Origin of the sequence: Neobacillus niacini (assembly GCF_023715415.1) — a bacterium.
In the GTDB taxonomy this organism is placed as follows: domain Bacteria; phylum Bacillota; class Bacilli; order Bacillales; family Cytobacillaceae; genus Neobacillus; species Neobacillus niacini_C.
In genome coordinates this window covers 173,015-230,685 of record NZ_JAMBOB010000008.1, presented here as the reverse complement: position 1 = coordinate 230,685, position 57,671 = coordinate 173,015, and the positions used below count along the sequence as shown (strand labels likewise).

The window sequence follows — 57,671 nt, the reverse complement described above, 5'->3', positions numbered from 1 at the left end:
CTTAGCGAATGCAGGATGTACTCTATTGGATAAGTCATTTAGATCTCCGCCTGACCTTGCGATTGTGAAGACGGCCAAAACTGGCAATCCAACACCCGTGACTAAAAATCCAATGATAGCTGATAAAAGGGATTCCCCCGCTTGCTGTCCAAGTAAAGGAGGGAAAATGATATTTCCAGCCCCTAAGAACAAGGCAAACATAAAAAAGCCTAAGGCTATCGTTTCTTTTAATGGTAATTTTCGTTCCATAAGTCGCCTCCAGCGATTGTATAAAAAGGAATGATAATCCAGATTTTACAAATATTATCTAAAAAACACTAATTTTCGAAACAAACGATTGTTATATAAGTAAGTAACTACAATATTAACTATATTAATATACAAAATAATGTGCAAAACTGCAAAGAATTTTTAAAATAGTTCCTCAATTTAAAATCAGGAACTTAGTTATTTTATAACCAAATATGATAGAAAATCAACTATTCTTTTAAAGGTATTTCCTACCATAATATTGAACTATAGAGGTATGAATGGAGGGAAACCTTTAATGAAAAAAAGAAGACTATTCTTTCGTATCTTTAGCGGACTGGTTTTAATCTTTATTATTGTAACCGTTTTCAACTCACTGATGGTTAAATCTAAACAACCCTCTCCAAAACCAACAGACATTGTAATTGACGAAGGAAAAGCGGTGCAGCACTTGTCTCAAGCTATTACATTTAAAACCGTCTCCTACCAGGAGCGTAGTAAATTTGACTTTACAGAATTTACTAAGTTTATTTCTTTTCTTGAGGAGAGCTATCCAGCGGTTCACGACGAACTAGAGTTAGAAAAAATTCATGAATATGCTCTTATTTATAAATGGAAAGGCTCAGATTCCAGTAAAAATCCGATTGGCTTAACTAGTCATTATGATGTTGTTCCTGTTTTAGAAGGAACAGAAGAAAATTGGGAACATTCTCCTTTCAGCGGAACAGTAGAAAACGGCAAAATATGGGGCCGCGGTACATTGGACGACAAAATTGGTGTTATCGGAATACTAGAAGCAGTGGAGTTCCTAGTCAATGACGGATTCGAGCCCGCTAGAGATGTCTATATTATGTTTGGTTTTGATGAAGAAATTGGCGGTGACGAAGGCGCCCTCGAGATTGTAAATACCTTGAAAGAAAGAGGAATCACCTTTGATTTTGTATTGGATGAGGGTGGGGCGATTGTTGAAAACATGGTTCCGGGCGTTGACCAGCCTGTGGGAGTCGTTGGAATTTCAGAAAAAGGGTCTGCCACAGCTGAACTATCCATTGAAGGCAGCGGTGGTCACTCCTCTCAGCCGAAAAATCAAACCAATATCGGCAGGATTGCCAGTGCTATTGCGAAGCTAGAGGATACACAATTTAAAGGCGACCTGCGAGGACCTGGGGAAGACTTATTTGAATACGTTGCACCAGAAATGAGCTTTGCGATGAAATACGTTTTTGCAAACAAGATTATATTCGAGCCGATTATTGAACAAATACTGTTGCAGCAGCCAGCAACAGCCGCTTTAATTCGAACAACGATTGCTCCGACGATTTTCCAAGCTGGCGAGCAGTATAATGCTTTACCAGAGAAAGCAACGGCAATCATTAATCACCGACTGATGCCTGGAGATTCTTTAGAAGAAGTCAAAACATTTATTGAGGATACCATTGAGGAGGATGCTATCACAGTGACCATCACTGGCAGCGAAGCTTCAAAGGTTTCTTCTATTAATGGATGGGAATTTAAATCGATTCAGCAGGCAGCTAGAAATGTGTATAATAATGCGGTTATCGCTCCATATCTAATGTTTGCCGGCTCTGACGCCAAACATTATGATAGTATCTCCAAAAATACCTATCGATTCTTACCCGTGCAAATTACTTCAGAGGATTTAAACAGAATGCATGGTACAAACGAACATATCAGCAAGGACAATTTTATCAATGCCATTAAATTCTATGCTGAAATTATCAAGAACTCGAATCGATAACGAACAAAATCCTGAAAGCAACTTAAAATAAGACCCAAGTGGAGATTACACAATTGGGTCTTTCCTCGTTCTTCTCATAGTGCTGTTACAGAACGGAAAGACTACTTCCATTTATTCATTTTCTTTTAAATCATAATGAAACTCCTCGGGTTTTGTTGCTATGAAACATGGAAATAAAACAAGAGGATTGGCGATTTCGCCTATCCCCTATTGGTCCTATATCTTGTTGATTGCTATGAAAGTAAAGAGATTCTCCCTCTATATTGTTCTACTAATTTGTTATTATGCTCATCCGCTCCATCTATGTTTCCACTTAGGAAAATAGGTGGTTCGAATCCTTTATCTGCCATGATTTTAATTGCTTCCGCAAAGATTGCATTTAAGATAACTGCTCCTACTACTGTTGAGGTAGGTGCAAATGGAACGGCTACTTTTTCATAGGAAAGAGAAGCATCCCCTTTAGTTGAGTGATTATCAATGACTAAGTCAACGGAATTATATAGATGTTTCCCACTTTTATGTCTTGATGGCTGGCTTTGAGAATATTCTAATGATGTAATACCTACCACGAATGCTCCCTGGCTCTTTGCCTCTTGGGCTACATCTACTGGGACTGGGTTACGTCCCGAAGTAGACAGAACAAATACTAAATCCTCAGAACGAATATCTTGTTCTTTGAGAAATTCTGCTGCCAGATCATTTTGACGCTCAAGCTGGGATGAGCGCAGTGCCCCCTCATGAAGCATTAACGGCTCGACAAGTATAGGCTTGATTGGCACAAGCCCTCCTGCCCGGTAGAATACCTCTTCAGTTAAAATATGTGAGTGACCACAACCAAACAATTGAACAATCCCACCATTTTGGATAACTTCTGCAACCTTTTCCGCCGCTTTTTGTAAACTTTCCTTTTGTGTTTCCTCCACCAACGCTAATTTTTCTTTTGCCTTATCAAAATATTGTGTAAGCACTGTTGATCAACCCCTGACTTTTGCAATAATTTTCGCTACTTCTTCTGGAATAGTTCTTCCTGTTTCTTTATCGATGGTAGAACCAAAGACATGCGGCATAAACACTGGAATACCAGTATCACGGACTGCACCAACGATGTCAGCAATATTATCTGCAGAAATTCCCCCTGCAGGTTCAATGGCAGTGATTCCCTTTTTCGCTGCAACTTTACATAAATAAACGAGTTCTTCTAGGTGGGTGGTTCCTTTTAATGGCATGAATTTAATCGAGTTAATGCCCATCGACAGAGCAAGATCAACCAGGTCTTCTACCTTGATTTCCATTCCTGATACCTTTACATACCCAACCTTTCCTGATGGAACGACAAGTCCATTTACTGCCTGATCAAGACCCTTGGCATTTAAATAGCCGCGAGAATAGCTTGATTTTTCAAACGGCTGGTTAATATGACCGGGATTCGAACCTGCAGCAATTTCCAATACTTTGTCCCAGTTGGCCGGATTGCCATTATCCCCTAACCCAATACTGACAATCGGAGTAACTTCTTTCAATTCCTTAACCTTCTGGATTCCGTCCTCAATTCTCTCAAAGTCAGAGGAAACAATTCCAGGAACGATATAACCTTCACCGGCCTCAATAATTTCTTTCGCATTTTCTTGATCCTTTGCTAAAAAGTTAAATAGTAAAAAGTTATCTATTTTTTTAAGCGTTTTTAAGTCCACTTTTCGCACCCTCTATTAGTTTAATCATATTCTCAATTGCCACTTCAATGATTTTTTCCCCTTTTTCCTTTGTGGCAATGGATGCATCGCCAAGGACAGCAGATTTTGTAAATTCCTCCCAGGGAGTTGGGGTAACATCTGCACTCATAGGAATGGTAGGAATGTCGGAAATAGCTTTATCCATATCCACATATTCTTCCGCCAAATAAAGCATGTATGAAGTTTCAATTTCACAGGCATGGAAGTAGCTGGCATGAGATGACTTCGTTTCCCGTACTTCCTCCGTCACCTTTTTAACACCAGGGTAAAAAAGGTAAAGTATTTCGAAATCTGGAAATTGACTGTACAGCTTGCGTGCTGCCTCTTTCATTGCAACCGCATTGCCGAGATGACCATTGATCATCGCAAAAACACGGAATCCCTGTTCATAAAGACTTATACCGATATCCACGATAAAGCTGATGAGTGATTCGTTGCTGATATTAATACTTCCTGGGAAGTTCTTTAAACTCCAAACTTGTCCATATGGTAAAGTTGGTAAAACAAAAGCGCCTGTTTTTTCAGCTACACGATTTGATAGACGTTCTGCTAAAAAATTATCCGTACCAAGCGGTAAATGCGGACCATGTGCCTCGACTGCCCCGATTGGCAGGATGGCAACCCGGCTCTCTTGAATTTTCTCCTTCACTTCAAAGGAATTTTCATTCTGAAAAATCATGGTGGTCCCCCTTTACTTTTTGAATGTAAAACATCTTGCAGGATTTTCAACAAAGAATTTCTGTATCAATTTTTCACCGTCAAAGCCTTGGCGGTTCGCATCGTCAATGAAACGTGGAACCCATTTAGCAATTATGAATTCAAGTCCTAGACCGTAATCATAATGTTTATAATAGGTTTTTCTTGCTGTATCACCACTGACGAGGATTTGATTTTCATAACCCTTTTTCACTAGTTCTAAAATACAGTGAATCCGAGTGCTTTCAGGTGCATATTTAATTTTAGCTATTCCATCAAAACATAGGTATGCTCCTGTCTTAGCAATTTGTTCATGATAATAAGGGTCTGGATTTCTGTCCATATGTCCAAAACTCATATTAGAAAGGTCAACCCCTTCACTTAATAACAATTCTATTTGCTCTAAGCCCATTGTTCCTGCTTCGGTATGAGAATGCAAAGGAGCCTTTGTTTCATGATGTGCTCTTGCTACCGCTCTTAGAGTCTTTTCCTCCAGTGGTGTAATTCGGTTGTATCCAGTTCCAAATTTCACCTGACCTGCTTTGAATGGGGTTCCTTCAAGTCCTTCTTCTACTTCCCTTACAACGAGGTCCGTTAATTCGTTGATGCTTGCAGCGTCAATCCACTCTGTATAGGTTTGATAATTACCGATGATTGGCTTTAATTCTTCCTTTACTTTTGCGTCCCATAGAAAGCTTTTATTGAATCCAGCTGTTCCAACAATATGGATATCAAGTTCTTCTGAGATTTCTTTGACAGCCTGTACATCGCGGCCATAGTCAATGGCAGTTGCGTCTACGATTGACTTACCACCATACCGTTTGAAATCTTCGACATCAAGCTTTGATTTTTCTTTATCATCTAATAATAAATCGTCAGCATTCCGTTCTTCCCAAAATGCAGGTCGACAAACAATATGCTCATGTGAATAGGTGAAGCCAAGCTCTTCCGGTTTAATATCTCCTCGTAATGTTCGAATGAAACTCATGATAGGTCCTCCTTATTATTAAGAAATAAGTAAAGGGCAATTTGTATTTGCCCTTTACTCAAATTGATTTAGTTTAAAAGAACAGCTGAGCAAGGAATTTAATAATTGGTCCTAAGATGAACATATCAGAGTCCGCTGCCCACATTGCTGTATCAGGAATCGTTTTTGAAATAAGCATTTTAACCATGAAGTATTGACCCCAAGCGACAACAGTTGAGGTGATAAAACCACCAATCAACGCCCCTCTTACACCACCAGTTGCGTTACCAAAAACTCCTGCTGTTGCTCCGTGGAAGAATAATACAATCATAGTTGGTACAAACACATAACTCACTGTATTCCCAAGAACAACAAGCCAGATTAAGGCACCAGCAAAGGCCCCAAGGAAACCAAGAATAACAGCATTTGGTGCATATGGGAAAACAATTGGTGCGTCTAATGCTGGTTTTGCACCTGGTACTAACCTTGTTGCAATCCCGTTAAATGCAGGAACCATTTCACCAATAAACATTCTTACACCCAATAACACGATGGCAATACCGCCGGCAAATGTAAACGACTGAACAATTGAATAGATAATAAAGTTTTGATCTCCTGCTTGGGTAATTAATGCTTTTGCACCTTCCGTGTCCTTTGTAGAAAGAATGATAGCTCCAACAAGGAACAGAATACCCATTGTTAACGCAGTAATAACGTTCGAATCTCTTAAGAATTCTAGGCCTTTTGGCAATTTGATTTTTTCAGAGTCATTTTCCTTATTTCCGAGAACTTTACCTGCAAATGCTGCAAGTAACGCTACAGAGGCTGATGTATGACCTAATGCGATATTGTCATTTCCAGTAATTTTACGCATGAACGGTTGAACCACTGCTGGTTGGAAGGTCCAATATAGTCCCATAAAGATTGCTAAAAAGATAACAAGTTTACCAAATGAAACATCCCCAACCGTACTAACAATAACACCAGCAAAAATAGAGGTTGTCCAGAACATCATGTGACCTGTTAAGTAGATGTACTTGAACTTTGTAAATCTAGCTAGTAAAACATTAATTAAGAAACCAAGTGTCATCGCTAACGTTACAGCACTTCCGTATTTAGCGTTAAAGCCCTCTTGGCCCATAAAATTACCTAACGAACTGGCTTCAAGATTAAATACTTCCTTCCACATTGGTTCAAAGATATTTAATGCACCAACAATAACACCCGCACCTGCATTAATGATTAAGAAACCGATAATAGCTTTAAACGTTCCACTAACAATTTGACTTGTACTCTTCTTTTGCAGTAATAAACCTAAAAGTACGATAAATCCCAGCAAAATGGCTGGTGTACCAAAGACGTTTGTAGCAAACCATTTAATTGCTTCCATATTATTTCCCCCTCTAGTTTCTCCTCTAGATTAGTTGACCTTGAAGAGCTGACTTTATCTCAGTTAAATCAAAATAGTTATTAACGATAATGACTTTTGCCGAACTTCCAGCAAGTGTTTCTGCAAGTTCATTACTAGTAATAATATAATCAGGAGACATACCTGAAGCAGTTGATACATCTGTATTTTCCACATCTGCTGATACTCCTAAATCTCTTAACACCGTTTCTACATTCATTCTTAAAATTAAGCTCGTACCTTGACCTAACCCACATACACATAAAATTTTCATTATTATTTCCCCCTAATCATTTCATTGAGTTCTTGGTAACTTGTTAATTCTGCTAACTGTTGTATATTTTCTTGATCACTTAATAAAACCATTAACTTTTGTAAAATTTGAAGATGTTCATCACTAGATGATGCACCTAAGGCAAAGACAAATTGAACAGGATCGTTTGCTTTATTGCCAAAGATAACTGCATTTTTCAATCTTACAAAGGATACTGATGCCTCATGTACACCATCCTCTGGCCTTGCATGCGGGAGAGCAATCATTGGTGCTAGTACGAAATAGGGGCCATTTTTTTGAAAAGATGCCACCATTGCATCCACATAGCCCTCCTCTACAGCACCAGCTTCAACCAGTAATTTCCCTGCCACACGAATCGCATCTTCAGGTGAGGTAGCTTCGACATCTAAGGCCACTTGGTTTTCTTCTAAAAATTTCATGTTGAACCCTCCATGTTACTTTTACTATTCTTTCGAGTAGGCTTTAATCAATTCAAAAATAAGATTGGAATTTTTTGCCTGGCTAATATTTTTGATGTTTGTCTCATTTGAGAGCATATCCGATAATTGTGATAATGCTTTTAAATGTGTATCACCATCAATTGTTGCAAGCACAATGACTATCTGGACATCATGTTTTCTTTCATCGGAAAACGAAACACATTGCGTGAGCTTTAAGAAACTCATTCCCAGTTTATTGACACCATCCTCTGGTCTAGCGTGTGGGATTGCCACTTTGGGTCCAACCACAATATAGGGTCCCATTTTTTTTACCGTTTGAACCATCGCACGAATGTAATGATCTGTAATCGAGCCATCTCGCTTAAGAGGCTCTGCTGCAAGGCGAATCGCTTCTTGCCAGTCTTTCACTTTCTCCACCAATTGGATATTTTCGCACTTCAGTATTTCCATTAGTGAAGGTTTTATCATTTCCGTTATTACACTAGCAGGCTTATATAGGTATTGCTTCAACTCTTTCTGAAGGCTATCAACATTATTGATATCTGCATATTTCTGAATAATATTCATTAACGCTTCCACAGATGTCGTTTGTTTCGCGGGCGCATCTAATTCTGCATTTACCTTTTTTAAAAGACTTTCTTTTTCTGCCTCCGTTAGAATTGGACTGACAACGAAAACAGGTTTATTTTTTTCCTCAAGCGGGATGGTCGAAATGATAAAATCGGCATTGTATTTCTTATTCTGATATTCCCTTAATGAAACACATTCGCTTATATCAATTGTAGAAAAGAGACCTTCTAACTGATTCTGTAGTAATCTCGAGGTCCCAACCCCGTTTGTACAAACAATCAACGCTTTCTTCCGAATGGCTGGTGTTGCACCAGTTCTCTTCATCCAGCCACCAAAGTGCATCGTGATTAAAGCAATTTCATTATCATTAACTTCTTTTTTCACTATATTCTCTAGATGAAAAATTACCTTTTTTGTTAGTTGAAAGATGTCGTTATATTTTTCCTTAATCGTTTCTGTCATTCCACTTTCTAATTCAAGTCCGTATTTAATTCGGTAGTAAGCTGGTTTGATGTGAATAAGAAGATTTTTCTCAATTTCTTTGCGATCTTTAAAAAAAACACAAGCATACTTTTGAAAGTCACTCACCATATCCTCTACCACTTCACCTAAAGCCTTATTACTTCCACTTTTATGCGGAAGAGCTTCTTCGGATTGAACCCGTGAACCTAGCAAGTGTTTCGTAATATAAAAGATTTCGTCTTCAGGAAATTCAATATCAAATAGATTGGAAAGCTTGCTGCCAATATTTCTTGCTGCCTGATACTGTTTTGTCTCCTTCAGGACTTCTCTTTCAACAGGATCAATGGAAACATTTTTACCCTTCGATAGTCTTTTTGAAAACATCAGTAGTCGAAAAGCTAAACTATCAATGATTTCATCGGTAAATTGAATATTTAATTCTTCTTCACTCTCAGCAACAATCTTTTGAACCGCTTTCAAATTCTCATAATCAAAAGTATCTAATTCATCAGCTTCGTTTAAAATCGCTGGAATTTTTGTTATGATTGTTTGCCAACTTTGACCTGCGAGCACATGCTGAAGATAAAAGAAAATAGCTTTCCGTTTATCGTCTTCTGTCCCTAGAATCACGTATCCGAGCTTACGTTCAAACTCTAGCGTTAATCCAAACCGTCCCAGCTCTTCCTTTAGCCCTTTTAGGTCGTCTATGGTAGTATTTCGACTAACCCGGACTTTTTCCATCAAATCTTCGAGGAATAAGGGATTATCACGTAACGTGATATGAATAGCTAGGAGGGCTTTTCGCTCCTTTGCAGAGTATTCGTAATGCCAAGTTTCAATCGTGCCAAGTTTTTCTGGAACTTGGGTTGCAGCGTCCTCCTCTAAGCAAAAGCCCGCTGACCTTACATGCTTCACAGGAGGCAAATTATTTTCTTTTAACCATCCATTTATTTTTTCAATATCATAGTAAATGGTCCTTCTTGATATATGGAACTTTTCAGTAAGTTCTTTAATAGGAACAAACGCTTTTGCCTGAACCAAATGAGACAATATGGCAGTACTGCGTTGGTCTATTGACATCATAGCAACCTCCTTTGCACACTAGTTTGTGCAAAAGTGTACTTTGTTTACTCTTAGCAATTGCTTAAGTAAACTATAACTCCATTTATAACTAATGTGGAGACCAAATGGCGGGCAAAGCATTTGTGCAAAGTTGGACTATGAACTTTAATGTGAAATATTTACCGAACAATTATCAACATTTTTAGGTGTTTTATAATTCCTAAACGACAAAAAAGGAGACACCAGGCCCAGCACCTGGTGTCTCCTCCTTTTATTTCGATAGTAAAGCTAAAATAGTATCTAATAGAACGTTTACCCCTTTTTCACATTCTTCCCACGAGGTCAACTCTTCTTCACAATGGCTTTTCCCATTAAAACTTGGTACAAACAGCATTGCAGTAGGAACAAGACTGGCAATAAATTGAGCATCATGTCCAGCACCCGAGACCATTCTTTTATTGCTATACCCTAGTGACTGTGCAGACTTTTCTAATTGATGAACAATATCGGTATCAAACCAAACGGTATCTCGCTCCCATAGCTTGGTTGTTTTTACTTCACAGCCCTCGTCTAATCCTAGGTTTGGAAGATTTTCAACAAAGTCTTTAAACGTACGAACCATTTCTGGGTTTTTATGTCTTGCCTCTAAGGAAAATACAACCTTATTTGGAATAACAGTATGAATACTCGGATATACGTTTACCCTGCCGATGGTAAATACCAACTCTTCATCTAATGAACCTAATACCCTGCGGATTTCATTAATCAGGTTATTTGCGGCAAAAAGAGCATCTCTTCTCATACTCATCGGTGTCGTTCCAGCATGATCAGATTCACCTGTTATTTCAATGTCAAAGCAGGCCATACCTACCACACATTCCACAACGCCTATAGAAAGGGCTTCTTTTTCAAGAATCGGACCTTGTTCAATATGCAATTCTAAGAAAGCAGTACCCTCTTTTAGACGATTCTCTACTTCCCCTTCGTATCCAATCTCTTTAAGTGCTTCCTCAAACGTAATCCCCGCAGAATCTTTCTTTTTCACCATTACATTCTTATCAAATTTACCTGAAAGTACGCCTGATGCCATCATTGAAGGCTCGAACCTCGCACCCTCTTCATTTGTAAAATTAACAATCGTTATCGGGACACGAGGCTTAATTTTATTTTCCACTAACGTTCTAACTACCTCTAAACCGGCTAATACCCCAAGCACACCATCAAATCTGCCGCCCTTTTTAACTGAATCCAAATGGGAGCCAATTAGGATGGGAGGTTTATTCTCCACTCCGTCTAGTGTTGCATACATACAGCCCATATCGTCAACCTTAACTGTTAAGCCTAGTTCCTCACAGCATGATTGAAAAAAATCTCTAGCTGCCCGATCTTCCTCCGATAATGACAACCGGGTTACGCCATTTTTTTCTGTTCTGCCAAAGTTCGCAAACCGTTCAAGCTCATTCTTTAATCTCTCGCCATTAATTAAAAGCTTTTGCCGCTGCATACCCATCTCTCCTTTTAAATGGTGGTAGTTAAGTCAGGGAGCCTAGTAGTATATTTATGTAAATATTCAGTTAATATTAATTATACCTATTGAACATTAGACAAAGTATCAATTTTTTATCGTTACGTAAAGCTCACAAAAAAATGTTTATATTTTACCCTTTTTGTATAACCTATGTTCGAATGTTGACTAGAACTAATGATGGGGGTGTGGTAATGTCAGAGTTAGAACCATTAGCGTACCAAACGGGAGCACCTATACTTGATTATGATATTATTGATATTAAGAATACCGCAAATGGGTTTGAGGTCCTTCTTGATATTAATTTAGACAGCGGCTATTCATTATCAAGAACAACCCTGGAAATTACGCACGAAGATTTACAAGGTTATGATACAAATGAAATTGAAGAGGGTATTAAATATGCGTTAGGTTTTTTTGAGGACAAAACTCAATAACCTTTCTCGGTAAAAGCCTGTTTTCAATTATGATGGAGTGGTTAGATGCCAAAGGCAAAAGCGAAAAGTGGAATAGGCAGAGGAACAGGTAAGAAAGGCTGGAATCGTTGGCAGGTCGGTGCTAAAAAAGCTAAAAATGCTAAACCTTATGTCAGCAAAGGGACTAAAAAAGTGGAATCTGATAAGGCTATCAATAAGGATTCTGCTGAATCCTAGGCATCGTTTTCCTGTGTGAATTTTATTAATCAAACGTTTGATTAGTTTAGCAACACATCTAATCAAACGTTTGATTAGTTATTTATTTCAACTCTATTGTATATTTTTGAGTATTTACCTCGTTAAAAGAAAAAACTCGTTCTACATAGTGAATCTCTTTTTCCTCCATTAATAAAACCGTCGAACTCCTTGTCCCATATCCTTCACTTTTGATAAACATCGGCGAAAGCATTCTTTCCAATTCTAATGAAACCCCCGTTTGAGGTAGTTTTTCATCTGGTGCCTGATCTGCTTTTTGAAGTAGTGTTAAAAGAGGCTCAACATAATCCTCTTGATTACGAATCAAAATATCAGCTAACCCTTCTTTGCCAGCTTGGACTTTTGGCCATTCTGTATTAAGCAAATGGTTGCTGACCCCATAGATACCTGGTGACATCTTTTTTAATTCTTGACCAATATTGGAATAATAGTAGAGCTCATCACCATCCCCCGCTACCAGATTGTATCCAGGATATGCGTCATGATTTCTACCTAAACTCTCAATATACTCCCTGATATCACCTTTGTACTGCAGGGCATTTGCCACTAATTCTCCTCTGGAGCGTTTTCCCTCGATAACTTCCTTTGGGTTTCGAAAATTGGTTAGTGCCGCAAACCTCCCCGATTTGGTAACACCCATCCAAGTACCCATTTTCTCTAAATCCCTTCCGGCAAGGACTTCCGGATCGTCTTCCCAAAAATGAATAGGTGCCGTCGGTCTCTGATAAAACTCATCTCGATTTGCAGCAACCATTAATTTATATTTTGGATGTACCTTGTAAGCAAACAATATTAGACACATGGAACTTCACACCCTTTTATAATTTCTCCTCCTAGGAGCTGCTATCTCTAATGATAAGTTGGGTGGAGATAATTATTTTTTTAGCTATTTTTCGGCCTTCAAATCTTTCTACCAAGGTATTAACGGCTGTTTCTCCCATTAGTTCGGTATAGACTTTCACGGTGCTTAATGAGGGGAAGACATATTTGGAGATGCTGATGTCATTGACGCCAATGATGTTCACTCGGCCTGGAACAGGAATCCCTTCTTCCAATAAAGCCCTAAGTGCTCCAACTGCCAGCGAATCATTCGCCGCAAAGAAAGCGGTTGGCAGGTTCTCTCCATGCTCACGAATGGCCTTTTTCATGAATGAATGACCGTCATCAACAGAGAATGAACCCACGTACATAAACGCATCATTCAATACCCCTTTTTCATTCAAATAGGTTTTGAAGGTTACTTCTCTCGGGTCTTTAATAGTCGATGTCTTATCTTTGAATACTTCTCTTCCACCAATATACCCAATCGTCTTATGACCGTGCTTCAAATAATGATCAATGACCTTCTTAGTTGCCTTTTCAAAATCAATCACGATGGAATCAAACTTTTCTTCATCGGGTGAGATATCCACAAAAACGATATTACTTGTAATGGATACCAAATCCTTTATTTGTTTCTCACTAAATTTTCCGATTGCGATAAGACCTTGTATCTCATCCTGTTTTAAATCGGCATAGTTGTCTTGAAAGTACTTTGCTACAGAAAAGCCCAATTGTCTGGATTGATTTTCGACACCCAAACGAATCGACATATAATATAAATCTTCTAATTCCTCTTTTTCTGTATGCCATTGTAATAGTGCAATTTTTCCGGTTTCTAGTTTTCTAGCTGGTTTCTTTTTGTAGGAAAGCTGCTCCGCAACCTCAAATATCCTCTTTTTTGTTTCATCACCAACAGATAATGAACTATCATAATTTAATACTCGGGATACCGTTGCGATAGATACTCCTGCTAATTCTGCAATATCCTTAATTGTAGCCATTCATCAAACTCCTATTGTATTCGAAAAAAAGCGATATTTTGTTGTGGCTTTATATACTTCCTCTGGGTTTAAAACAATGCTTGGAAAATTTGTGTGGTTAATAGCATCTGGCAGTCCTTGTGTTTCTAGACACACCCCTAAATAATTCCTTGCTCGAACACCAGCTATTGAAAAAGGACCTTCCAGTTGATTTGCTGTATAAAGAACCACGCAAGGCTGATCTGTAGTAACCAACAATGTCCGGCCACTCTCTTTTTCACTTAACGCCACTGTATTTTCTCCCTTTTTTGTAAAAAGAAGCGGATGGTCATACCCGTTACCCGCAAGCGCATTTTGTGGATGAGCGGATTTCATACCCGTCTTCAACAAACGACCATGATGAAAGTCAAAAGGGGTATTATTAGATTCAATCATTCTTCCCGTAGGGATTAAATCTGATCCAAGCTCTAAAAAGCGGTTGCTTTCTAATTGTAAGATATGCTCGGAACAATCTCTCTTTATATTTCCGCTTAAATTAAAATAAGAATGATTCGTTAAATTTACGATTGTTTTTTGATCTGTTACCGCTTCATAAGAAATGCTCAGTTCATTTTGATTATTTAAAAGGTAGACAATGGTCGTATCCAAATTTCCAGGATAGCCTTCTTCTCCATCCAAGCTTCTATAGAAAAATTTCACCCCAACACCATTCTCCGTTTCCATACTTTCCGCTTTCCAAATAACACAGTTAAAGCCTTTCTTACCACCATGAAGATGGTTTGGTTCCTCATTAGGGGTCACCCGATAAACTTCCCCATCTAGTTCAAACTGTGAGTTGCTGATTCTTCCAGCGACTCGACCGACAACCGAGCCAAAATATGGAGCCAAATCAATATAATCTTCTAGGTTCTCAAATCCAAGCACGACATTTTCAATGGTACCATTGCGGTCAGGGGCCATTATTTTGGTAATGATACAACCGTAATTCAGGCATGATACAGACATGCCTGAATCGTTGACAAGGGTATACTCCATTACTTGCTCATCATGATATCTACCGAATACTTTATCTATTATTTTCATTCTTTTTCCACTCCATTAGTTCACTTCAAAAATATAAGCACCTATGCCAATCTCGATGTCAGCTTATTCGTAACCTATGATAAAGACGAGATGAAGCGTTTGAATCCGGCTTTTCCCTCTTCATTTCTCTTATAAACACCAGCATCTTCTAAGCATCTTAAAAACTTCTTACCAGTCTCTTCTCTTACAATTGCTTCTACGTTTGAATCTGTTGCCACAGCTTGATATTCTTCTTTTAAAACTTGTGCCCAATCCATATGGTAATCAGCAACACTATCGTTTTTTCCTAGAATATACTTTTCAACCTCTTTAAGTTCAGCCTTTAAGCGTGCTGGTAATACAGCAAGCCCCATTACTTCGATTAGCCCGATATTTTCCTTCTTAATATGATGAACGTCCTGATGTGGATGAAAAATTCCAAGTGGATGTTCCTCACTTGTCACATTGTTCCGTAGAACTAAATCTAATTCATATAAATCCTCTTTCTTACGTGCAATAGGTGTAATCGTATTGTGGGGAGTATCGTCTGTTTTTGCATGGATTCCTACTGCTTCATCGCTGTAATTTCTCCATTCCGTTAAAATATGCTCACCCGCTTCTACAAGGTGTTCAATTTCCTTTGAGCGTAACCGAATGACAGACATAGGCCATTTAACAACAGAACCATGAACATTCGGGAACTTTTCTAACTCAAAGTTCCAATCATCCTCCGCTTTTGCCATCGCAAATTCATAATGCCCGCCCTGATAATGATCGTGGGACAAAATGGAACCACCGACAATCGGCAAGTCAGCATTGGAGCCGACAAAATAATGTGGAAACTGCTCGACAAAGTTTAAAAGACGCTTGAAGGCCGCCGAAGTAATCTTCATATCCCTATGTTCCTCAGACAAAACAATACAATGTTCATTATAGTAGACGTAAGGAGAATACTGTAAAAACCAATTCTCCTCTAAAAGATTTATCCGGATCATGCGGTGATTCGAGCGCGCCGGGTGACCTATTCTTCCTGCATACCCTTCATTTTCAACACATAGCAAACATTTAGGATAATCAGTTTTTGCCACAGCACGTTCCAGTTCAATACTTTTAGGGTCCTTTTCTGGTTTCGATAGATTTATGGTAATGTCCAGTTCACCATAGTCCGTGTTAACCTTGTACTCTATATTATTGCGAATCCGCTTCATCTGGATATAGTTACTATTTTTACTTAATTCATAAAAAAACGCTGTCGCAATTTGCGGATTTTGTTTATATTTTTCGTTAAATTGTTGATTAACCGTTGATGGACGTGCCATAAAGCAATTCATGATTTTACTTGCAAAAATCTCTTTTTCATCAAAAATTTCTTCTATAATCCCTTGTTGACAGGCGTACTCAACAATCTGATCAAGTAAATCTGGAATTTCCACATTAGTCTCTGTAGCACATTCCTTAAACTCAACTAAACGCAAGAGTGAAAGAATTTGATTGCGAGCGTAAATTTCATCCTCAGTCTCTATTAATTTTACTGCAAGGGCTTGATTGATTAATTGTTGAATTAGTTGATTGATCATACCGTTCACCTCTCATATCCATCGGGATGATGCTGATGCCAGTTCCACGCATCGCTGATGATTTGGTGTATGGAGGTTCTAGTTGGATTCCACCCAAGTACACCTCTGGCTTTTTCTGATGAGGCAATTAACGTACTAGGGTCGCCAGAACGGCGTTCACCGAATTGAACAGGAATATCAATACCTGTTACTTCTTTAGCTGTTTCGATAATTTCTTTTACCGAAAATCCCTGACTGCTGCCAAGATTAAATACATTACTTTTCCCGCCATTTTGCAAATAGCTTAGTGCAAGAAGATGTGCATCAATTAAGTCTTCAACATGAATGTAATCTCGGACGCAGGTCCCATCGGCCGTATCATAATCTTGACCAAAGACCGTTACCGCCGGTCTTTTTCCTAACGCAGCCTCTAATACAACGGGAATTAAATGCGTTTCAGGGTTATGGTCTTCTCCAATCTCCCCGCCGCTTCTTGCGGAAGCAACGTTAAAATATCGGAGTGAAACATATTTAAGGTCAAATGCCCTTTCGCACCAAGCAATCATTTTTTCCATTGTAAGCTTTGTTTCACCATAGGTGTTCGTTGGCATTGTCCGAGCATCTTCTGTAATAGGGACAACCTTCTGTTCACCATAAACCGCGGCTGTCGACGAAAAGATGATAGGCTTCACATTAAATTCCTTCATCATTTCGAGGACAATTTGTGTACCGAATACATTGTTATCATAGTACTTTAAGGGCTCCGTCATCGATTCGCCAACAAGAGAGTTGGCGGCAAAATGCAGGATTGCTTCAATGTTTTCTTTTTCAAAAACAGAACGCATAAACTCACGGCTGCGAATATCACCTTCATAGAAATGTGCTTTTGGATGAATGGCATCACGATGGCCGGTTTGTAAATTATCGATAACCACCACTTGTGACCCCTGATCAATTAGCTGGTAAACTGCATGAGAACCAACATAACCAGCCCCGCCTAAAACAAGAATACTCATTCAAATTCCCCCATATGAATTTCTTTTGCCCCATCGCCAATACTTGCTACATAGAAATCTGCAGAATATCCAATTTTGTCCTGGTAAGCTGCACCAACATTAGCAATAAAGCTGTCAACCTGTTCATTTTCAACGATTGCAATCGCACAGCCCCCAAATCCAGCGCCTGTCATGCGGGCACCAAGTACACCTGGCTGTTTCCAAGCAGCTTCTACTAAACTGTCTAGTTCAACCCCAGTCACTTCATAATCGTCACGCAGCGAAATATGTGATTGATTCATTAACTGTCCAAATGCCTCTAGATTCCCAGCCTCTAATTCTTCAAGAGCCTTTAGGGTTCTTACATTCTCATACACAGCATGTTTCGCACGCTTTCGGACCGTCTCGTCCATTAGTAAGCTTTGATTTTCATCAAACTCTGCTTCAGTCAGCTGTCCAAGTGCTTGGATGGGAAGTCTTTGCTGAAGCTGTGCTAAAGCTTGTTCACATTCCCCACGACGTTCATTGTATTTGGAATCTGCCAGCTCTCTGCGCTTATTGGTATTCATGATTAAAATCTTGTACCCTTCAAGCTTAATGGGAGCGTACTGGAAGTTCAATGTCTGGCAATCAAGCAATATTCCAGCATCCTTTTTTCCCATTCCAATCGCAAATTGGTCCATAATTCCACTGTTGACACCAATGAACTCATTTTCAACTCTTTTACCAAGCTTAATCATATCCAGACGAGGAATTCCTAATTTAAATAATCCATCTAAAAGCACTCCAGTCAGCAGCTCAATCGATGCGGAGGATGAAAGTCCTGCTCCATTTGGGATATTTCCTTCAATTACACACTCAAAACCTTGCGGAATATCATAGCCTGCTTCCTTTATATAACGAATCATTCCTTTTGGATAATTAGCCCAATTATGTTGCTTATCATAATCTAATTGTGTTAAATCAAATTCAATGATTTCTTTGTTCGGAAAGTTTACGGAGTAAAGACGGACTAAATGGTCTTGCCTTTTCTTAGCAACAGCATATGTTCCATATGTAATCGCACATGGAAAGACATGACCGCCATTGTAATCTGTGTGTTCACCAATTAAATTAATTCTCCCCGGAGCAAAGAATGCCTGCTCAGGCTGGCCCTCAAATAGTTCTCTAAATGTAGTTGTTAACTTTGTGATGTTCATTGTCGTCCCTCCATCATTCTATCTATACGTTTATTTTAACTCTTAGGGTAAAATAAATCTATTATTTTTACTAAAATTTTTACTAAAAATAAATAGTAAAAGAAAAAAACAAAAGAGCCTGATACATTCAGGCCCTTTCCCTCGTTTTCTTAGTTTTTCCTTTGACTCTGCTATTTATCCCACTTCTAAGGATTGATGCTGTGATTGATGCAGCTTCCAGTAGGTACTTTTTTGACCTATTAATTCTTTATGAGAACCTTCTTCTATGATTCTGCCTTTATCGATTACAAGAATACGGTTTGCATTCTGTATGGTGGAAAGACGATGGGCAATAATAAAGGACGTTCTACCTGACAATAGTGTCTCAAGTCCTTTTTGTAAGGCTAGCTCCGTTTCTGTATCTATGGAGGATGTTGCCTCATCAAGAATTAATATTTTCGGATCCGCTAACAGCGCACGTGCAAATGAAATCAGCTGTCTCTGGCCAGTAGAAAGCCTTGTGCCTCTTTCATTTACCTCTGTTTGATACCCTTCAGACAATCCACTAATAAATGGATGCGCCTGTACAGCCTTCGCTGCTTCCATCACTTCTTCATCTGTAGCATCAAGCCGTCCATATCGGATATTATCCATAATCGTTCCTGAGAAAATAAAAGGATCCTGAAGCATGACCCCCATCTGCTTTCTGAGAGAGGCAACGGTTACCGATTGAATATCCACTCCGTCTATTTCAATTCTTCCACTGCTTACATCATAAAAACGACTAAGCAAACTGACAATCGTTGTCTTTCCTGAACCAGTAGCTCCGACTAGAGCGATTGTTTCTCCTGGATTCACACTTAGATGAATGTTCTTAAGGATTTTTTCCCCTTCTTCATACCCAAAGGTAACATCCTTGAACTCCACTTCACCCTTTATTAATGGGAGATTAGAAGCAATCGGAAGATCTTTAACTGTTGGTTTTTCATCAATCATTTCAAATATTCTTTCTAAATATGCCGTGGCATTAATGATGGCATTATAAAAGTTCCCTATATTCGCAATAGGCGCCCAAAACATTCCTATATACCCAACAAAGGCAACCAATGCTCCAACTGTTACTCCATTGCCAATCAGAGAGATGCCGACAACATAAATAAGTGAGGTCGTCAGGACTGAAATATTTTCAATCGATGGCCATAGCAGGAACTGAATCCTCACTGCCCTCATCCACGAGCCTCTATAACTATCTGATACCTCACTGAAAATCCGTTTGTTTTCTTCTTCCCTTGTAAAAGCCTGCGTCACTTTAATACCATTAATGCTTTCATGAATATAAGCATTCATATTGGATTGTTTGTTGCTTAACATTTGCCATGCCTTCCGCTGGGCATTTTTTATTAGCAGGATTACACCTGCAAGGACTGGAAATCCAATCATCGCCATCAGGGTTAGTTTTACATCAATCGCTAACATAAAGCCTACAATCACAAGAAGACTGAAAAGGTCAGTAATTAAATTAATTAATCCATTCGACAGTAAATCACTTAAGGAGTTTACGTAGTTTACCACTCTCACCAAAATCTTCCCATGTGGTCTGCTGTCATAAAAGGTGAAGGATAACTTTTGTAAATGAGTAAACAAGTCTTTCCTTATCTGGACGATGACGCTTTGCCCAATCTGGGACATCATTCTAATTTTATATTTCATACATATTCCAGTAATGATTATCGCAATTAAGTAAGTACCTGCAAGAAGCATTAAGCCGCCTATATCCTTACTCGGAATCTCCTCGTCAATGGCTTTACTAATTAGATACGGTCCAATTAAGTTTGCTCCACTGGCAATCAACATGATAAACACCGTAAATAGAATCTTTTTCTTGTAGGGCTTTAAATAAACCATCAACCGCTTAAGCTGTACAAAACTAAATGGAGATTCCAACTCTTCATCCACATCAAATTTATTGCGCGCCATTGAGATAGTTCACCTCCTCAAAGTCATGCACACCATCAAAGTTTCCAACTTGATTTCTAAACACTTTATAGTAGTTCCCTTTTTTCGCAAGCAATTCTTTATGATTCCCTCTTTCAATGATTGTGCCATTTTCCATTACAAGAATTAAATCTGCATCTTTTACGGAAGAAATACGATGAGCAATAATAAAGCAGGTTTTTTCCTTTAGAAATGATTTTAAGGTTCTTTGGATCCGCAATTCTGTTTCCATATCCAATGCTGATGTTGTATCGTCCAAAATCAGGATAGATGGATTTTTTAGTATCGCCCGCGCTAAAGCAATCCGTTGCCGCTGCCCTCCGGAAAGACCTACTCCCCGTTCTCCTATAATGGTATCGTATCCTTCCGGTAGCTTTGAAATAAAATCATCTGCTTCGGCCATTTTAGCTGCAGCTTTAACGGCTTGGAAGGAAGCATTTGGGTTGCCATAAGCTATATTTCCTTCAATCGTATCTGAAAAAAGAAAGATATCCTGCATAACGGTAGCCATGCTATTTCTCAATTTATGAATATCCCAATCTCTTACATTAAGTCCATCCAATCTTACTTCCCCTTTGGAAGCATCATAAAACCTGCTTAGAAGATTGACTAATGTTGATTTACCAGCTCCTGTGGGACCGATAATACCTACCGTTTGTCCTTGCCTAATCTTGAAGCTTATATCATTCAATACTTGTTCGTCTCCATAACTAAAGGAAACTTGGTCAAATTCCACAACACCTTTGAAATGTTTAACATTGTAGCTTTTTGTTTCATTCTTTATCTCTGGTTCTGTATTTAATAATTCTTCCACTTTTTCAGCCGAGGCAACAAACCTTTGGACATCATTCAGTAGCCACCCAGCCATTCGCATTGGATTATTTAATGCCCAAATCAATGAATTAAACGTGACTAACTCACCCATAGTCAGAGACTGATTAATGACCATGTATCCTCCAACTACGATCATTACCACTGTTAATACGCCTGCAAGTGAATCGAGAATAGGCAAATACTTTTCCCAGACTCTTGAGGAATCAAGATTCTTCTCCTTGAAAGCCTCATTTTCTTTTGAAAACTTTTCAATTTCATATCCTTCCTTAGCAAAGGCCTTTACGACTCGATTCCCACTAATGTTTTCCTGCACGACTGAATTTAACCTAGCAAACTGTCCCCGAATGGCTGAAAACGTTGGTTTGACTGTAAAGGATAAACGCATCGCAAAGAATCCAATAATCGGTGTAACCGCAAGCATCGCTAAAGCTAACGGCGGATGAATATAGAACATAAACCCAATGGCAAATAGCAGGATTGTAACATTTTCAAATATCATATAAATTGTCCATGCGGTAAAATGCCTGACAGCTTCCATGTCCCCTGTCATTCGAGCCATGATATCCCCTGTTTTCGTCTGATCGAAAAACCTAAAATCTAATTGGTTAAGCCTGTCATATAATTTTTCTCGTATCGAGAAGATGACACTTTGGGAAACACGTTCGAACATTAACTGATAATTATAGCGAACAACTGTCTTAATAAGTGTTACACCAATCATTGAACCCAAAAAAACCCATAACAGTTCACTATCTTGGCCATAAATAACCTTATCAACGATTTTCCCAGCGAAATAGGGGTTTAGCATATTCAATACAGAAACCACTAATGCTAGAAAAAGGCCGCAAAATAACCTTATTCGAAAATCCCTTATATACCCCCATACCCAGCGCATGCTTTGCATCATTCACTATTCCCTCCCCGATGCTTAAACATAAATACATATTATTATCCTAACTCCCCTTATATGTATTTATATTTACCTCTCATTCTTTTACCCTAGTAACAAAAATAAAACATTTATGAACCTATTATAGGGTTATAATTAAAGAATAAAATGCAAAATCATAACAAAAATTTGCACAATTCTAACATAAGAGGAGATAAACATGCTTCAATTATTTGCCCCTCCCCTGCCGACTTTGCTTGCTGCTGGTCAAGTTATTTTTGATATAGGGCAATCACATATCAATCGTAAAAACATTGGTGTCTTTGATTTGTTAGTTGTCACAGAAGGACAATTGCATATGGGAGAAGATGACAAACAATTTCAGGTTAATAAAGGGGATACGCTAATCCTTTATCCTGATCGTCACCATTTTTCTATAACACCCTGTGACCAGATTACTCACTCTTTTTGGTTTCATTTCAATACATCCAAAGGCTGGCAGGATCTAACAACATCTAAACCCTTCCAATACGATGAAAATGCAACTGGAGAGTGGAATAACGCTTTTGTTGAAAGTCCATTCGGAATTACACTGCCTCAGTATTGTAATTTGTCAAACCTTGGAAGCGTTGAACAGCTGTGCTCAAATATTGTTTCTTCTGAATATGAGTCATTCTACACAAAAGAATGGCAGCGACAAGTACTTTTTCAACAATTACTTCAGGAGCTCTCAACGCATACGAAACTATCAAACTCTATGCCTGCATTTGCCGTAGCTGAAAAAGCTGCCCTTTATTTAAGAAAAAATTATGCCAAGAAGGTCACTTACGAAGATCTAGGCCATGCCCTAAGGTTCCATCCTAATCATATTGCAAGATGTATGATTCAGGCTTTTGGCTGCACACCGATTGAATTTATTAATAAAATACGGATAGACCAAGCAAAGATTCTGCTCGTTTCAACAGATTGGAGCACGGATAGAATTTCAGATGTTTGCGGCTTCACCCAGTCTGCATACTTCAGCAGGGTCTTTAAAAAACTAGAAAAACTGTCACCCAGTCAATTTCGTAAACAATATGTTGGGAACATTCCAGTAATTAAACCAACTATATAAAAAAAATGAGGCAAAGTCTTTATCGCTCAAAGACTTTGCCCAAATAAGTTCCCATTCTTCATTATGAATAAAGGGCATCACCTGTATAGGAAAATACCCTTTTCTTTTATTGAATAGAATATGTTTTACATTTCTCATAGAATTTAGTTTTCCCTACTTTAAGTAACCTTGCTGCTTCGAGTTTATTACCATTCACAATAGAAAGAGCCTTTAGGATGGCTTGTTTTTCCACTTGTGCAAGTGTTTCTTTTAATGACTGAATAGGCATATCTGAAACATTTACCGATTCCTTCACGTTTGACATTTTAGAATCACTTACGGTTTCACTATCTCGTAAATATAATGGCAGGTGCGCAATTTCTATTGTATCCCCGTCTAAGACATTGATTGACCGTTCTAGAACATTCTCGAGTTCTCGAATATTCCCTTGCCACTTATGCTGATTGAGTCGCTCTACTACTTCAGCTGAAAGCTTAATACCCTTCCGATAGAATTTTCTTTCTAGCTTTTCTAATAGATTAATGGATATTAACTCAATATCGCCTATGCGTTCTCTTAGTGGAGGAATTTCAATTTTGATTACATTTAACCGATAATATAAATCTTGACGAAATGTTCCTTCCTCTACCATTTTCTCCAAATTCCGATGTGTGGCAGCAATGATACGAACATCTACAGGAATTGATTTTTGACCACCAATAGGAAGTATCTCCCGCTCCTGCAAGACTCTTAAAAGCTTACTTTGCATCGCAAGCGGCATATCTCCGATTTCATCAAGGAAAATCGTTCCACGATTCGCCATCTGGAATTGCCCTTTCTTTCCACCTTTTTTGGCACCGGTAAAAGCTCCATCATCGTAACCAAACAATTCCGATTCAAGTAAATGCTCGGGAATGGAGGCACAATTGATTGGGACATACGGAAAAGAGGCACGCATGCTGTTATTGTGAATAGCAGAAGCAAACAATTCCTTTCCCGTACCTGATTCTCCTAGTATGAGAACAGCAGATTGACTTCCAGAAACTCTTTCTGCTAACTTTTTGATAGCAGTAAAAGAAGGACTCTTGCCAATTAAGTTACTGAAGTAATATTTGCTTTTAACGGTTTTTTCCGCTTTCGTTTTATAATAGTTTACTTCTTCAACGAGATGCTGAATTTTGTTCTTGTATAATATCCAATCCTCGGGATTGCGAAACATAACTGTTCCAACAGCTCCTACTAATTCACCATCAATAATAAGAGGATAACGGTTTGCAATCATATCACTGCCGTTAATAGGCTGAACAGAGGCCAGCTCTTTTTGTCCGGTTTTTGCGACGATATGCATCCTTGAGTTCTCAATTACATCTTGAACAGGCTTTCCGATAGCTTTTTCAACCGTGGTGCCTAGAAATTCACAATAAGCTGAATTGATATAAAGAATAATGCCATCTCGATCAACCACAACAATACGTTCACCTGCAAGATTAATAATTTCTTCAATCCAATGATGTGGAATTTTTTCCGTTCCTAGTTTCATAGTTTTTCACCCTGGTCATTTTTGTTTACGTTCATTATATCAAAGAGACTTGGTTATTTATCAGATAGAAAAAAAGAACCCTGTTCGGTAAACCGAGCAGGATCTTTTTTTCTATTGAACGGTATATCCACCATCAAGAATAACGGCTTGACCTGTAACTCCTCTACCTTTATCACTTGCCAAGAAAGCAGCATAATCCGCAATTTCGGACACTGCTAACAGCCTTTTTTGAGGTACAAGTGTAAGGAGTACGTCATCGATTACACGGTCTATACTAACATTCCGTGTAATAGACAAGTCTTTAAGCTGGTTTCTAACTAATGGTGTATCCACATAGCCTGGGCAAAGGGCATTAACCGTGATTCCATGTTGGGCACCCTCTAATGCAGCTACTTTAGTTAAGCCAATTACCCCGTGTTTTGCACTATTGTAGGCAGCTTTGCCCGCAAATCCAATTACTCCATTAATCGATGCCATATTAATGACTCTTCCAAAACCCTGTTCCTTCATAATAGGGAATACATGTTTAATCCCAATAAACGGAGCTGTCAGCATCACTTTAACTAACAATTCGAATTTTTCAGTAGGGAAATCTTCGATGGGAGAAACATACTGAAGCCCCGCATTATTTATTAAAATATCGATTCTTCCAAACCTGCTATGTGCAGAAGCTATAGCATTCTTGAATGCTTCCTCATCGGTGACATCACAAGGAGCAGAAAAAGCCTCATACCCTTGTCCTTGCAGTTCTTCTGCAACAATGTCACTCTTTTCTTTATTTAAATCAGAAATGACTACTTTTGCTCCCTCTTGTGCAAAAGTCTTAGCGACTTCTAACCCGATTCCACTTGCAGATCCAGTAATAAATGCTACTTTTCCTACTAACATGTTTGGACCCTCCTAAAAAATTTATTTACTATCAAAGGTATGTTTCTAAATTTTAGACAAGACCTAGGAAAGTATAGACAGCAATAATGAAGAATACAGCAATTGTTTTGATAATTGTAATCGCAAAAATGTCACGGTAGGATTGTTTATGTGTTAATCCTGTTACCGCTAAAAGTGTAATAACCGCACCATTATGTGGAAGTGTATCCATACCTCCTGATGCCATCGCCACAACACGGTGCATAACTTCAGGTGGAATATTTGCTGCTGCAATGGCCTTATTGTATTGATCAGCCATGGCGCCTAACGCAATTCCCATACCGCCAGATGCTGAACCTGTAACACCTGCAAGAGTACTCGTTGTAACTGCGCCGTTTACTAGTGGATTTGTGAACGTAGATGAAATTCCATCACTAATTTTCGCAAAGCCAGGAAGTGCAGCAATAACACCGCCAAACCCATATTCAGCACCCGTATTCATGGTAGCTAGTAAGGAACCGCTAATACTTTGGTTGATACCCTCTTTAAATTTATTCGATACTCGTTTCCAATCGTATAATAGAGAAGAAAGAATACCGACCACTAATGCCATCTCAATCGCCCAGATGGCAGCACTTGCTGTAACGTCGATTGTGTATGGTAAACCAATCGCTTTAAAATCAAATCCATTTGGATACCATTGCGGGATAAACGTAATGAAAAGTTTATTGGTCACTCCTACTAAAATAAGTGGAACAAATGCTAATATTTGTCTTAAAACAGATTGATTGGAAGTTAAATCAGGAACATGTTCTTCTTTTTCCTCTATTAAGTCTTTTGCTAAAGCAGCTGCATTCTCAGTACCGAAGCCGTAATAGCCTTCTCCCGCACTCTCTGCCTTTTTCCTTCTCATTTCCAAGTACAATAAGCCAAGAGTTAAAACAAAGATTGCGCCAATGATACCTAGGATTGGGGCAGCATAAATGTCTGTTTTAAAGAATGCAATTGGAATAACGTTTTGAATTTGCGGCGTTCCTGGTAAGGCATCCATGGTGAATGTGAAAGCACCAAGTGCAATCGTACCAGGAATAAGTCGTTTAGGAATATTCGCTTCTCTGAACATTTGAGCAGCGAATGGGTAAATAGCAAATACCGCTACGAATAAGCTAACTCCGCTATAAGTTAAGATTGCACCTAATAAAACAATCGTTAACATCGCACGCTTTGCACCTAAAATACGAACAATCGTCTTTGCGATAGATTCTGCAATCCCTGACATTTCAACGACCTTACCGAAGATTGCTCCTAGTAGGAAGACTGGGAAGTAGGATTTGATAAATCCAACCATTTTTTCCATAAATATACCAGAGAAAAATGGCAAAACTTGACTCGGATCAATAAATAAAACAGCTAAAATGGCACATAATGGAGCGAATAAAATAACTGAAAACCCACGGTAGGCGGCGAACATAAGCAGTCCGAGCGCCAAAAGAATAACAATTAAATCCATTTAAATCCCCCTATTTAGTTATTTTGCATGTTTCAAACAAATACCCCTTTGGTAAGCGTTTCCATCAAAATGCTTACATTTATACTAATGCAATTTCTATGCCAAATGCATTTAATTACTAAATAGTAGCAATATTGCCTATTATTATACTAATTAAATAGTAACATCTAGTAGATTACTATTTTATAATTAGGAAACATTTAGGGATGGTTTTTTCCGGGAATGCGGAATATTAGTGATTGTTCATTCCGCTTTTCTGGAATTTTCCGTATTTTCGGAATCCATTGCTCCACTATTAACGCTCTAACACTTCATACTCTTAGGAAATTAATTCTAATGATACTCTTGGTCCAATTATAAATGTGGCTTCCGTTTTTTCCTTAACGGTCTCAAGGTTTACTCCCTCTTGTAGCTCCTCTAATACTAGCCCTTCTTCGGTTACACGAAAAACGGCTAATTCCGTCACAATCAGATCTACTACACCTTTTCCTGTCAGAGGCAAGCGGCATTCTTCGAGGATTTTAGAGGAGCCATTCTTTGCTGAATGCTCCATAGCGACAATGACCTTCTTTGCACCTGTCACTAAATCCATCGCTCCACCCATACCAGGAACCATTTTCCCAGGGACCATCCAGTTTGCAAGGTTTCCTTTTTGATCAGCTTCAAGCCCTCCAAGGACGGTTAAATCAACATGTCCGCCGCGGATTAGCTCAAATGAGAATACGCTGTCAAAAAATGCACCACCAGGAAGAATTCCTGAAGGCTGTCCGCCCGCATTGACCAAATCCGGATCAATCTCTCCTTCTAGAGGACCAAGTCCTACATAACCATTCTCAGATTGAAGAATGACATTTACGCCGTCAGGGAGGTAATTCGGCACCATTGTCGGTAAGCCGATTCCGAGGTTTACTACATCTCCATCTTTCAGTTCCTTTGCCACTCGAGCTGCGATAACTTGTTTTGGATTCACTAAGGTTTGTACCATTATTGACTACCTCCCTGAACATAAATTTTATCGATGAGGATTCCTGGAGTCATAACCTCATCAGGGTCTATTTCTCCGACCTCCACCAATTTCTCTACTTGGACGATAACGTGATCAGCCGCAAGCGCCATGAAAGGGTTGAAGTTACGAGCTGAACGATGGTAAACCAAATTTCCGGATTTGTCCGCTTTATATGCTTTAAGAAGGGCTACTTCAGCACGAAGCGGTTTTTCGAGCAAATATTCACGTCCATCTACCGTCAGCTTTTCCTTGCCTTCTTCGACAACAGTTCCCACACCGGTTGGAGTTAATATGCCGCCAAGGCCAGCTCCGCCTGCACGAACACGTTCTGCAAGTGTTCCTTGAGGTACTAGTTCTACCTCCATTTCACCCGCGATCATTTGCCTGCCAGTTTCTGGGTTTGTCCCGATATGTGAAGCAATCACTTTCTTAACTCTATGGTTTACAATTAAAGGTCCCACGCCGCTTTCAATGAAAGCGGTATCATTTGCAATCAAAGTAATATCCTTAACGTCCGCTTCAAGCAAGGCGGATACAAGATCCTCCGGTGTACCAACCCCCATAAAGCCACCTGCCATAATACTCATGCCATCTTTAAAAAAAGAAGTAACTTCATCCAATGAAATAATTTTATTCACTAACAGCACCTCCTGAAAAAATAGGTGAGTTTATTGCTCACACCTTTTTAATCTGCAAGAACTGTGCCAAATAGAAAAGCGGAAGCGCCTTGCCCAAGGAAAAAAGCAGTTCATTTTTTCCCAGGGGCGACAGGCATAAGACGAGCCGGCAGAAAGGTTGCTCTTTGACCTTTTTGCCGGATTGGCTTAGACCTGAGAGCCCCTAGGCGCTGCAGCTAGACAATAAATATAAAGACACGATCCTCTTGCAGGAACGTGCCCTCTTGTTTTTAACTTACTAAAGGTAATTTAATTTCAACCAAGGTACCCTGTTGTTCTTTACTTTGGTACGTAATACTTCCATGGTGCTGTTTAATGATTTTATTGCAAATCATTAAGCCAAGTCCGGTTCCTTTTTCTTTTAAACTATAAAAAGGTTCACCTAAGCGAGGCAGAAGTTCTTCTGGAATTCCACAGCCTTCATCCTGAACCGTAAGGACACATTCACCGTCTTCACCCTTTTGGAGATGAATATGAATGTTTCCTCCTTCAGGCATTGCCTCTATTGCATTCTTTAACACATTAAGAAATACCTGCTTTAACTGATTTTTCTCCCCATTAATAAAAAATGGCGATTCCTCCACACATAGATTGAATTGAATATTTTCCAAATGTGCTTGCGGTGAAAGAAGTTCAAGCGTATTCTCTACAAGTTCTCTTATATTCGTCCGATGAAGCGCAACAGCCTGTGGTTTTCCAAGAGTAAGCATTTCACTCGTAATCGTTTCAATTCTTCCTAGTTCACTTAGAAGCAAATCATTTATTTCATCTGCCCCATTTTCCCATTTAAAAAGCTGTACAAATCCCTTTATCGTTGTAAGGGGATTGCGAATTTCATGGGCAACTCCTGCTGCTAACTCACCGACAATCGATAGTTTCTCAGATTGCAAGAGAATTTCTTCTGCCTTTTTACGCTCAGAAATATCACGGCTGATGATGACAATATGTTCAACTTCTCCATTATCACCGCTTACAGGCACACACCTTGATTCGAATTCAATCCAGCGGCCATGTTTATGGTTCAGTCGAAATTCAATTGATTTTAATTCTTTACTAACAAACATTCTATTAATCATATTTTGAAACAATGCAACATCATCGGGATGAATGAACCGGCATAATTTTACACCTTCTAGTTCACAGCATTGATACCCTAAAACGATTTCATGAGAAGGAGAAAAGTAAGTAAGAGAATGCTCTTTATCCATCACCATAATAAGATCAGATGTATTCTCAGCAATTAGTCTGTATTTGGACTCACTTGCTTCTACCATCCTATACATGTCGGACAATCTGTTGTTAAGTCTATGTAGCTTAACATAAGACTCTATCAATAAGAACCCTAGAATAACCCCTAATATCACAAACAGAATATATTGGAAGTGAAAGAATGGGTTATCTCTAAATACGTTGAAAACAATTGGTACAGTAATAATATAAATGAGTATATATGAACTAGATAAAATAATAGATTTAATTAATGGTGTATATCTCTTCGTAAAATAATAGATGATAGTAAACCCAATCATCATAGCAGCCCAACCGCTAATAGCCGTGTCCCAATGTCCGCTTGAGTACAATCTCGCAAGTAGTCCAAACGATCCAGTAATAATTCCTGCAAATGGTCCCAGGTAGGCAAATATCAGTATTACGGGCGCATAGCGGATATCATAGGAATATCCCTGCTCTTGTATTGATAGCATGATGAGAATAACCGATACAATTCCTCCGTAGACACCGATCCAAAGACGAGCATGTTTTATGGGCTTATGATTAAAAAAAGAGCGTATTACTAAAGGACTACTAACTAAAAGTGAAAAAATTGAGAGATTTACAATATAATCTATTAGAAACAATGAACTCCCACCCAAAAAACCATAATTTTTTACTTTATCATAAACTAGAAAATTCTCTATTACTATATATTTTTTTTAGTTTAAATGGTAGTTAAATCCAGAAAAAAAAGCACCAAGGACGGAGATCCTTGGTGCTTTCGCTTTTATTGAGCATCCTTCGCTGCTGCTGGTTTATCTTTTTCAAAGAAAATGATTAACGCCGGTAATAAGATACCTCGAATTAGGAACGTATCTAGTAAAATTCCAACTGCAACGATAAAACCAAATACGAACAATAATTGGATTGGCTGGGTCATCAATACTGCGAAAGTTGCTGCAAGTATAATCCCTGCTGAAGAAATAACACCGCCAGTGGTTGATACGGCAATTTCAACTGCCTTTTTAACAGAGTGTTTTTTTCTTTCTTCTATAAATCTTGAAATTAATATAATATTGTAATCAATTCCAAGTGCCACTAAAAAGACAAACGAGTATAGAGGCACTCGATTACTGATAGTATCGATATCAAAAAACAAACTGCTTAAGAACATTCCTAAACCGACTGCCGCCAGGAATGAAATTAAAATCGTACCCATCATATAAATCGGCATTTTGAATGACTTTGTCAAGACAATTAACATCACAAAAATTAACAGTGACTCAAGCAAAACAATCACGATAAGATCTCTGTCGTTTATTGCACGATCATCGACTTTCTTTGCCGTCTCTCCTGCAAAATGAAGTTCACCATCAAGATTGCTCTCTGCTAACAGCTTATCAGCATTGTCTCTCATCTTTTCCAGCGCATCCATGGTTTCCACCGCATATGGGCTTTCCTTAAACGTGAGACTATACTGGACTACCTTTTGATCTGATGTGGTGCCATTCGGACGGACGTTACTAACTAGCTCTTGATCAGCAAGAGTTTCAAGCAATGCCCCTTGCTGTTCAGGTGTTATCTCTTCTTTAGCCTCAAACAATACAGTGGTTGCAGCTAAATCACCTTTTTCAAACTTTTCTTCTAATATTTCATAGCCTTGCCTTGAAGGCATATCCTTCGGAAACGACTTCATCGTATCGAATTCATACTTCAGATTAAACATGTTAAGCGCTGAAGCTAGAAGAATGATACCTATAACGGAAGCTGATAGTACTGGTTTTTTCACGACAAATTTGCCAATTCTACTCCAGATTGAACTGGATTTAACACTTTCCTCACCCACTTTTGGAATCTTAGGCCAGAAAGATTTTCTTCCAAACAAAGTGAACAGTGCTGGTACAAGGGTAATCGAAGCAAACATAATAACAAGCATTGCTGCTGCGAAAACAGGGGCAAAATTACGATAATCTCCGAACTCGGCGAAGAAGAGAACTAGCATAGCAGCTAATACAGTTCCTCCTGAGAAGAAAACGGGTGTCCCTGTTTCGCTCATTGCCTGCTTCATCGCCTCAAATTTGCTATCGAATTTTTTTAATTCCTCACGGTAACGTGAGAAGACGAATAGAGAATAATCAATGACCGCTGCAAACAAAAGAATCGTCATAATTGAAAAAGTTTGATTACTAATCACTAATCCAGCCTTCCCCATAAGCCCTAGTATCTGATTCACAACCTGATAGACAAATGCTGCTGCAAACAACGGAATCAAAGCTAATAATGGAGATCGGTAAATCACGATTAATAAGATTAAGATTAATCCTACAGTTGAAAATAATAACACTAAATCAGCACGGGAAAAGAGATTGAGGGAATCCACCGCAATTCCTGCCGGACCGGTAGTATATAATGTTAGGTCTGTATGTTTCTCAACAATTCCTTCTATTTCTTCTAACGCCGTTCTTATTTCCTTAGACTCTAAATCTGATTCAAACGTTAATGGAAGGATTAAAGTACTTTGATCCTTTGAAAAAAAACTAGCTGTTGCTTGTGGAGGCAAGTTGGGTAAAGGAACATATTCTTTTATTCCTTCTACTTGAGCAAGTTTTTCCATAAATTGATTTAAATCTGAAATTTCCACTTTATTGTCATCAGATTGAAAAACCAATATGGCTGGTATTCCTTCATTATTTTGAAAATAGGTATCGACTTTTTCTTGGGCGATAATCGATTTTGCATCGGCAGGTATCGAATCAATACTTGACACCTCGTATTCCTTTGCACTAGGTGCAAGGACAGATAGCAGTATGGTGATTAAAAGCCAGATTCCAAGCGTTATCCACATACCTTTTCTCGAGGTCACACGATCGGTTACAGGTCGTAAGAATGAATTCATACTTTTAGGCTCCTTCATTATAATATAAGTGACACTAATGTAACTTTTAATAAAAAATAACTGACACAAGTACAATTTCATTATCTTCCAAAGTTACACTTGTGTCAATTAGCAGTTATTGAACATTCCTTGACGAATGATTTCTTTTATTGAGTTTAGCCATTCTTGGTGAGGAATCCTAAAATGATTGGGAATCGCAACACTCTGAAGGATAAATCCTATGATAAGACTATCAGGAATATGGGACTTCAGTTTCCCATCTTCCTTTCCTTTAAGGATAAAACTATTTAAATAGGTGTACATTTCTAAAGGAAGCTTTTCTAGCTTTTCTTTGTTTGTATTTGAGCGGTCCAGCCTAGCTATTACATGCACGGCTGCTTTAATTAAGTGGTGTATTTCTGTTTTCTTAAAAATTATATCCATTAAAAAGTCGAATTGCTTTTCAAAGCCTTCAAGTTTTTCAATTTCTTTTAACTCATGAAGGAATTCTTCCATTTCATAGATCATTAAGTCTGTAATAAGCTCTTCTTTATTTTCATAGTACTTATATAAAGCAGCTCTTGATACTTGCATTCGATCTGCTAAATGGCTGAATGTAAATCCGTCATAACCATTGTGCAGCAACAGCTGCTTCGCCTCATTAAATAACTCTACCGTATTAAACTTCCGCTCCCTCGCCAACTCTTCACCCCCGATATACTATGTGAGAATAGTATATCATATTGGATAAAAATTTTTAGCTATGTCCATCAGGATACCTATTGTGACGTAAGGTATTTATTTGTTATAATCGGAGTGAGTAATCACTCATTTCAGAGAGGGTTGATTAAGAATGGTATCAACAATAGTAATAAATGACGTGAGCAAAAGCTTTGGAAAAAAGTTAGTTCTCAATCAGATAAACTTAACAGTAGAATCAGGAGAAATTTTCGGATTAATCGGTCCTTCAGGTTCAGGAAAAACAACCTTGGTTAAGATTATCGTGGGCATGGATTCACCTAGCCTAGGCGATGTCCAAGTATTGAATAGTGCTGTTCCTAATTTGAAGCTTTTACAGAGAATCGGCTACATGGCCCAAGCGGACGCCTTATACTCGGATTTAACAGGAGAGGAAAATCTCGCATTCTTTGCTTCTCTTTTTAAACTAAAAAAAGATGTCCAAAAAGAACGGATTGCTTATGCCGCTGATTTAGTGAACCTTAAAGCAGATTTGAAAAAGAAGGTCCAGAACTATTCCGGAGGTATGAAGCGGCGGTTATCTCTAGCACTTGCCTTGATACAGGACCCTGAAATCCTTATTTTAGATGAGCCGACTGTCGGGATAGATCCTGAGTTAAGGCGTTCTATTTGGAATGAACTGTATCGTTTAAAAAACGAAGGAAAGACGATTTTAGTGACTACACATGTAATGGATGAGGCAGAGAAATGTGACCGGCTGGCCATGGTTCGAGATGGCGAGATCATCACCAGTGGTTCTCCTGCAGAATTAAAAAATCAGTATGGGATTACCAGTTTAGAAGAGGTATTTTTAATGGCTGGAGGTAAACAGCTATGAGTATATTAGCTTTGGTTAAGAGGATTTTTCACCAAATGCTGCGTGATAAACGGGCGTTGGCTTTGATGATGGTGGCCCCGTTATTGATTCTTACGCTCCTTAATTATCTCCTTGCAGGGAATACAGTTGATTCTAGACTGGGTGTGATTAATGCAGATGACATGCTAGTTGAAATATTAAAAGATACTGACATTACTGTACTAAAGGTTGTCGAAAATACAAAAGACATCTTATTAGATAAAGACTTAGATGGAATCCTTGAATTTACTGGCGAAGAAATCTCTTTGACACTTACAAATGACCAGCCTACTGCAGCAAAGGCACTAAAAATCAAGGTGCAACAAGCAATTGCTGCACAAAAGGCCAAAGAGCAGGCAGTCAATCTGTCTTCATTTATGGAAAATATTCAGAGTAAGCTTCCAGGAGTACCTATTAAGATGGAGCAGGTAAAAGCCCCTGAAATAAATACTTCTTATATATATGGAAATAAAGATACTATCTTTTTTGATCAGTTAAGTCCTATTTTAGTTGGATTCTTTGTCTTCTTCTTCGTATTCTTAATTTCAGGAATTGCGTTGCTGCGTGAACGAACTACCGGCACCCTTGAACGCTTACTGGCAACACCTATCCTGAGGAGAGATATTGTTTTTGGCTATTTGCTGGGATATGGTTTATTTGCAGTGGTTCAAACCATTATTGTGGTTACGTATGCCGTTAAAGTTTTAGATATTACGCTCGTAGGTTCGTTCTGGAATGTAGTAATCATAAATTTAACTCTAGCTTTAGTGGCGTTGTCACTAGGTATTCTTCTTTCTGCTTTTGCGAATTCCGAGTTCCAAATGATGCAATTTATTCCGATTGCCATCATTCCACAGGTTTTTTTTGCAGGAATCTTCCCGTTTGAGTCAATGGCGGGCTGGATGCAGGTACTTGCTAAATGTATGCCGATGTATTATGGCGGCAGTGCCTTAGTAGAGGTTATGTATAAAGGGTCAGGATTAGGTGCTATTACGGACGAACTTTTGGTGCTACTAGGCTTCGCCCTTGTCTTCATTGTTTTAAATGTAGTAGCATTGAAAAAATATAGGAAAATTTAATTTGTGATAGTGTTAAGGAGTTAACTATGACTGAAGAAGAATTGATGCTGCAGCAGTTATTTGATGAAGATAAATTAACGGATAAGCAGAAGAAAATCATTGTCGCAGCGATTGAAACCTTTTCTGAAAAAGGATATGCTGCTTCCTCGACGAGTGAGATTGCCAAGAAGGCGGGAGTAGCCGAAGGAACAATCTTTCGACATTATAAAACAAAGAAGGAATTGTTGGTTTCGATTGTAGCCCCGCTGATGACAAAGTTCATTGCTCCGTTGGTGGTAAAGGACTTTAATAAAGTACTTGACCGGGAATTTGAGACAGTCGAAGATTTTCTGAAGGCAACAATTGAAAATAGAAGAGATCTTCTCATCCGGATGCTTCCTGTGGTGAAGATTATGTTTCAAGAAATTCCTTTCCAGCCGGAATTACGTGAACAATTCTTTGAACTCGTTGTAGAGAATATATTTGACCGGGTTGAAAAAGTAATTGTCGGCTATCAAGAAAAAGGGCAGCTCATTGATATGCCTCCGAAAAGTATAGCAAGGTTAACGATTACCAATATACTTGGCTTCTTAATTTCCCGTTACGTCCTCTTTCCACATTTGGACTGGGATGATGAGCTTGAAATTGAGCGGACGATCCAATTTATTATGCATGGTGTCGGAAAAAAGAACTGATAAAAAGGCAGCCTCCACAATGGTAAGTCATTGCGGAGGCTGCCTTAGTTATTGGTATTTTGAGTTTTACCCTTTCAGTAGAAACTCATTTCCGTCTTCATCATTGAACTGTACAAAGGTTCCCTAGCCAACTAATCAAACGTTTGATTAGTTTTTTATCCATAAAATACTGGATAGCCATCACAGCTATCCAGTAAATTCAAAAGTGTCCATACCACACGGACAGTGTCCACGAGTGGTGCCTGTCACCATATGATGTCACCATATTATATTGTCACCAAATTTTATGCTTCAACAATATTTGGTTGTTGGTATACTTCTTGATCAAATTCACCTGTGGCTTTGCTTGTTAAGACTCCAGATGTGATTGATCCACTTACGTTTAGTGCTGTACGTCCCATGTCAATTAGTGGTTCTACTGAGATTAGGAGACCTACAATTGCAATTGGAAGGTTCATAACAGATAGTACGATTAACGCTGCGAATGTCGCACCACCACCAACACCTGCTACACCGAATGAACTAATTGCTACTACCAGAATCAATGAAAGAATAAATCCTGGGCTAAGTGGATCAATACCCGCTGCTGGTGCAACCATAACTGCCAGCATCGCAGGATATACCCCCGCACAACCGTTTTGACCGATTGTTAGTCCGAATGAACCTGCAAAGTTTGCAATCCCTTCAGAAACACCAAGATCTTTTGTTTGCGTCTTAATCGTTAACGGCAGTGTTCCTGCACTTGAACGTGAAGTGAAGGCAAATGTTAAAGTTGGTAAAGCTTTTTTTACAAAATTAACTGGGTTGATTTTTGCGATTGCTAATAACAATAAATGAACAATAAATACAAGAATAAGTGCTACATAAGAAGCTACAACAAATTTACCTAATTTTACAATTGCGTCATAGTTACTTGTTGCTGCAACCTTTGTAATAATCGCCAAAATACCATATGGCGTTAAACGAAGGATTAACGTAACAATTCTCATTGTTACTGAGTATAGAGCATCAATAATTTTCGCAAAAAGTTCAGCATGTTCCGGCTCTTTTCGCTTTACTCCAAGGTAAGCAATTCCAATAAAAGCTGCAAAGATAACAACAGCAATCGTTGAAGTTGCACGAGAACCTGTTAAATCTGCAAACGGATTTGCTGGGAAAAACTCAAGAACTTGTTGAGGAATGGTCATAGCTTCAACCGTAACAGCTCTTTCCTCTAACGCAGCATTTCGTGCCGCTTCTGCTTCACCTTCAGTTAGTTCGATACCATCAAGACCAAATCCTAATGATGTACCAATACCAATTGCTGCAGAAATAGCAGTAGTTCCAAGTAAAATTCCAATTACAAGGATACTGATTTTACCAATATTCTTCGTTAATTTTAACTTTGTAAAAGCACCTACGATTGAAATGAATACGAGCGGCATAACCACCATTTGTAGTAACTTAACATAACCTGACCCTACAATATTAAACCATGCGATGGATTCCGTTGTAACCTCAGAATCTGTACCGTAAATTAAATGAATAATAAAACCAAAAATAAGTCCTAAACCTAAACCTGTGAATACACGTTTTGAGAATGAAACATGTTTCTTTGCCATCATGCGTAAACCGACCATGAGCAAAAGCAATACTGCAACATTCACAATGATAAGAATTGCATTCATCTTATTTCCCCCTTTTTATATATATATTTTTGTGTTGCGTAAATTAGTCTATGAAAATAGTATTATACATATTCCTATCAGTCAAGTCGGATTAATATGTTTTTTTATTCTAACAATTTGAATAAACCCTCTTTATTGATGAATACTACCTGCTAAAAACAAAATGCCTGAACCTCAATAAAAGGATCAGGCATTTTTGGGCGGATACTGTCCGCCTGAGGTGGACAGTGTCCACGAGCGGTGACAGGCACCGGTGAAGGTTAATCTATTCAAGGTAAATACATACCCTTTACTGATTTAGTGGGATTCGAACAGTAAATACAGTCCCTTTTCCTGGTTCACTTGAAATGTTAATGGTTCCTTTATGTGTTTCCACAATCCATTTTGCAATGGACAATCCTAACCCATGCCCTCCCATTTGTCGTGAACGGGATTTGTCTACACGGTAGAAACGTTCAAAAATATAATGTTGATCCTCTTTTTTAATCCCTATCCCCGTATCTTTCACCTGTATACAAAGCTCATTGACTTCCCTTGTTAGTAAGACCCATACGTCACCATCATTTGGTGTGTATTTAATAGCGTTGTCTAAAAGTATATATAGCAATTGAGATAATCTCTGTGAATCTCCTGTTGCCATCAGTGAATCCGGAGCCTCTAAATGGAGCCTAATTTGCTTTGAGTCTGCTAACGGCTGGACAGATTCAATTGCTTTCTCAGCATGAGGAAGAAAGTCAAACGTCTCTGTTCTCCGTTCGATGATATTTGAATCGGAACGTGCTAGTGTCAATAAGTCACTCACCAAGCTTGTCATCCGTTTCACTTCCTGCCTCATATTGGACAGCAGCTTACCAGCGAATTCCTCTTTCTTCGTATCAATCGTCATGTCTATTGCGTCCAGAGAAGATAACAGCACGCTTAAGGGCGTTCGCAGCTCATGTGATGCATCTGCGACAAACTCCCGCTGTCGAGTAAAAGCTCTGCTAATCGGAATCATTGCTTTTTTCGACATGGCGGTACTAATGAGTAGTGCGAACCCAATAAACACCATTCCAATTACTAAAAGGATGATCAATAGCCAATGAAATAGCTGATAGACAAAGGAGATATCCTTGCCAATAAACAATTTGCCGACATAGCGGCCATTGTCATATATCGACTCGCTGGCAATCATCAGGCGAATATCTCTCTCTGGCCTGCGTTGAAAAAATTCGCCTGGTTTTCCTCTGCCTTTCTCGCTTCCTTCTAGATGAAGTGTTTCCTTAAGGATGTCTCCATCGTCCAAAACCTTTCCATTCAAAAGCCCTAATATCGCAGATCGGGTTCGCTGATCTGCTTCGTTTCCCATTATCAATTCTCCATTTGAATTCACAACATAATAAAATAGCTGGTTAGCTCCGGCAAACACGACCTCTTGACTTTGAATCCCGCGAAAATCACTTTTTTCATGTGTCGTTAAATAATCCTCTAAAAAACCAGCTTCCTGCTTCACTAATGTTTCAAGTTCAGCCTCCTGATTCCTTAGAATGCTAAAATAAAGGACGGAATAAACAATCATAATAAAGAGAATGAGAAATAACATAAGCAACCCACTATAAATACGAGTAAGGCGACCCTGGGTACTTTTAAAAACATCCTTCTCACCAAGGTTTGTTACTAAGCTCAAGAAAGAAAGAATGTTAGTTTTCAAGCTTATACCCTACCCCTCTTATACTCTGAATCAATTCTTGTTTTCCCAGTTTATCTAATTTTTTTCGGATGAGTTTAACCGTTGCATCAATACTCTTAAGTGCAACGTCAGCATCCAGCCCCCAAATTCGCTCAAGAATAACTTCTCGCGGGATGACTTGTCCTTTATTTTGGACCAATAAATCTAATAGCTGAAACTCCCGAGGACTTAATTGGATTTCTTCACTCCCGAATCGAACATAATGACCGTTTCGATTAAGCACTAGATCTTGCAGCTTAATTTCGTCCTCTAAAATAGGAGCATAATTACGCCGTGAAAGAGCCCGCAGTCTTGCCAGCAGCTCACCAATTTCAAACGGCTTCACGAGGTAATCATCCGCTCCGGAATCCAATCCCTCAATCCGGTCTTCTACCGTATCCTTTGCCGTCAACATCAGGATAGCTCCTGGATACCCCTGCTTCCGTAACCGGCGGCAGACATCTACTCCATCACCATTTGGCATCATCCAATCCAGGATTAAGACATCATAGTGTGCATTGGAAGCGTAATAATACGCATCCTCCCCTTCCATCACCCACTCTACCTTGTATCCTGTTTTCGTTAGCATATATACAATTAATTCCCCTAGCTGCGCATCATCTTCTGCTAATAAGATTTTCATACTTAGAAACTCCTTTTAATCAGGTGATAACCTTCTCCATTATCTGGACAATCTCCAATAACTCAAATCTTATCATAGCTGCCTTAAAATCGAGAACTTCATTGAAGATAAAATAAGCTGCATAAAGCGACTGGCCAAGTAAGGCAATTCCACAAATAATAGCTGGTATCCTTGCGATTTTTGCCAATGTGCCCTGTTTTCCTTCAGTCCTAAAGCTTTGTCTTATTACTTGGAAGGCATTAATGATTGCTTGAATGAGAATAAGTGAGGATAAAAAGATACTTATATGCATAATCGCTAGATCATTTCTGAAATAGAGTGGTACAGCTAATAACGCAACAAATGATAACGCCCACAAAATCCCAAAAAGATTGCGAATCCAAAGTAAAATAGAGATTACCATTAGACCAATAAAGAAATAAATAACGAAATGAAACTTATTCAATGACAGTAAATAAAATAACCCCATTGCTAGTAACATTGTACCCGTGTAGCCAATATAAACCATCATGACCTTTTGAATTTTCGAACTAACCATGCTTGTTGTCTCGCCTGAACCGTTTCTGTACAACTTAATTTTATTTGATTTACCTTCTCTCGTAACCACAATGGCTAAAACATGAATGATTTTCTCTATAAGTGTATTACATAGGGAAAAATAAACTCTAAATATAGGAAGCCTGCTAATAGCCAGAGCTGCGGCCAAATAAATCAGAATGAGGCTGGTAGTACTCACGTTCATTCTCCTTTCCATTTGTATAAAGAAAAAGAAGCACCAATCCTGCAAAGAGTGCTTCCTTTCTCTCGTTATCCTTACAACGTCACTTTTTCACGTTTTAGTTTTTCCAGTTCTTTTTCAAGTTCTTCTTCTCTTACATAGTTTTGGAATACAGCATCATGCTGTGTTAAAGGGCTTGTGAACTGGCTGCCGGCTTGTACCTCGGCCTCCATCAACATAATTCTTTCCTCCGCACGTGCAACACCTCTTGCAATGTTATCGGTTTGGAAGGAAACCGTCGCTTTTTGAATTTGTTTAATGGACTGGGCGACATTTGCCCGTGAAGCTAATAAAATTTTCTTATGCTGCAATTCATTATAGGTTTCCTTCAACTGATTCAATTTCTCCACCAAGATTTGGGTCTGTTCTTTGATTGCCTCCAATTGCTGCTGATACAGGTTATACTGCTTTTCATGCAGAAGTTTTTCCTGAACTGCTAATTTCGCAATTGCATCCTCTTCCTGTTCGATGGCTAGCTTTGCCTGACGTGTTCTTTTTGCTATCAATTCTTCCGTTTCTAGTAGTAAAAGGGCTTGTTTTTTCTCCACCAGGTATTGCTGTGATAACGCTTTTTGCCCCTTCAAAATTTCCTGCTCCAATTCTCGGGAATATTCATTCAACATCGCAATTGGATCTTCCATCCCATCTAATAATCCATTAATTTCAGCCTTCGTAATCGTTTTTACTCTTTTAAAAATACCCATTTTCTTTATTCTCCTTTTTTGCTTATGTTTTTTTCCCACTGGTCTAACATGCTTGCATTTTGATTGACAATTGGAATATGTGAACCTGTTACAGGTGTTTCAATAAACTGTTGCATTGCAGAATTTTTCGCCTTCCTTCTTACCCATCTCACGATTAGAACTACAATGGCTAGTCCAATAATGAGAAATAATAGAAGTCCAAGCCAAGAAAATTCTCCGCCGTGATGAGGGCCATTCATATACTGGTGAGGCCCTCTGCCGCCATGGTGCCCGCGCCCCTCAGGTCTAAATCCATTTTGAAACACAACATGTGTTTGACGTCCTCCTAAAAGATGCAGGAAGTAATTAATTACAACCAGTGCAGCAGTAATGATTACACCCCAGAAAATGGCTAATTTAACTCTAGTATTCATCGCTCTATGTCCTCCTTTCGTTCTTGATAGTTTAGAGTTTATCGGACAACGGTGAAAACTTGGTGAAAGATGGACAAGTACGAAAATAATTTTTCAAAAAGAAATGCGTCATTCTAAACTGAGATATTCTAATCTATTAACAATTAGATTATGATAGGGTTTAGACGGATTTAAATTAATAGACTGAGAGGCTCATGCCTATGTGGAAAAACAGAAACGTTTGGATTATATTAACGGGGGAATTTATCGCTGGTCTTGGCTTATGGCTTGGGATTATTGGAAATTTAGAGTTCATGCAGGAAAAGATACCTTCTGATTTCTTAAAATCACTTCTGATGGCTGCTGGGTTAGTTGCAGGTATTGTCGTTGGCCCTTATGCGGGAAAAATTACCGATCAAGTAAGTAAAAGAACAGTCATGCTATGGTCGGGGTTATTGCGTACAATCAGTGTCGTCTTCATGCTTATTGCGCTAGCTACAGGATCTGTTTGGTGGATGCTCGTCTTTTTTGTATCCATTCAGATTTCAGCTGCGTTTTATTTTCCAGCACTACAAGCAACCATTCCTCTTATTGTCAAAGATAAGGATTTACTGCAACTCAATGGAGTTCATATGAATGTATCCACCCTATCACGGATCATCGGTACAGCCGTTGGAGGTATTCTCTTGGTTCTCCTTCCCTTATCCATGCTTTATATCGGGTCACTCGTTGCCTATCTAGGATTACTCATCCTTACCTGGTTCCTAAACTTTGAGGAAAATAATAATCTATCTCCAGCAAAGAAGAATACCAATGGAAAATCGAGTTTTAAAGATGTATTACCTGTAATACAGGGTCTGCCAATTGTCTTCATGACCCTATTGATGACACTGGTTCCACTTTTGTTTCTAGGCGGATTCAACCTTTTGGTGATTAACATTAGTGAACTCCAGGATAGTTCCGCTATCAAAGGCTGGATTTATGCAGCCGAAGGTGTTTCCTTTATGATTGGTGCGTTCTTTATTAAAAAAATAAGTGACAAACTATCTTCTTACACCATTTTATTTAGCAGCTCGATCTTCGTCGGTCTGTCCCAGCTTCTGCTTTATTTTGCGGATGTTACCGTTGTAACAATAGCGGCATTTCTGGTTTTTGGTTTTTCTGTTGGCTGTTTCTATCCAACAGCTTCAACTATTTTTCAAACAAAAGTACCGAAGGATTTTCACGGAAGGTTTTTCTCGTTCCGTAATATGCTTGACCGGATTGGCTTCCAAATCGTGCTGCTATTAACTGGGTTCTTTCTGGATTTTATCGGGCTACAATTAATGTGCGTCCTTTATGGTGGACTAACCCTCCTACTAACAATCATCTTTTATATAAAAAACAATCAACTTCGTACGGCCCAACAGGAGAATTAAAGATGAAGGCACCATCCATTACGGATGATGCCTTTTGTTATTTTTTTATATTCGCTTTGCGAAATCCTTGGTAAACATCAACTACAGCAAATAATAGGAATGCAGAGATTGCTCCCCAGGAAAACCAGTTATCAAAATCACCAGTAATACTAAATAAATCAGTCATATAGGTAACAAACGCTGGATTAAATAATTGATTGTTGCTAATGATGACGATAAATACAATCGAAGAGACACCATGCATAACCGTATTTAAGACTGCAATCTTCCTAGTCCATTGACCCGTTGTCAATTTATACATGTCTACGGCAATCTCCAACCCAATGACAACAACCACCAATAACCAATAGGACAACAGAACCTCTTGATTGAATGTTGGCGTCACAAATTCGAGACCATTACTTCCTTTTTCATAGACTCCTAGAAGACTAGCTGCATTGAAATAGCCACTTGCCCAGATAGCTGTCCAAAGTAAGCCAAGAAACACTTCCACCTTTGATATAGCTTTTTCCTTAGGAATGTAAGAAATATTATTTAAATCATCTGGTGTCCACTCCTTAAAACAGGCCGTTAATGGGGTCTGACTATTCTTATGGTCTGTTCGCTCAATAATCGCAAACACAACCGTTACCCAGAAAAACACTTGAATACCGGTGCTTATTATTCCCCAAATTCCTAAACCAATTACGTCTAAAACTACATTTAAAACCGCTTCCTCCCCGGAATAGGAAATAATCGTATTGGCTATTAATGAAATCAGGGAAATGACTGCGGCAATGGGGAGAATTAATTTTAGCAGATTGATATAGACATCAAAGTAACGCGGACCTATTAAATGCATGGGGCGATCTAGGTAGCCACTCGCCAGGATTGCCGGATTCCCCATTTTTTCAAGGACCGGCTTAACATCTTCCTCACTGTAATCATCCGGAAGCATATCCTCAATCGTTGAGCGAAGTTCAAGTGCAATATCCTCTCGACTTTTTTCTGGCAGCCTGCGAGTAACCTCTTGAATATAAAGGTCAATCATTCTCATCCGTTATCCTCTCCTTTTAATAATAGGGAAAGTTCTTGCGAGGTCTTTTCCCATTCTTTCTTTAATTGTTGATAGATATCGATTCCATATGGAGTTAACACATAATACCTGCGCGGCCTGCTTTCCGTTGTGTCCCAGCTGCTTGTGACTAACTCTTGTTTTTCCAGGCGGCGAAGCAGCGGATATAGTGTACTCTGTTCAATTGAAATTCCACATTGTTCTAATAATTGGACAAGGGAATATCCATATTGTGGTGTACGCAGCTGACTTAACACCGCCAATGTCAATGTTCCTCTTCTGAGCTCTGTTGTTAATGAGTTTAATAAGGTACTCATCCTTCATGCACCCCCTATGTTCATGCTGTACGTCATACACTATGCTTTATACTATGTATCATACACTATTGTTGTTCACATAACAATGAAAAATAAGTAATATTTTTCCATCGTAAAGTAAAAGGAATAATCTTCATAAAGGTGAATATAAACAATATTGAATGTCTATTTGAGGAGTGGGTTGTCATGAGTCTAGATGTATTGGAGAATCTAACTGTAACAAGGAATAGGTTGTTAAAAGAAATTTCTGGTTTAAGCGATGCAGATTTAAATAGAAAGCCTAATCCTGATACGTGGAGTGTCGCTCAGGTGTGTCACCATTTGTACTTATCCGAAAGTGTCTTCACACAAGCAATAATTTACGGGCTTAATAAAAGTAACGGGAGAAAGGCAGAGCCTGTACCCGTTCAACTGGCAGCTAAACGGACTCAGAAGGCAAAAGCACCCGATATCGTGGCACCAGGGGATGCTCCGTTGGATGCTGAACAGATCAAAGAACTCTTAGATCATTCTAGAAACCAATTTTTCGAGTTTTATAATCCACTAGAAGACAAGTCTATACTGGCAGAAAAATCAGCCAAGCACCCACTCTTCGGTTATATGCCTCTAGACCAATGGGTCGAATTGATCTATTTTCATGAAGAGCGGCATATCGAGCAAATTAAAGAGATTAAATCGCTGTTATAAAAAAAGGTGCCTGTCACCGCCACAATGGGGTACAGGCACCGAGATATTTATTCCTTTATCATAATATCCGTTAAGACGGCATAGCCGTTTTTTAATTTGGCCTTAACCAGAACCTCCCCCTGAGCAGAGGCTTCTTCCCATTCCGTTCCGCTGTTATCCTCGACATAATAGCGATCTAAACTATACTCGATGAAAGCAGCTTCTACTCCCTCTACCGTTTTATTGATATATTGCAGCTCCCCTTTTAAGAATAGACCCTGTTCTGGCTCCTCGAGTGTGACCTTTCTAGGAGCATGGACTCCGCCTTTCTTTTCCAAAAGAACAAACACTTCTGTTACCTTGAAGTCACTTTGGTACTCGTTTAACACTTCTTCATCCACTAAACTCTTCGGAATTTCTTCCGCAGCATAACGTAAGGTCACATAGTCTCCGCGAAATAAATCGGTAGGGTCCACTGGCACCGTTTCAAGAATAATATCTTCTCCCGTTATCAGCGTGTATAGAGGGGTAAAACACATTCCTACAAGAATCAGTACAGGCACAGCTAGCGCAGCGATTAGTTTCTTTGATTTATTCATGCGATCCCCCCTCCTTTTTTCCTTTGTTTTTCAAAATAAAAACCAAAGCCTAGCAGAAGGAGACCGCCAATGATAAACACAAACGATTTTGGCAGGAAGTCAAAAGAGAAATCGAGATAAAAGCGGAAGATCATGACACAGAGAATAATAATGCTGAGAAGGCTTCCTCTTTTGATTAGAAACAGTAGAAACAACAGGTATAGGATTGAAAAAGGAATATAGATCCAGTCCACTGGCCACGCTTCCTCAAATGATAACAGCAGTGCCGCCGCTCCATGAACAAGGTAGCCTAAAACCACATAGATGTCTCTAATTTTCTCCTTTATTAAAGTGAGTCCAACTCCCACAACAAAATAAGTGAGTCCGAATAGATATGAATATTCATCAATATCGATAAAGAAACTGATAACTGTTGCCAGAAAGGCTAGCATCAGTACTCCTGAAACAAACCCAGTCGCTTTCGAAAAACCAATCTTTTCATTAAGCAGATAGATGGCTGCTATCCAAAGAAGTGTCCAGTATGGAATCATTTGCCCATTGAGATAAGGCTCATCTGTTAGAGTAAAAAATAGAAAAATAGCAGCTGCCAACAGAATCCATTTATCCCTTAAAACCCAAGCTACAGGCAAAATACCAAGCGACCACCATAGAAATGCTTCACGGAGACTAACGCCCAAATGAAACATCTGTTCAACAAGGAAAATCCCAGCACCAAAAATAAGGATACCCAAATAATAAAGGCTTGTAGATGTTTTAGGAAAGCCTTTTTCCATCCTGTATGCCGCAAAATTACTGCCTATAAATAGCACAAGAATAAGAAGAAACTTCGTACTCTTCCCAATCTCCTCCCAATTGCTTGCGATAAAGCTAAGAATTCCAGCTCCGATTAGAATGGAACCCACATATAAAAGGGTTCTCGTAAAAGACAGCCTCTCCACTTCATACAATTCTTGAATCTCATCTGACTTTCCAGCTGGAATTACCTCTGAATCTTCTAAAAACCGAAGCTCCCGATTTAACACCTGCAACTCATTCCTCTTAATCAACCGTTTAGACAACCATCCCACCCCTCTCTACGAACACGATTTGAGACTCTGGCCCTCTAAATATATGCACTACACTATAAATATTCGGCAAAATCAGTAAAATTACCTGCAGACAACAAAGAAGAGCTAACCAGAGTTAGCCCTTCAAACTGTCCACTGGAGGCGGACAAGTGTATTTTAGTGGTGCCTGTCACCGTGCTTTATGCTCTGAACAGTGTTTCAGCAAGGATCCGTGCGCCAAGATCAAGTGCCGACGTATCAAAGTTCATTTTGGGATGATGTAATCCAGGTTGGAGGTCAGCACCAACACCAATCATCGTAGCTTTTAAATTCGGATTCTTAATGGTATAAAAATGGAAATCATCACTTCCTGACGTGATAACGGGTGGTGCAAGCATCTCACTGCCGGCAATATCTCGAATCGCTTCTTCCGCGATTGCCTCTGCATCAGCAGAAACCTCAGCACCCGGAGTAAAATCGCTCCATTCCCATTCGATATTAACCCCATAAAGGTCTTGCAGGCTGTTTATTCCGTTGTCTATTTGGTCCTTCAGTTTTTCAAGAACTTCATTTTTTTGTGCCCGAACATCAATGGCAAATTCCGCAGTACCTGGGATAATGTTTAAGCTCTCTCCGCCAGCAATCACCTTTGTAAGTTTTGCAGAATAGGCTTCGAACGGTGATAAATAAATAGATTTAACGAACTGATGCAGTCCCACAATCACATCAAGAGCGTTTTTGCCTTGGTGCGGCCTCGCACCGTGTGCATCTTCACCAAGGACTTTGCCTTCAAGAAAGATAGCCGCTCCGTGATGAATCGATGCTGAAACCCGTCCCATAGGAAGCTCTTCAACGGGTCGAAGGTGGATACCGAATAAGTGGCTAACGTCTTCGATAGCTCCCCTTTCAATCATCGCAAGTGAACCATTTCCTTTTTCCTCTGCAGGCTGAAAAATAAAACGGACCTTTTTCGTGAGACGCTGATTCTTCAAATAATGAAGTGCGCCAAGCACCATGGAGATAATCGCATCGTGACCACAGGAGTGATTCCCCTGCCACACTCCGTCCACCTCCTGCCACAAAGCATCTATTTCCGCTCGGACAGCGATCACTTCTTCTCCCTCGCCGATTTCTGCTATAAGCCCGGTTACATCAGAAAAACGACGATACTTTATCCCTAGATTATCTAAAATATCCGCAATTGCTTGAGTTGTTCTAACCTCTTTCCAGCTAACCTCAGGGTTAGCGTGGAAATGTTCAAACCAAGCCAAAATCTCTTTTTCTAAATTTTCTGCCAATGCAACACACACTCCTATCTACAAAAAAACTAATAAAGTCATATTACATTAAAATGGTGACAGGCACCACAGAAAGACACTTTCCACCCCAGGTGGACAGTTCCTAATTGGTTTTTTGATATGCAAGGCAAATCTCACACAATATTTACGAAATGTTAACCTTCTTTCATATAAAGTCCTATAAACCTTGTAGTCATAGTGTAAATCGGGTTGAACAACTTTATATGCTGCATGTCCATTTCCTTTTGCACAAGAATAATTTTAATTCCATAAAATAATATTAAGAAATGTAAGAGTAATTATTTCTAGAAAGGGAAGATGTGGTGTTCTAAATGAAAAATTATCAGGTTTTTGATTATTCGTTTCAGAATCTTCGTGAGAAGAGCATGTCGTTCGAAGAGGTATTCGAAAACATTGTAAAGTTCATGAACATAGCGCCAAGCGGGAATTATCGGTTAATGGTCGGAACGGATTCACAGGTGCACAAAAGACATACCATTTTTATTACGGGTATTGTCATTCAAAATGCGGGTAAAGGGGCTTGGGCTTGCATAAGGAAGATTGTCATCCCTAGAAAAATGACTCATCTGCATGAAAGGATTTCCTTTGAACTTTCATTAACAGAGGACATCGTTGCATTATTTACGGAGGAAAGAAAGGATCGGTTAATCAATATCGTCCTTCCCTTTGTCTATCAGGGGGCAACCTTCACGATGGAGGGTCATATTGATATTGGTTCTGGTAAACGCAACAAAACCAGTGAGTTTGTTAAAGAAATGGTATCCCGCATGGAATCGATGGGTGTGGAACCAAAGATTAAACCAAATGCCTTCGTTGCCTCAAGCTACGCAAATCGGTACACAAAATAGGGACCTGAGCCATGTTGCGTTCACTAAAAAACGCACCAGGGCTCAGGTCTTTACTTTATTCATGCGAACAAGCGCTGGGTCTCTTCTACTATACAAAGTCTTTACACTCTCTTAACACTAGGTTAAGAAAAAAATCAAATTATTCAGATAGAATAGAACAAACCACTATTATTCGGAGGGATTTGATGAAGATTACAGTTGCAGGAGCAGGAAATGTTGGGTTAGTTACAGCTGTTTGTTTTGCTGAAGCTGGTCATCAAGTAACCTGTTTAGACACTCAAAAAGAGAAAATAGAAATGCTCGAAAAAGGACACATCCCTTTCTTTGAGCCTGGACTGGAACCTTTATTAGAAAAGAACCTCTTAAACGGTCAACTTTGCTTTACTACGAACCCGAACCAAGCATATTCAGAGGCCGATATCATTTTTATTGCAGTTGGTACTCCTGAAAAAAAAGATGGTGCAGTTGATGTATCTTATATCTATGCTGCTGTTTATACCATTGCTAACACAATTCAGAAAGACGTAATTGTCTGTACTAAAAGCACTGTTCCCGTTGGAACAAATGATACGATCAAGCAAATTTTCCAACAGCGCAAGCCACGTCACATCAAGGTTGATGTAGTATCCAATCCTGAATTTCTTCGCGAAGGTTCAGCAGTAATGGATTTCTTTTTAGGAGATCGAATCGTAATTGGCACAGATAATCCTAAAGCAGCCTCAATCATGGAACAGCTCTACCTTCCATTAAAAATCCCGATACTTTTCACAGATATTCGGAGTGCAGAGATGATTAAATATGCTTCCAATGCCTTTCTTGCAACGAAGATAAGCTTTATCAATGAAATTTCCAATATTTGCGATAAGGTTGGTGCAAATATTGAAGAAGTTTCTTATGGAATGGGAATGGATAAACGAATTGGGACTTCTAATCTTCAGGCGGGAATTGGATATGGAGGTTCATGCTTTCCAAAGGACACCAAAGCACTTGTTCAACTTGCAGGTAATGTTCATCATCCCTTCGAATTGCTTGAGTCCGTTATTAAGGTAAATCAGCATCAGCACTCCCTTTTAGTTTCGAAGGCAAAAGAAATGTTCGGATCCTTAAAAGGAAAAAAAGCAGCCTTGCTTGGTCTTGCTTTTAAACCAGAAACAGATGATATCCGTGAAGCTGTTTCGTTAACAATTATTAAAGAATTGCTTGAAGAAGGTTCGATTATCACTGCCTATGACCCCATTGCTGTACCAAATGCACATAAGGTGATAGGAAATTCAATTGAATACACAACGAATATTCGTCAAGCACTTAAAGGGGCCGATTTTGCTGTCATTGCAACAGAATGGGACCAAATAAAACACCTTTCGTTGGATACGTACGCTGCTTATATGAAGGAACCGATTGTTTTCGATGGACGAAATTGCTATTCCCTTAAAGATATGGAGCGGTACCCGATTACCTACGTATCAATTGGTAGACCGACTATAGCAAATGTAAAGCATTCCCCACAACATTAAATAAAGGGAGACACTGTCATGATGAGAAAAATCCAAACCTTATATCAATTCGAACGCAAAGTCTTTCAACAGATTAACAGCCATTTTGATAAAAGGATTATGAATCTCTTTTTCCGCACGATTACTCAAATTGGCGGTGCTCTCTTTATCAGTGCAATAACATTATTACTTATCATCTTTACAACGAATCAAACCAGACTTACAGCCATCTCAAGTGCTGCTGCCTTAGCTCTAAGTCATATACCTGTTCAATTAGTTAAAAAGCTTTTCCCGCGAAAAAGGCCTTATCTACAAATTGAAACAACAAAAATCTTACCTAATCCTTTGAAAGATCATTCTTTTCCATCAGGTCATACAACAGCTGTTTTCTCAGTTATTGTTCCCTTTTTGATTCAACTACCCTCATTAGCTGCCATTCTCATTCCTTTAGGGCTATCTGTTGGAATTTCGAGAATCTATTTAGGGCTTCATTATCCTTCGGACGTTCTAGCAGGGGGAATTCTTGGAGCGTTCTTCGGAAGTTTCTGCTTTTATTTCATCGTCTAGAAATAATTTGGAACTTAGGAGGGGTTGTATGAAAATTGCTATTTTCACAGATACCTTTTATCCGGAAGTAAACGGGGTTGCAAATACACTCAAAAAATTTACTGACTATCTTGAGACTCAACAGATTTCTTATAAGGTGTTTGCACCTATTTCCGTTTCAAATGGATATGTTTCCGACCATATTCACCGATTTAAAAGTCTACCCTTTTTCCTTTATCCTGAATGTAGATTGGCTTTTCCCAACATCATGCAGCTTAAGGCCGAGATAGAGCAATTTTCTCCAGATCTGATTCATGTTGCAACTCCTTTCACTGTTGGTCTTTCCGGTGTTTATTTTGCAAAGAAATTAAATATCCCCCTTGTCGGCTCCTATCACACCGATTTCAATGACTATTTACAATTTTATGATCTTCAATTTCTAGCTAAACCACTTTGGAAATATATGAAATGGTTTCATGGTTCTTTTAAAAAACTCTTTGTACCTTCAATTGATACGCTGGAAAAACTAAATAACCGTGGCTTCAGGAACCTGGAAATCTGGCCAAGAGGTGTAGATTGCCAAACCTACCATCCTTATTACAAAAAAGAAATGATCCGCAATCGATACGCAATTTCCGAGAGATTCATTCTTACCTATGTTGGCAGACTGGCACCCGAAAAGGATTTAAAAACTCTGATGAAGGTCGCTGATTCCTTACCCCCTGAAATAAATGAACAAGTACATTGGCTCATTGCGGGCGATGGTCCACTGCTTGACGAGCTCAAAATGACTAAAGTTCCAAATATGACCTTTACTGGTTATTTGAAAGGTGTTGGATTAGCCGAAGTCTATTCAGCAACAGACCTATTTGTTTTTCCCTCACCCACCGAAACCTTTGGAAATGTTGTTCTTGAAGCTCTTGCAAGTGGGACACCTGTGATTGGGGCGAACGCGGGCGGAGTCAAAAATATTATTTCGGCTGGCGTTACCGGATATTTGTGTGAACCGGAGAATGCAGAGAATTTTATCAAAAATATTCTTCACTTGTTAGACAATGAACCTTTACGAATTCAAATGGCGAGAAATGCTAGGAAGTATGCACTTACACAAAAATGGGATCAGATTTTTGAAGACGTAATCCACCAATATTCTACTGTTATCAATGAGCCCGCCACAAAAATATATGCTTGAAGCTAAGGGGGTTAGGTTTTGGATACATTTTCTCACATTATCATGGGCTTCGGCCTAGGTGCTCTTGCTCAAATTGACCCTGTGGTTTCAAACAATAGTGCCTTATCGGCAGCCGTCCTAATCGGAACAGTAGTGGGTTCTAACGCACCTGATTTCGACTTTATCTATCGATTGAAAGGGAAAAGCAGTTATTACCAAAATCACCGGGGGTTGTCACACTCACTGCCGGCAATGCCTATATGGAGCATACTTATTACAGCCGCAATTTTGCCATTCTTCCACGGCAGCTCAATTTCTCACTTATTTTTTTGGATATTTCTGGCAGTTATCTTACATGTTCTTTTTGATTTGTTCAACGTAAATGGTACACAGGCATTACGCCCATTTTCCATAAAATGGATGTCCTTAGATTTCCTTCCTTTAGTTGATCCATATATTATCATGCTCCATTTCCTTGGCTTCAGCCTGCTTCCTTTTTTTGATACAGGGAGAGTTTTTTCTTTTGTATATTTAGGAATTGTCTTTTACCTATTCATTCGGATGTTATCTACTCAATATACGAAATGGAAGCTTTCACAGCATTTTCAAAATGCGGTTCAGATAAAAATGATTCCTAAAACCTCAGCTTTCCACTGGAATATTATGATTGAAACCTATCAGGATTTTTTATTTGGATCATATTCGCAAGGAGAATTATGGATAGAACATACTTTTTCAAAAAAAATAGACTACCCGGACCTGGTTTTAAATAGCAGTATGGATACTCAGGTTAATAGCTTCCTTAGAAGTACCCATTTTGCCTATCCGTTTGTTCAAAAAAGAAAAAACGGCTATTTTATCTATTGGAAAGACCTTCGGTTTCGGTCCAGAAAATTTTTTCCGAAGCTTGCAATCATGTTCATATCTTTAGATTATAAAAACCAAGTTTCCTATACTGGCAAACTAACCTCTATTAAACAATACAAAAAGGTTATTAAAAGATTGGAAACATCCATAAAATAAATGCCTGAGCCCCCTGCTAATTGGGGGCTCAGGCATTTATTTTTATTATGGAAGTTCTGGTTTGGTAAAAATCGGCGGCTCTCCGCCTAAGGTCTTTAGAAAGGCCAATAAATCTGCTTTCTCTTGGTCTGTTAAGCCAATAGGACTCATAAATTTTTGAATAAAAAAGCTCTTATTGGGGTGGTTATCCCCGCCGCGGTCATAATAATCAATCACTTCTTCAAGTGTAGCAATACTGCCATCCCGCATGTATGGTGCAGTATGAGTAATTCCATATAATCCAGGGGTACGAATGCGGCCTAAGTCTCCTTCTTGTCCGGTAACTGCTTTTCGACCTTCGTCTTCGGTATTAAGACCAATATTGTAAAAATTGTTATCCGAAAGGATAGGACCATTATGACAGGTCACACAAAAGGCTTTTCCTGTGAACAATCTGAGTCCGCTGAGTTCTTGCTTCGTTAATGCCTCTGTGTCCCCTTCTAGAAACCTGTCGTAAGAGGTATCCTTTACAACAATTTGCCTTTGGAAAGCAGCAAGGGCTTTTGCAATATTTTGTTCTGTTACTCCCTCGTTAAATGCACTTTGGAAACGTTCCTGGTATCCATTTATGGCTGATAATTCACTTATAAGTTCATTTAAAGGCTGATTCATTTCATTCGGATTTTGAATCGGTCCCAGCGCTTGTTCCTCTAGAGAGGCCGCACGACCATCCCAAAAGTTGGAGTTATAATAACCGGAATTAATGACCGTTGGGCTGTTCCGAGCTCCATTACCGCCCGTATATTTATCAAAAGTCGGTTTTGCGTCGCCATAACCCAAACTCGGGTCATGACAAGTAGCACAGCTAACCTGATTATTCCCTGAAAGCCTCGGATCAAAAAATAAAGCCTGCCCAAGTTCAAGCACTTCCGATTTCATTGGATTATCCTCCGGAACAGGTATATCTCCTAGAGGTACAAGTGTCGTATGCTTTCGGATGCTGTCTAGAAGCTCTTCTGGAGTTATCTCACTGTTTTGTGCTGAAGCCTGCTTGTCTGCTGGAAGATTCGACGGAGCCTTTACCTTCTCCTTTTCACCACATGCCGACAATCCAATACATAGTAATAAAGTAAAAACTACGCCTTTCATGATTCTCTTCATATTTAGAGTGCTCCTCTGGTTTTAATATCTTATCACCATTATAAAATTGGTTTTATTAAAAAAGAGCACCCGAATGTGAAGAAATTAGCAAACAATTTCTGATACTTCTAACCAACTGTCCACCCTAGGTGGACAGTGTCCACGAGCGGTGCCTGTCACCGAGCAATGTCACCGAGTAAACCCGATCGGTGTCAGGCACCACCTCACTTCAGAATGTCAAAGATGATTTTGGCGTGGTCGGTGTTGTCGATTTGTCCTCTAAAGCGTTCGCTTCCTGGTCCGAAGGCATAAACGTTTACGTCTTCGCCTGTGTGCCCTTTTGTTGTCCAGCCTGTGAAGGAACGGGTATTGATGATTTCTTCTATTGCATTGTCGATGTTTCTTATTTTTTGGGCTCTAGCCGCACTATGAACTGAATTAATTTCGACTTTTGTTAAAGGAAAGTCGATATATTTCGTTAACGTGTTTTTGACACTTGCTCCCTTTGCTATTTTCAGAGCCATATAATCTGGTGTCCGCTTCACTGCCTTTACCACAGAACTAAACCAATTGTATTGCCCTCCGGCACCTATCGTGTATCCCCCTGTTGAATGGTCAGCTGTTGCGATCACCAATGTATGTCCATCCTTTTTCGCAAAATCAATGGCTGTCCTAAACGCCTTCTCGAAGTCTTCCATTTCACTCATTACTCCCACGATGTCATTGTCATGTGCGGCCCAATCAATCTGACTTCCTTCTATCATTAGAAAAAATCCATTATCATTCTTATTAAGTCTCTCCATTGCTGAACCTGCCATATCCGCTAGAGACGGAACGCCATTTGGCCGATCAATCCATTTCGGCAGGCCGTTCTTTGCGAATAGCCCTATCAACCGAGGATTATGATCGTTCCTCAGCTCCTCGAGGTTCGTAACATAGCTGTATCCTTCTTTAACAAACTCCTCCACTAGGTTCCGATCTTTCCTGATAAACCAATCAGTCCCTCCGCCAAGTAAAACATCTATCTTATGATTACCATTTACTAAATCATCATAGTAATCATCCGCAATCGCACTCATGTTTTTCCGCTTAACCACATGAGCACCAAAGGCTGCAGGGGTACCATGGGTAATAGGGGCTGTTGCGACAAGCCCTGTTGCCTTCCCTTTTTCCTTAGCTACTTCAAGAACTGATTTTAATTTTGAGTGATCATTTCCAATTCCAATGGCTCCATTATAGGTCTTTACACCGGTCGCCATCGCTGTTGCCGAAGCAGCAGAATCCGTTACATTATGCCTGGGGTCATTTGGAAAGGTGGTCTGTTGGCCAACAAGGTACGGGCCAAACTCTGTTGATTCTAGTTCTGGGGTAGCTGGGTTATCTTTCAAATAACGGTACCCCGATGTGAATGAAACACCCATGCCATCACCAATTAGAAAAATAATATTTTTAATATCCCCTTTACCTTTATTCACAGTGGCACCACAGATTCCTATCGTACTTGTAAACATAATAGATAAACTGATTACCAATGTAAAAATCCCCTTAGCCAAGAGTTTCATAAGTCAATTCCCTCCAAATGAATGAAATGTATTTATTATGGTTAGATGCTATTAAAATTATCCTTTCCAACACATTTCGACAAAAATTTTAAAAAGTTATTTGACATTCCGAAAAATAATAGATATATTAGTATAACGAATTAGTTATCTGAATTTTTACAAAACATAAAATAGATAGATTTAACCTAGGGGGTTTATTAAATGGAAAAACGTCAGCAATGGGGTTCAAGATACGGTTTTATTATGGCTGCAGTAGGTTCCGCAGTCGGTTTAGGTAATATCTGGAGGTTTCCTGCAGTAGCGTATGAAAATGGCGGGGGAGCATTTTTTCTACCCTACTTATTCGCAATCTTAACAGCAGGAATTCCAATTTTGATACTAGAGTTCACTCTTGGTCATAAATACAGAGGTTCAGCACCTCTCTCACTCTTCCGCTTAAATAAAAAAGCAGAATGGCTTGGCTGGTGGCAGCTATTAATCTCTTTTGTAATCTGTACGTATTATGCTGTTATCGTAGCTTGGGCCGTTAAATACACGATTTATTCCTTTGGTACACAATGGGGTTCAGATCCTGGCAGTTTCTTATTCAGTGATGTTTTGAAAATTGCTGAAAAACCTGGTCAAATCGGTGGTTTAGTTCCAGGCATTGTGATTCCATTGCTATTCATTTGGGCAGTCACAATTTTTGTCCTTTATCGCGGGGTTTCAAAAGGAATCGAAAAACTAAATAAGATTTTCCTGCCTACTTTAGTTGTTATGTTTTTTATCATCGTTGTTCGTGCCGTAACACTAGAAGGTGCCGTTCAAGGTTTAGACGCCTTTTTTAAACCAAACTGGGATATGATTTTTGATGGTAAGGTATGGATTGCAGCCTACGGACAGATTTTCTTCTCCTTATCAATTGGATTTGCAATCATGCTAACATATTCAAGCTACCTTCCTAAGAAGTCTGATATCAATAACAATGCATTCATTACGGCTTTTGCCAATTCAGGATTTGAATTACTAGCTGGTATTGGGGTATTCGCAGCGTTAGGATTTATGGCGAATCAACAAGGAGTGGCAGTTGACGAAGTAGTAAGCAGTGGGATTGGCCTTGCGTTTGTTGTCTTCCCAAGTATCATTAACGAATTCCCTGGCATGAATGGATTCTTTGGGGTCTTGTTCTTCTTATCCCTTGTATTTGCTGGAATGACATCATTGATTTCAATTGTAGAAACATTTGTAGCGGGTATTCAGGAGAAATTCAATGTATCCCGTACAAAAGCAGTATTATCAAGTGGACTAGCAGCTACTGCGATATCC

54 protein-coding genes (2 of these 54 running past the window's edge) are annotated in these 57,671 nt (G+C 39.1%); 15 read left to right on the top strand and 39 right to left on the bottom strand.

Annotated features, from left to right (window positions below; all coding sequences use genetic code 11):
- On the bottom strand, positions 1-249 hold the 5' end (the start) of the coding sequence (gene brnQ / locus M3189_RS19880; RefSeq protein WP_251636996.1) for a branched-chain amino acid transport system II carrier protein. The gene continues 1,080 nt to the left of window position 1, outside the view; only the first 249 of its 1,329 coding nucleotides appear in the window; its start codon is at positions 247-249; its stop codon lies beyond the left edge, outside the window.
- Between the two features lie 298 nt (positions 250-547).
- Between brnQ and M3189_RS19875 the strand changes: the two genes are divergently transcribed.
- A complete protein-coding gene (locus M3189_RS19875; protein WP_251636994.1) occupies positions 548-2,008 on the top strand; it encodes a M20 family peptidase in 1,461 nt (486 codons plus the stop codon).
- Positions 2,009-2,241: 233 nt separating this feature from the next.
- On the opposite strand, the gene M3189_RS19870 is transcribed toward M3189_RS19875, so the two are convergent.
- The 9 genes from M3189_RS19870 to M3189_RS19830 all read right to left on the bottom strand — a co-directional run bounded on the left by M3189_RS19870 (position 2,242) and on the right by M3189_RS19830 (position 11,142).
- Positions 2,242-2,976, bottom strand: a complete 735-nt coding sequence (locus tag M3189_RS19870) for an SIS domain-containing protein (protein ID WP_251636991.1) — start codon at positions 2,974-2,976, stop codon at positions 2,242-2,244.
- A 6-nt stretch (positions 2,977-2,982) separates the two neighbouring features.
- A complete protein-coding gene (locus M3189_RS19865; RefSeq protein ID WP_435368107.1) occupies positions 2,983-3,708 on the bottom strand; it encodes a KDGP aldolase in 726 nt (241 codons plus the stop codon).
- Positions 3,680-4,417 (bottom strand): creatininase family protein, encoded by a 738-nt coding sequence (locus M3189_RS19860; RefSeq protein WP_251636987.1) that lies wholly within the window; start codon positions 4,415-4,417, stop codon positions 3,680-3,682. The genes M3189_RS19865 and M3189_RS19860 overlap by 29 nt, the downstream gene beginning before the upstream one ends.
- A gap of 12 nt (positions 4,418-4,429) precedes the next feature.
- Entirely contained in the window at positions 4,430-5,422 is a 993-nt protein-coding gene (locus tag M3189_RS19855) for a phosphotriesterase family protein (RefSeq protein ID WP_251636985.1), read from the bottom strand.
- A gap of 73 nt (positions 5,423-5,495) precedes the next feature.
- On the bottom strand, positions 5,496-6,791 hold the full coding sequence (locus M3189_RS19850; protein ID WP_251636984.1) for a PTS ascorbate transporter subunit IIC: 1,296 nt from the start codon (positions 6,789-6,791) through the stop codon (positions 5,496-5,498).
- Positions 6,792-6,816: 25 nt separating this feature from the next.
- The gene (locus M3189_RS19845) at positions 6,817-7,083 is read right to left on the bottom strand and encodes a PTS sugar transporter subunit IIB (RefSeq protein ID WP_251636981.1); all 267 of its coding nucleotides are present in this window, start codon (positions 7,081-7,083) and stop codon (positions 6,817-6,819) included.
- 2 nt (positions 7,084-7,085) lie between these two features.
- The gene (locus M3189_RS19840; protein ID WP_251636979.1) at positions 7,086-7,523 is read right to left on the bottom strand and encodes a PTS sugar transporter subunit IIA; all 438 of its coding nucleotides are present in this window, start codon (positions 7,521-7,523) and stop codon (positions 7,086-7,088) included.
- 24 nt (positions 7,524-7,547) lie between these two features.
- A complete protein-coding gene (locus tag M3189_RS19835; protein ID WP_251636977.1) occupies positions 7,548-9,656 on the bottom strand; it encodes a BglG family transcription antiterminator in 2,109 nt (702 codons plus the stop codon).
- 253 nt (positions 9,657-9,909) lie between these two features.
- Positions 9,910-11,142, bottom strand: a complete 1,233-nt coding sequence (locus tag M3189_RS19830) for a Zn-dependent hydrolase (RefSeq protein ID WP_251636975.1) — start codon at positions 11,140-11,142, stop codon at positions 9,910-9,912.
- A gap of 215 nt (positions 11,143-11,357) precedes the next feature.
- Here M3189_RS19830 and M3189_RS19825 point away from each other — a divergent pair, with 215 nt between their 5' ends.
- Together M3189_RS19825 and M3189_RS19820 are read left to right on the top strand one after the other, a co-directional pair.
- Complete coding sequence (locus tag M3189_RS19825; RefSeq protein ID WP_251636973.1) at positions 11,358-11,600, top strand: hypothetical protein; 243 nt, start codon at positions 11,358-11,360, stop codon at positions 11,598-11,600.
- Positions 11,601-11,645: 45 nt separating this feature from the next.
- Positions 11,646-11,816: a DUF3934 domain-containing protein gene (locus M3189_RS19820; RefSeq protein ID WP_251636971.1), complete on the top strand. Its 171-nt coding sequence runs from the start codon at positions 11,646-11,648 to the stop codon at positions 11,814-11,816.
- Positions 11,817-11,898: 82 nt separating this feature from the next.
- Here the strand turns inward: M3189_RS19820 and M3189_RS19815 are convergent, their stop codons facing one another.
- From M3189_RS19815 to M3189_RS19780, 8 genes are all read right to left on the bottom strand, one after another.
- Positions 11,899-12,657: an NRDE family protein gene (locus M3189_RS19815; RefSeq protein ID WP_251636969.1), complete on the bottom strand. Its 759-nt coding sequence runs from the start codon at positions 12,655-12,657 to the stop codon at positions 11,899-11,901.
- A gap of 31 nt (positions 12,658-12,688) precedes the next feature.
- Positions 12,689-13,678, bottom strand: coding sequence for a LacI family DNA-binding transcriptional regulator (locus tag M3189_RS19810; RefSeq protein WP_251636967.1), 990 nt, complete (start codon positions 13,676-13,678; stop codon positions 12,689-12,691).
- A gap of 3 nt (positions 13,679-13,681) precedes the next feature.
- A complete protein-coding gene (locus tag M3189_RS19805; RefSeq protein WP_251636965.1) occupies positions 13,682-14,740 on the bottom strand; it encodes an aldose epimerase family protein in 1,059 nt (352 codons plus the stop codon).
- A gap of 74 nt (positions 14,741-14,814) precedes the next feature.
- Positions 14,815-16,296, bottom strand: a complete 1,482-nt coding sequence (galT, locus tag M3189_RS19800) for a UDP-glucose--hexose-1-phosphate uridylyltransferase (RefSeq protein ID WP_251636963.1) — start codon at positions 16,294-16,296, stop codon at positions 14,815-14,817.
- A gap of 5 nt (positions 16,297-16,301) precedes the next feature.
- Positions 16,302-17,291 carry a UDP-glucose 4-epimerase GalE gene (gene galE, locus M3189_RS19795; protein WP_251636960.1) on the bottom strand — a complete coding sequence of 330 codons (990 nt, stop codon included), beginning with the start codon at positions 17,289-17,291 and terminating at the stop codon, positions 16,302-16,304.
- Positions 17,288-18,469 (bottom strand): galactokinase, encoded by a 1,182-nt coding sequence (locus tag M3189_RS19790; RefSeq protein ID WP_251636958.1) that lies wholly within the window; start codon positions 18,467-18,469, stop codon positions 17,288-17,290. The genes galE and M3189_RS19790 overlap by 4 nt, the downstream gene beginning before the upstream one ends.
- Before the next feature lie 174 nt (positions 18,470-18,643).
- On the bottom strand, positions 18,644-20,425 hold the full coding sequence (locus M3189_RS19785; protein WP_251636956.1) for an ABC transporter ATP-binding protein: 1,782 nt from the start codon (positions 20,423-20,425) through the stop codon (positions 18,644-18,646).
- Positions 20,412-22,181 carry an ABC transporter ATP-binding protein gene (locus M3189_RS19780; protein ID WP_251637109.1) on the bottom strand — a complete coding sequence of 590 codons (1,770 nt, stop codon included), beginning with the start codon at positions 22,179-22,181 and terminating at the stop codon, positions 20,412-20,414. The genes M3189_RS19785 and M3189_RS19780 overlap by 14 nt, the downstream gene beginning before the upstream one ends.
- A gap of 205 nt (positions 22,182-22,386) precedes the next feature.
- Between M3189_RS19780 and M3189_RS19775 the strand changes: the two genes are divergently transcribed.
- Positions 22,387-23,280: a helix-turn-helix domain-containing protein gene (locus tag M3189_RS19775; RefSeq protein WP_251636954.1), complete on the top strand. Its 894-nt coding sequence runs from the start codon at positions 22,387-22,389 to the stop codon at positions 23,278-23,280.
- A gap of 106 nt (positions 23,281-23,386) precedes the next feature.
- On the opposite strand, the gene M3189_RS19770 is transcribed toward M3189_RS19775, so the two are convergent.
- From M3189_RS19770 to M3189_RS19735, 8 genes are all read right to left on the bottom strand, one after another.
- A complete protein-coding gene (locus M3189_RS19770; RefSeq protein ID WP_251636951.1) occupies positions 23,387-24,799 on the bottom strand; it encodes a sigma-54 interaction domain-containing protein in 1,413 nt (470 codons plus the stop codon).
- 111 nt (positions 24,800-24,910) lie between these two features.
- Positions 24,911-25,687: a 3-hydroxybutyrate dehydrogenase gene (locus M3189_RS19765; protein ID WP_251636949.1), complete on the bottom strand. Its 777-nt coding sequence runs from the start codon at positions 25,685-25,687 to the stop codon at positions 24,911-24,913.
- A gap of 52 nt (positions 25,688-25,739) precedes the next feature.
- The gene (locus tag M3189_RS19760) at positions 25,740-27,176 is read right to left on the bottom strand and encodes a GntP family permease (RefSeq protein ID WP_251636947.1); all 1,437 of its coding nucleotides are present in this window, start codon (positions 27,174-27,176) and stop codon (positions 25,740-25,742) included.
- Positions 27,177-27,495: 319 nt separating this feature from the next.
- The gene (locus M3189_RS19755; RefSeq protein ID WP_285889749.1) at positions 27,496-28,161 is read right to left on the bottom strand and encodes a 3-oxoacid CoA-transferase subunit B; all 666 of its coding nucleotides are present in this window, start codon (positions 28,159-28,161) and stop codon (positions 27,496-27,498) included.
- Complete coding sequence (gene atoD, locus M3189_RS19750) at positions 28,161-28,820, bottom strand: acetate CoA-transferase subunit alpha (RefSeq protein ID WP_353057457.1); 660 nt, start codon at positions 28,818-28,820, stop codon at positions 28,161-28,163. The genes M3189_RS19755 and atoD overlap by 1 nt, the downstream gene beginning before the upstream one ends.
- Positions 28,821-29,089: 269 nt before the next feature.
- A complete protein-coding gene (locus M3189_RS19745) occupies positions 29,090-30,562 on the bottom strand; it encodes an ATP-binding protein (protein ID WP_251636945.1) in 1,473 nt (490 codons plus the stop codon).
- A 296-nt stretch (positions 30,563-30,858) separates the two neighbouring features.
- On the bottom strand, positions 30,859-32,967 hold the full coding sequence (locus M3189_RS19740; protein ID WP_251636944.1) for an MMPL family transporter: 2,109 nt from the start codon (positions 32,965-32,967) through the stop codon (positions 30,859-30,861).
- Between the two features lie 108 nt (positions 32,968-33,075).
- A complete protein-coding gene (locus M3189_RS19735; protein WP_251636942.1) occupies positions 33,076-33,648 on the bottom strand; it encodes a TetR/AcrR family transcriptional regulator in 573 nt (190 codons plus the stop codon).
- A 151-nt stretch (positions 33,649-33,799) separates the two neighbouring features.
- Between M3189_RS19735 and M3189_RS19730 the strand changes: the two genes are divergently transcribed.
- Genes M3189_RS19730 through M3189_RS19720 form a run of 3 tightly spaced genes read left to right on the top strand, consistent with a single transcriptional unit; the run spans position 33,800 to position 36,293 of the window.
- Entirely contained in the window at positions 33,800-34,522 is a 723-nt protein-coding gene (locus tag M3189_RS19730; protein WP_251636940.1) for an ABC transporter ATP-binding protein, read from the top strand.
- Positions 34,519-35,619, top strand: coding sequence for an ABC transporter permease (locus M3189_RS19725; RefSeq protein WP_251636939.1), 1,101 nt, complete (start codon positions 34,519-34,521; stop codon positions 35,617-35,619). Before M3189_RS19730 ends, M3189_RS19725 begins: the two co-directional genes overlap by 4 nt.
- 26 nt (positions 35,620-35,645) lie before the next feature.
- Entirely contained in the window at positions 35,646-36,293 is a 648-nt protein-coding gene (locus M3189_RS19720) for a TetR/AcrR family transcriptional regulator (RefSeq protein ID WP_251636936.1), read from the top strand.
- Between the two features lie 284 nt (positions 36,294-36,577).
- On the opposite strand, the gene M3189_RS19715 is transcribed toward M3189_RS19720, so the two are convergent.
- From M3189_RS19715 to M3189_RS19690, 6 genes are all read right to left on the bottom strand, one after another.
- The gene (locus M3189_RS19715; RefSeq protein WP_251636934.1) at positions 36,578-37,960 is read right to left on the bottom strand and encodes an L-cystine transporter; all 1,383 of its coding nucleotides are present in this window, start codon (positions 37,958-37,960) and stop codon (positions 36,578-36,580) included.
- Between the two features lie 289 nt (positions 37,961-38,249).
- Positions 38,250-39,626, bottom strand: a complete 1,377-nt coding sequence (locus tag M3189_RS19710; RefSeq protein ID WP_251636932.1) for a sensor histidine kinase — start codon at positions 39,624-39,626, stop codon at positions 38,250-38,252.
- A 13-nt stretch (positions 39,627-39,639) separates the two neighbouring features.
- Complete coding sequence (locus M3189_RS19705) at positions 39,640-40,311, bottom strand: response regulator transcription factor (protein ID WP_251636923.1); 672 nt, start codon at positions 40,309-40,311, stop codon at positions 39,640-39,642.
- Between the two features lie 19 nt (positions 40,312-40,330).
- A complete protein-coding gene (locus M3189_RS19700) occupies positions 40,331-41,047 on the bottom strand; it encodes a M50 family metallopeptidase (protein ID WP_251636921.1) in 717 nt (238 codons plus the stop codon).
- Between the two features lie 77 nt (positions 41,048-41,124).
- A complete protein-coding gene (locus M3189_RS19695) occupies positions 41,125-41,793 on the bottom strand; it encodes a PspA/IM30 family protein (protein WP_251636919.1) in 669 nt (222 codons plus the stop codon).
- Between the two features lie 5 nt (positions 41,794-41,798).
- Positions 41,799-42,206: a hypothetical protein gene (locus tag M3189_RS19690; RefSeq protein ID WP_251636917.1), complete on the bottom strand. Its 408-nt coding sequence runs from the start codon at positions 42,204-42,206 to the stop codon at positions 41,799-41,801.
- A gap of 200 nt (positions 42,207-42,406) precedes the next feature.
- On the opposite strand from M3189_RS19690, the gene M3189_RS19685 reads away from it, so the two are divergent.
- On the top strand, positions 42,407-43,603 hold the full coding sequence (locus tag M3189_RS19685) for an MFS transporter (RefSeq protein WP_251636914.1): 1,197 nt from the start codon (positions 42,407-42,409) through the stop codon (positions 43,601-43,603).
- Positions 43,604-43,640: 37 nt separating this feature from the next.
- Here the strand turns inward: M3189_RS19685 and M3189_RS19680 are convergent, their stop codons facing one another.
- Positions 43,641-44,639, bottom strand: a complete 999-nt coding sequence (locus M3189_RS19680) for an HAAS signaling domain-containing protein (protein ID WP_251636912.1) — start codon at positions 44,637-44,639, stop codon at positions 43,641-43,643.
- A complete protein-coding gene (locus tag M3189_RS19675) occupies positions 44,636-44,974 on the bottom strand; it encodes a PadR family transcriptional regulator (RefSeq protein WP_251636910.1) in 339 nt (112 codons plus the stop codon). The genes M3189_RS19680 and M3189_RS19675 overlap by 4 nt, the downstream gene beginning before the upstream one ends.
- A 186-nt stretch (positions 44,975-45,160) precedes the next feature.
- Here M3189_RS19675 and M3189_RS19670 point away from each other — a divergent pair, with 186 nt between their 5' ends.
- Positions 45,161-45,661 (top strand): DinB family protein, encoded by a 501-nt coding sequence (locus tag M3189_RS19670; RefSeq protein WP_251636908.1) that lies wholly within the window; start codon positions 45,161-45,163, stop codon positions 45,659-45,661.
- A gap of 47 nt (positions 45,662-45,708) precedes the next feature.
- On the opposite strand, the gene M3189_RS19665 is transcribed toward M3189_RS19670, so the two are convergent.
- The 3 genes from M3189_RS19665 to M3189_RS19655 all read right to left on the bottom strand — a co-directional run bounded on the left by M3189_RS19665 (position 45,709) and on the right by M3189_RS19655 (position 48,583).
- Entirely contained in the window at positions 45,709-46,239 is a 531-nt protein-coding gene (locus M3189_RS19665) for a GDYXXLXY domain-containing protein (RefSeq protein ID WP_251636905.1), read from the bottom strand.
- The gene (locus M3189_RS19660) at positions 46,236-47,297 is read right to left on the bottom strand and encodes a DUF2157 domain-containing protein (protein WP_251636902.1); all 1,062 of its coding nucleotides are present in this window, start codon (positions 47,295-47,297) and stop codon (positions 46,236-46,238) included. Before M3189_RS19660 ends, M3189_RS19665 begins: the two co-directional genes overlap by 4 nt.
- Positions 47,298-47,485: 188 nt before the next feature.
- Positions 47,486-48,583: an amidohydrolase gene (locus M3189_RS19655; protein ID WP_251636899.1), complete on the bottom strand. Its 1,098-nt coding sequence runs from the start codon at positions 48,581-48,583 to the stop codon at positions 47,486-47,488.
- A 332-nt stretch (positions 48,584-48,915) separates the two neighbouring features.
- Between M3189_RS19655 and M3189_RS19650 the strand changes: the two genes are divergently transcribed.
- The 5 genes from M3189_RS19650 (at position 48,916) to M3189_RS19630 (ending at position 53,685) form a co-directional block, all read left to right on the top strand.
- A complete protein-coding gene (locus M3189_RS19650; protein WP_251636896.1) occupies positions 48,916-49,452 on the top strand; it encodes a ribonuclease H-like YkuK family protein in 537 nt (178 codons plus the stop codon).
- A 185-nt stretch (positions 49,453-49,637) separates the two neighbouring features.
- A complete protein-coding gene (locus M3189_RS19645; RefSeq protein ID WP_251636894.1) occupies positions 49,638-50,966 on the top strand; it encodes a UDP-glucose dehydrogenase family protein in 1,329 nt (442 codons plus the stop codon).
- An 18-nt stretch (positions 50,967-50,984) separates the two neighbouring features.
- Positions 50,985-51,512 (top strand): phosphatase PAP2 family protein, encoded by a 528-nt coding sequence (locus tag M3189_RS19640; protein ID WP_251636892.1) that lies wholly within the window; start codon positions 50,985-50,987, stop codon positions 51,510-51,512.
- A 28-nt stretch (positions 51,513-51,540) separates the two neighbouring features.
- Positions 51,541-52,683: a glycosyltransferase family 4 protein gene (locus M3189_RS19635; RefSeq protein ID WP_251636889.1), complete on the top strand. Its 1,143-nt coding sequence runs from the start codon at positions 51,541-51,543 to the stop codon at positions 52,681-52,683.
- 18 nt (positions 52,684-52,701) lie between these two features.
- The gene (locus M3189_RS19630; RefSeq protein WP_251636886.1) at positions 52,702-53,685 is read left to right on the top strand and encodes a metal-dependent hydrolase; all 984 of its coding nucleotides are present in this window, start codon (positions 52,702-52,704) and stop codon (positions 53,683-53,685) included.
- 45 nt (positions 53,686-53,730) lie between these two features.
- On the opposite strand, the gene M3189_RS19625 is transcribed toward M3189_RS19630, so the two are convergent.
- Both M3189_RS19625 and M3189_RS19620 read right to left on the bottom strand, forming a co-directional pair.
- Positions 53,731-54,825, bottom strand: coding sequence for a cytochrome-c peroxidase (locus M3189_RS19625; protein ID WP_251636881.1), 1,095 nt, complete (start codon positions 54,823-54,825; stop codon positions 53,731-53,733).
- A gap of 203 nt (positions 54,826-55,028) precedes the next feature.
- Positions 55,029-56,366 carry an alkaline phosphatase gene (locus M3189_RS19620; protein ID WP_435368106.1) on the bottom strand — a complete coding sequence of 446 codons (1,338 nt, stop codon included), beginning with the start codon at positions 56,364-56,366 and terminating at the stop codon, positions 55,029-55,031.
- 201 nt (positions 56,367-56,567) lie between these two features.
- Here M3189_RS19620 and M3189_RS19615 point away from each other — a divergent pair, with 201 nt between their 5' ends.
- Positions 56,568-57,671 carry the 5' portion of a sodium-dependent transporter gene (locus M3189_RS19615; protein WP_251636878.1) on the top strand. The gene runs 402 nt beyond the window's last position, so 1,104 of the gene's 1,506 nt are visible here — the first part of the coding sequence; its start codon is at positions 56,568-56,570; its stop codon lies off the right edge, out of view.

Coding starts and splice junctions, on each gene's coding strand:
- M3189_RS19875 (WP_251636994.1), top strand. CDS start 548: ATGAAAAAAAGAAGACTATTCTTTCGTATCTTTAGCGGACTGGTTTTA.
- M3189_RS19860 (WP_251636987.1), bottom strand. CDS start 4,417: ATGATTTTTCAGAATGAAAATTCCTTTGAAGTGAAGGAGAAAATTCAA.
- M3189_RS19855 (WP_251636985.1), bottom strand. CDS start 5,422: ATGAGTTTCATTCGAACATTACGAGGAGATATTAAACCGGAAGAGCTT.
- M3189_RS19850 (WP_251636984.1), bottom strand. CDS start 6,791: ATGGAAGCAATTAAATGGTTTGCTACAAACGTCTTTGGTACACCAGCC.
- M3189_RS19845 (WP_251636981.1), bottom strand. CDS start 7,083: ATGAAAATTTTATGTGTATGTGGGTTAGGTCAAGGTACGAGCTTAATT.
- M3189_RS19840 (WP_251636979.1), bottom strand. CDS start 7,523: ATGAAATTTTTAGAAGAAAACCAAGTGGCCTTAGATGTCGAAGCTACC.
- M3189_RS19835 (WP_251636977.1), bottom strand. CDS start 9,656: ATGTCAATAGACCAACGCAGTACTGCCATATTGTCTCATTTGGTTCAG.
- M3189_RS19830 (WP_251636975.1), bottom strand. CDS start 11,142: ATGCAGCGGCAAAAGCTTTTAATTAATGGCGAGAGATTAAAGAATGAG.
- M3189_RS19825 (WP_251636973.1), top strand. CDS start 11,358: ATGTCAGAGTTAGAACCATTAGCGTACCAAACGGGAGCACCTATACTT.
- M3189_RS19820 (WP_251636971.1), top strand. CDS start 11,646: ATGCCAAAGGCAAAAGCGAAAAGTGGAATAGGCAGAGGAACAGGTAAG.
- M3189_RS19815 (WP_251636969.1), bottom strand. CDS start 12,657: ATGTGTCTAATATTGTTTGCTTACAAGGTACATCCAAAATATAAATTA.
- M3189_RS19810 (WP_251636967.1), bottom strand. CDS start 13,678: ATGGCTACAATTAAGGATATTGCAGAATTAGCAGGAGTATCTATCGCA.
- M3189_RS19805 (WP_251636965.1), bottom strand. CDS start 14,740: ATGAAAATAATAGATAAAGTATTCGGTAGATATCATGATGAGCAAGTA.
- galT (WP_251636963.1), bottom strand. CDS start 16,296: ATGATCAATCAACTAATTCAACAATTAATCAATCAAGCCCTTGCAGTA.
- galE (WP_251636960.1), bottom strand. CDS start 17,291: ATGAGTATTCTTGTTTTAGGCGGGGCTGGTTATGTTGGTTCTCATGCA.
- M3189_RS19790 (WP_251636958.1), bottom strand. CDS start 18,469: ATGAACATCACAAAGTTAACAACTACATTTAGAGAACTATTTGAGGGC.
- M3189_RS19785 (WP_251636956.1), bottom strand. CDS start 20,425: ATGGCGCGCAATAAATTTGATGTGGATGAAGAGTTGGAATCTCCATTT.
- M3189_RS19780 (WP_251637109.1), bottom strand. CDS start 22,181: ATGCAAAGCATGCGCTGGGTATGGGGGTATATAAGGGATTTTCGAATA.
- M3189_RS19775 (WP_251636954.1), top strand. CDS start 22,387: ATGCTTCAATTATTTGCCCCTCCCCTGCCGACTTTGCTTGCTGCTGGT.
- M3189_RS19770 (WP_251636951.1), bottom strand. CDS start 24,799: ATGAAACTAGGAACGGAAAAAATTCCACATCATTGGATTGAAGAAATT.
- M3189_RS19765 (WP_251636949.1), bottom strand. CDS start 25,687: ATGTTAGTAGGAAAAGTAGCATTTATTACTGGATCTGCAAGTGGAATC.
- M3189_RS19760 (WP_251636947.1), bottom strand. CDS start 27,176: ATGGATTTAATTGTTATTCTTTTGGCGCTCGGACTGCTTATGTTCGCC.
- M3189_RS19755 (WP_285889749.1), bottom strand. CDS start 28,161: ATGGTACAAACCTTAGTGAATCCAAAACAAGTTATCGCAGCTCGAGTG.
- M3189_RS19745 (WP_251636945.1), bottom strand. CDS start 30,562: ATGCTATCAATACAAGAGCAGGGATATTCCTATGATATCCGCTATGCG.
- M3189_RS19740 (WP_251636944.1), bottom strand. CDS start 32,967: ATGAATTCATTCTTACGACCTGTAACCGATCGTGTGACCTCGAGAAAA.
- M3189_RS19730 (WP_251636940.1), top strand. CDS start 33,800: ATGGTATCAACAATAGTAATAAATGACGTGAGCAAAAGCTTTGGAAAA.
- M3189_RS19725 (WP_251636939.1), top strand. CDS start 34,519: ATGAGTATATTAGCTTTGGTTAAGAGGATTTTTCACCAAATGCTGCGT.
- M3189_RS19720 (WP_251636936.1), top strand. CDS start 35,646: ATGACTGAAGAAGAATTGATGCTGCAGCAGTTATTTGATGAAGATAAA.
- M3189_RS19715 (WP_251636934.1), bottom strand. CDS start 37,960: ATGAATGCAATTCTTATCATTGTGAATGTTGCAGTATTGCTTTTGCTC.
- M3189_RS19705 (WP_251636923.1), bottom strand. CDS start 40,311: ATGAAAATCTTATTAGCAGAAGATGATGCGCAGCTAGGGGAATTAATT.
- M3189_RS19695 (WP_251636919.1), bottom strand. CDS start 41,793: ATGGGTATTTTTAAAAGAGTAAAAACGATTACGAAGGCTGAAATTAAT.
- M3189_RS19690 (WP_251636917.1), bottom strand. CDS start 42,206: ATGAATACTAGAGTTAAATTAGCCATTTTCTGGGGTGTAATCATTACT.
- M3189_RS19685 (WP_251636914.1), top strand. CDS start 42,407: ATGTGGAAAAACAGAAACGTTTGGATTATATTAACGGGGGAATTTATC.
- M3189_RS19680 (WP_251636912.1), bottom strand. CDS start 44,639: ATGAGAATGATTGACCTTTATATTCAAGAGGTTACTCGCAGGCTGCCA.
- M3189_RS19675 (WP_251636910.1), bottom strand. CDS start 44,974: ATGAGTACCTTATTAAACTCATTAACAACAGAGCTCAGAAGAGGAACA.
- M3189_RS19670 (WP_251636908.1), top strand. CDS start 45,161: ATGAGTCTAGATGTATTGGAGAATCTAACTGTAACAAGGAATAGGTTG.
- M3189_RS19665 (WP_251636905.1), bottom strand. CDS start 46,239: ATGAATAAATCAAAGAAACTAATCGCTGCGCTAGCTGTGCCTGTACTG.
- M3189_RS19650 (WP_251636896.1), top strand. CDS start 48,916: ATGAAAAATTATCAGGTTTTTGATTATTCGTTTCAGAATCTTCGTGAG.
- M3189_RS19645 (WP_251636894.1), top strand. CDS start 49,638: ATGAAGATTACAGTTGCAGGAGCAGGAAATGTTGGGTTAGTTACAGCT.
- M3189_RS19640 (WP_251636892.1), top strand. CDS start 50,985: ATGATGAGAAAAATCCAAACCTTATATCAATTCGAACGCAAAGTCTTT.
- M3189_RS19635 (WP_251636889.1), top strand. CDS start 51,541: ATGAAAATTGCTATTTTCACAGATACCTTTTATCCGGAAGTAAACGGG.
- M3189_RS19625 (WP_251636881.1), bottom strand. CDS start 54,825: ATGAAGAGAATCATGAAAGGCGTAGTTTTTACTTTATTACTATGTATT.
- M3189_RS19620 (WP_435368106.1), bottom strand. CDS start 56,366: ATGAAACTCTTGGCTAAGGGGATTTTTACATTGGTAATCAGTTTATCT.